The 57,054-nt window shown below is 54.8% G+C and carries 44 protein-coding genes and 1 tRNA gene; 36 read left to right on the forward strand and 9 right to left on the reverse strand.

Annotated elements, in window-relative coordinates; translation table 11 throughout:
* Positions 1 to 220: 220 nt before the first annotated feature.
* Positions 221 to 1,177 carry a sulfotransferase family 2 domain-containing protein gene (locus tag JI62_RS17070; RefSeq protein ID WP_088701281.1) on the forward strand — a complete coding sequence of 319 codons (957 nt, stop codon included), beginning with the start codon at positions 221 to 223 and terminating at the stop codon, positions 1,175 to 1,177.
* A 98-nt stretch (positions 1,178 to 1,275) separates the two neighbouring features.
* On the opposite strand, the gene JI62_RS17075 is transcribed toward JI62_RS17070, so the two are convergent.
* The gene (locus JI62_RS17075) at positions 1,276 to 3,003 is read right to left on the reverse strand and encodes an SLC13 family permease (protein ID WP_088701282.1); all 1,728 of its coding nucleotides are present in this window, start codon (positions 3,001 to 3,003) and stop codon (positions 1,276 to 1,278) included.
* A 184-nt stretch (positions 3,004 to 3,187) separates the two neighbouring features.
* Between JI62_RS17075 and JI62_RS17080 the strand changes: the two genes are divergently transcribed.
* The 16 genes from JI62_RS17080 to JI62_RS17155 all read left to right on the forward strand — a co-directional run bounded on the left by JI62_RS17080 (position 3,188) and on the right by JI62_RS17155 (position 27,333).
* Complete coding sequence (locus JI62_RS17080) at positions 3,188 to 3,928, forward strand: helix-turn-helix domain-containing protein (protein WP_088701283.1); 741 nt, start codon at positions 3,188 to 3,190, stop codon at positions 3,926 to 3,928.
* Between the two features lie 41 nt (positions 3,929 to 3,969).
* Positions 3,970 to 4,872, forward strand: a complete 903-nt coding sequence (gene cysD / locus JI62_RS17085; RefSeq protein ID WP_088701366.1) for a sulfate adenylyltransferase subunit CysD — start codon at positions 3,970 to 3,972, stop codon at positions 4,870 to 4,872.
* Positions 4,872 to 6,776 carry a sulfate adenylyltransferase subunit CysN gene (cysN, locus tag JI62_RS17090; protein ID WP_088701284.1) on the forward strand — a complete coding sequence of 635 codons (1,905 nt, stop codon included), beginning with the start codon at positions 4,872 to 4,874 and terminating at the stop codon, positions 6,774 to 6,776. The genes cysD and cysN overlap by 1 nt, the downstream gene beginning before the upstream one ends.
* A gap of 107 nt (positions 6,777 to 6,883) precedes the next feature.
* On the forward strand, positions 6,884 to 7,657 hold the full coding sequence (gene cysQ / locus JI62_RS17095) for a 3'(2'),5'-bisphosphate nucleotidase CysQ (protein WP_088701285.1): 774 nt from the start codon (positions 6,884 to 6,886) through the stop codon (positions 7,655 to 7,657).
* 1,050 nt (positions 7,658 to 8,707) lie between these two features.
* Entirely contained in the window at positions 8,708 to 10,045 is a 1,338-nt protein-coding gene (gene glmM, locus JI62_RS17100) for a phosphoglucosamine mutase (RefSeq protein ID WP_088701286.1), read from the forward strand.
* A 95-nt stretch (positions 10,046 to 10,140) separates the two neighbouring features.
* On the forward strand, positions 10,141 to 11,754 hold the full coding sequence (locus JI62_RS17105; protein WP_240513280.1) for a glycosyltransferase family 2 protein: 1,614 nt from the start codon (positions 10,141 to 10,143) through the stop codon (positions 11,752 to 11,754).
* A 43-nt stretch (positions 11,755 to 11,797) separates the two neighbouring features.
* Positions 11,798 to 13,849 (forward strand): hypothetical protein, encoded by a 2,052-nt coding sequence (locus JI62_RS17110; protein WP_088701288.1) that lies wholly within the window; start codon positions 11,798 to 11,800, stop codon positions 13,847 to 13,849.
* Between the two features lie 80 nt (positions 13,850 to 13,929).
* A complete protein-coding gene (locus JI62_RS17115; RefSeq protein ID WP_088701289.1) occupies positions 13,930 to 17,013 on the forward strand; it encodes a glycosyltransferase in 3,084 nt (1,027 codons plus the stop codon).
* Between the two features lie 232 nt (positions 17,014 to 17,245).
* Entirely contained in the window at positions 17,246 to 18,583 is a 1,338-nt protein-coding gene (locus JI62_RS17120; protein ID WP_240513281.1) for an alginate O-acetyltransferase AlgX-related protein, read from the forward strand.
* Positions 18,584 to 18,667: 84 nt separating this feature from the next.
* Positions 18,668 to 20,941 (forward strand): glycosyltransferase family 2 protein, encoded by a 2,274-nt coding sequence (locus JI62_RS17125; protein WP_088701291.1) that lies wholly within the window; start codon positions 18,668 to 18,670, stop codon positions 20,939 to 20,941.
* A gap of 107 nt (positions 20,942 to 21,048) precedes the next feature.
* Entirely contained in the window at positions 21,049 to 22,215 is a 1,167-nt protein-coding gene (locus tag JI62_RS17130; RefSeq protein ID WP_088701292.1) for an aminoglycoside phosphotransferase family protein, read from the forward strand.
* Positions 22,216 to 22,498: 283 nt separating this feature from the next.
* Positions 22,499 to 22,738 (forward strand): hypothetical protein, encoded by a 240-nt coding sequence (locus JI62_RS17135; protein WP_088701293.1) that lies wholly within the window; start codon positions 22,499 to 22,501, stop codon positions 22,736 to 22,738.
* Positions 22,738 to 23,127: a type II toxin-antitoxin system VapC family toxin gene (locus JI62_RS17140; protein WP_088701294.1), complete on the forward strand. Its 390-nt coding sequence runs from the start codon at positions 22,738 to 22,740 to the stop codon at positions 23,125 to 23,127. Before JI62_RS17135 ends, JI62_RS17140 begins: the two co-directional genes overlap by 1 nt.
* A 254-nt stretch (positions 23,128 to 23,381) precedes the next feature.
* The gene (locus tag JI62_RS17145) at positions 23,382 to 24,443 is read left to right on the forward strand and encodes a glycosyltransferase (protein WP_088701295.1); all 1,062 of its coding nucleotides are present in this window, start codon (positions 23,382 to 23,384) and stop codon (positions 24,441 to 24,443) included.
* Between the two features lie 21 nt (positions 24,444 to 24,464).
* Positions 24,465 to 26,057, forward strand: a complete 1,593-nt coding sequence (gene pgm / locus JI62_RS17150; RefSeq protein ID WP_088701296.1) for a phosphoglucomutase (alpha-D-glucose-1,6-bisphosphate-dependent) — start codon at positions 24,465 to 24,467, stop codon at positions 26,055 to 26,057.
* Positions 26,058 to 26,166: 109 nt separating this feature from the next.
* Positions 26,167 to 27,333, forward strand: coding sequence for a nucleotide sugar dehydrogenase (locus tag JI62_RS17155; protein WP_088701297.1), 1,167 nt, complete (start codon positions 26,167 to 26,169; stop codon positions 27,331 to 27,333).
* Between the two features lie 489 nt (positions 27,334 to 27,822).
* Here the strand turns inward: JI62_RS17155 and JI62_RS17160 are convergent, their stop codons facing one another.
* The 8 genes from JI62_RS17160 to JI62_RS17195 all read right to left on the reverse strand — a co-directional run bounded on the left by JI62_RS17160 (position 27,823) and on the right by JI62_RS17195 (position 43,419).
* Positions 27,823 to 28,332 (reverse strand): REP-associated tyrosine transposase, encoded by a 510-nt coding sequence (locus JI62_RS17160; protein WP_088701298.1) that lies wholly within the window; start codon positions 28,330 to 28,332, stop codon positions 27,823 to 27,825.
* 68 nt (positions 28,333 to 28,400) lie between these two features.
* Positions 28,401 to 28,922 (reverse strand): transcription/translation regulatory transformer protein RfaH, encoded by a 522-nt coding sequence (gene rfaH / locus JI62_RS17165; RefSeq protein ID WP_088701299.1) that lies wholly within the window; start codon positions 28,920 to 28,922, stop codon positions 28,401 to 28,403.
* Positions 28,923 to 28,957: 35 nt separating this feature from the next.
* Positions 28,958 to 30,283, reverse strand: coding sequence for an aminotransferase class I/II-fold pyridoxal phosphate-dependent enzyme (locus JI62_RS17170; protein WP_088701300.1), 1,326 nt, complete (start codon positions 30,281 to 30,283; stop codon positions 28,958 to 28,960).
* The gene (locus JI62_RS17175; protein WP_088701301.1) at positions 30,280 to 37,713 is read right to left on the reverse strand and encodes a type I polyketide synthase; all 7,434 of its coding nucleotides are present in this window, start codon (positions 37,711 to 37,713) and stop codon (positions 30,280 to 30,282) included. The genes JI62_RS17170 and JI62_RS17175 overlap by 4 nt, the downstream gene beginning before the upstream one ends.
* Positions 37,710 to 39,335: an LTA synthase family protein gene (locus JI62_RS17180; RefSeq protein WP_088701302.1), complete on the reverse strand. Its 1,626-nt coding sequence runs from the start codon at positions 39,333 to 39,335 to the stop codon at positions 37,710 to 37,712. The genes JI62_RS17175 and JI62_RS17180 overlap by 4 nt, the downstream gene beginning before the upstream one ends.
* Positions 39,328 to 40,149, reverse strand: a complete 822-nt coding sequence (locus tag JI62_RS17185; protein WP_088701367.1) for an SDR family NAD(P)-dependent oxidoreductase — start codon at positions 40,147 to 40,149, stop codon at positions 39,328 to 39,330. The genes JI62_RS17180 and JI62_RS17185 overlap by 8 nt, the downstream gene beginning before the upstream one ends.
* Positions 40,150 to 40,169: 20 nt before the next feature.
* A complete protein-coding gene (locus tag JI62_RS17190) occupies positions 40,170 to 41,411 on the reverse strand; it encodes a capsule biosynthesis protein (protein ID WP_088701303.1) in 1,242 nt (413 codons plus the stop codon).
* A 1-nt stretch (position 41,412) separates the two neighbouring features.
* Complete coding sequence (locus JI62_RS17195) at positions 41,413 to 43,419, reverse strand: capsular polysaccharide biosynthesis protein (RefSeq protein ID WP_088701304.1); 2,007 nt, start codon at positions 43,417 to 43,419, stop codon at positions 41,413 to 41,415.
* Between the two features lie 267 nt (positions 43,420 to 43,686).
* Here JI62_RS17195 and JI62_RS17200 point away from each other — a divergent pair, with 267 nt between their 5' ends.
* From JI62_RS17200 to JI62_RS23245, 19 genes are all read left to right on the forward strand, one after another.
* Entirely contained in the window at positions 43,687 to 45,708 is a 2,022-nt protein-coding gene (locus JI62_RS17200; protein WP_240513282.1) for a sensor domain-containing diguanylate cyclase, read from the forward strand.
* Between the two features lie 116 nt (positions 45,709 to 45,824).
* Positions 45,825 to 46,772 (forward strand): AEC family transporter, encoded by a 948-nt coding sequence (locus tag JI62_RS17205; RefSeq protein WP_088701305.1) that lies wholly within the window; start codon positions 45,825 to 45,827, stop codon positions 46,770 to 46,772.
* Between the two features lie 78 nt (positions 46,773 to 46,850).
* Positions 46,851 to 46,927, forward strand: a tRNA-Arg gene (locus tag JI62_RS17210).
* A 174-nt stretch (positions 46,928 to 47,101) separates the two neighbouring features.
* On the forward strand, positions 47,102 to 48,337 hold the full coding sequence (locus tag JI62_RS17215) for a tyrosine-type recombinase/integrase (protein ID WP_088701306.1): 1,236 nt from the start codon (positions 47,102 to 47,104) through the stop codon (positions 48,335 to 48,337).
* Positions 48,338 to 48,681: 344 nt separating this feature from the next.
* Positions 48,682 to 49,683, forward strand: a complete 1,002-nt coding sequence (locus tag JI62_RS17220; protein ID WP_088701307.1) for a hypothetical protein — start codon at positions 48,682 to 48,684, stop codon at positions 49,681 to 49,683.
* 103 nt (positions 49,684 to 49,786) lie between these two features.
* Complete coding sequence (locus tag JI62_RS17225; RefSeq protein WP_088701308.1) at positions 49,787 to 50,056, forward strand: hypothetical protein; 270 nt, start codon at positions 49,787 to 49,789, stop codon at positions 50,054 to 50,056.
* Complete coding sequence (locus JI62_RS17230) at positions 50,057 to 50,716, forward strand: KilA-N domain-containing protein (RefSeq protein ID WP_088701309.1); 660 nt, start codon at positions 50,057 to 50,059, stop codon at positions 50,714 to 50,716.
* Positions 50,713 to 50,973: a helix-turn-helix domain-containing protein gene (locus tag JI62_RS17235; protein WP_088701310.1), complete on the forward strand. Its 261-nt coding sequence runs from the start codon at positions 50,713 to 50,715 to the stop codon at positions 50,971 to 50,973. The genes JI62_RS17230 and JI62_RS17235 overlap by 4 nt, the downstream gene beginning before the upstream one ends.
* Before the next feature lie 281 nt (positions 50,974 to 51,254).
* On the forward strand, positions 51,255 to 51,440 hold the full coding sequence (locus JI62_RS17240) for a hypothetical protein (protein ID WP_088701369.1): 186 nt from the start codon (positions 51,255 to 51,257) through the stop codon (positions 51,438 to 51,440).
* Positions 51,437 to 51,670 (forward strand): hypothetical protein, encoded by a 234-nt coding sequence (locus JI62_RS17245; RefSeq protein WP_088701311.1) that lies wholly within the window; start codon positions 51,437 to 51,439, stop codon positions 51,668 to 51,670. Before JI62_RS17240 ends, JI62_RS17245 begins: the two co-directional genes overlap by 4 nt.
* Positions 51,667 to 51,843, forward strand: coding sequence for a hypothetical protein (locus tag JI62_RS22660; RefSeq protein ID WP_170938575.1), 177 nt, complete (start codon positions 51,667 to 51,669; stop codon positions 51,841 to 51,843). The genes JI62_RS17245 and JI62_RS22660 overlap by 4 nt, the downstream gene beginning before the upstream one ends.
* Positions 51,840 to 52,070, forward strand: a complete 231-nt coding sequence (locus JI62_RS17250) for a hypothetical protein (RefSeq protein WP_088701312.1) — start codon at positions 51,840 to 51,842, stop codon at positions 52,068 to 52,070. Before JI62_RS22660 ends, JI62_RS17250 begins: the two co-directional genes overlap by 4 nt.
* Positions 52,055 to 52,993 (forward strand): toprim domain-containing protein, encoded by a 939-nt coding sequence (locus JI62_RS17255; RefSeq protein ID WP_088701313.1) that lies wholly within the window; start codon positions 52,055 to 52,057, stop codon positions 52,991 to 52,993. Before JI62_RS17250 ends, JI62_RS17255 begins: the two co-directional genes overlap by 16 nt.
* Positions 52,990 to 55,008 (forward strand): DUF927 domain-containing protein, encoded by a 2,019-nt coding sequence (locus JI62_RS17260; RefSeq protein WP_170938576.1) that lies wholly within the window; start codon positions 52,990 to 52,992, stop codon positions 55,006 to 55,008. Before JI62_RS17255 ends, JI62_RS17260 begins: the two co-directional genes overlap by 4 nt.
* Positions 55,005 to 55,727 (forward strand): hypothetical protein, encoded by a 723-nt coding sequence (locus tag JI62_RS17265; protein ID WP_088701315.1) that lies wholly within the window; start codon positions 55,005 to 55,007, stop codon positions 55,725 to 55,727. The genes JI62_RS17260 and JI62_RS17265 overlap by 4 nt, the downstream gene beginning before the upstream one ends.
* The gene (locus JI62_RS17270; RefSeq protein WP_088701316.1) at positions 55,717 to 55,989 is read left to right on the forward strand and encodes a hypothetical protein; all 273 of its coding nucleotides are present in this window, start codon (positions 55,717 to 55,719) and stop codon (positions 55,987 to 55,989) included. The genes JI62_RS17265 and JI62_RS17270 overlap by 11 nt, the downstream gene beginning before the upstream one ends.
* A 9-nt stretch (positions 55,990 to 55,998) precedes the next feature.
* Positions 55,999 to 56,469, forward strand: a complete 471-nt coding sequence (locus JI62_RS17275) for a hypothetical protein (RefSeq protein WP_088701317.1) — start codon at positions 55,999 to 56,001, stop codon at positions 56,467 to 56,469.
* Between the two features lie 10 nt (positions 56,470 to 56,479).
* Positions 56,480 to 56,656, forward strand: a complete 177-nt coding sequence (locus JI62_RS22665) for a hypothetical protein (RefSeq protein WP_170938577.1) — start codon at positions 56,480 to 56,482, stop codon at positions 56,654 to 56,656.
* A gap of 78 nt (positions 56,657 to 56,734) precedes the next feature.
* Positions 56,735 to 57,001: an HGGxSTG domain-containing protein gene (locus tag JI62_RS23245; protein ID WP_088701318.1), complete on the forward strand. Its 267-nt coding sequence runs from the start codon at positions 56,735 to 56,737 to the stop codon at positions 56,999 to 57,001.
* Positions 57,002 to 57,054: the final 53 nt, after the last annotated feature.

The raw sequence follows: 57,054 nt of genomic DNA on the forward strand, positions 1-57,054 counted from the left end.
ACCACTAGCTTTTGTTTGAGCAGCAACCTGTAGCGCGCAAGCCCGCGGTGCCTCATTCGTTCGTCCCTCACGAGATTCGTAACTAAGCGCTACGATGGATACAGATGATTTTGCCCAGTAACAGTTAACACCCCAGTAATACTCATTCGGGAATGGACTCTCGCCAACTTCACGTGGAAGTGATTGTGTAAGTGGGCGTTGTATAAAGGAGATGTAATAGATGTCACTTTTTTTTGTGCACATACCTAAAACTGCCGGTACAAGCTTTAGGCAGGGGGCTGAAAAGTATTTTACGCCAGAGCGCATTGTTTATGATTATGGAGTGAACTCCAATGCGACCTCTCCTTTTGTGAAGAAGTCTTTGCATGGTGATCAACCTGATTTCTGGCAGTTCAAGCAGGCACTTGATAATCCAGCCATGATCGTGGGACATGTGACTATCGCGCGCTTTGTTTCCCTGTGGGGCGCGGGAAATACCGTTACCTTTCTACGTGAACCGCTGCAACGTATTGCCTCTGAATATGCCCATTTTGTCAGGAATATGGATTACCAAGGAAGCTTCAAGGAATTCTATTCAGGCCGTGGGATGCGTAATCGTCAACGTCGGGCTCTTTATGGGGTGAATCTTGAGTCTATCGGGTTTATCGGCTTAACAGAACGTTATTCTGAAAGTCTGGAAATGTTAAATGACCGCTTTGCAACGCGCATTCCCGAGCGCGAAGACAATCAAGGTAAGTCTCGTCTGGAGGATGAGTATGAGTTTGATGAAGAGGATCTCGTTGAACTCAGGAAATTGAATAGACGAGATATTGAGCTTTACCAGTACGCCTTAGCGTTGTTTGACTCACGCTATGCAATGTTCAAGTCTAACCAACCCTGGGCGCATGCTTGCCTTGTGGAGGCCACCACGGAGGGGGGCAGCGGTTGGGCCTGGTGGGCAGATGAGCGTGATGCACCGTTGGAGGTCGAGCTGTGGGTCAATGGTGAGCTTACCAGCACCGCACGCGCGGTGAAGTTTCGCCAGGAGTTGTGTAGCGTGCTGCCGCCGCGTGGTGGGTATGTGGGCTTCCATCTGCCTTTGAAATTGTCTCCTCTTGATAAAGTGCAGTGTCGTGTTGCTGCTACGGGCCAATGGTTTCCGCCAAGCCCGCGCCTCATTGAGGAAACGAAGACGTAATATCTTCAGGGGCAACGTCAGTTGGATTCTGGCAGTTAACGTTCGCTGAACTCGCTTTCTCGTTACCACGCGCTACGTTCCACACTCTATCTCCTCACCTAAAATGGGAACACCAGCGGCGTAATCAGTAGTACCGCCGCTGAATAGGTAAGGCTGACTGGCAAACCGATCTTCAGGAAGTCCGTGATGCGGTAGCGGCCGGGGGAGTAGACCATTAAGTGGGTTTGATAGCCAAACGGGATTAGAAAGCAGGCGCTGGCGCCGTACGCTACGGCCATTACAAACGGCAGCGGGTCGGCCCCAAAGGCGTGGGCGGTTCTCCAGGCAATAGGAAAGGCTAATGCAGCCGCCGCGTTGTTAGTTACCGTTTCTGTCAGTAGTAGCGTCAACAGGTAGCAGCCAATAAACGCGGCATAGACACCGTAACCACTGAATAGACCTTGCATACCAGTCGCTAGTAATCCCGCCGCGCCTGAGTTTTCCAATGCTTGAGCGATGGCTAACGCCGAACCAATAATTAGCCATAGCTCAAACGGGAAACGGCGACGTAGTTCTGCCAGGCTAATGACTTTCATTAGCAGTAGCCCCCCCAGCAGTACCAGTAGCCCATGAAAAAGTGGCAGCACATTAGCCGTGGCAAGGGCGATAACTGCTGCGAACCCCCCCAGGCTGAGCAAGCTCTCTCTGTTTCTCAGTTGCGGCCGAGTGAAGCTGCCGCTTAGTAAGTGGAAGTTACGGTCTAGATTGCGGTGCTGGCGGAAATCGGCGCTCACCGCTAGCAGTAAGCAGTCACCCACGCGCAGAGGAATTTTTCCCAGCTGTCCCTCTAAGCGTTTTTCTCCACGCCTTATACCCACCACGCCCGCACTGAACATGCTGCGGAAATCTACATCCTGCAGAGTTTTTCCTGACAACTCAGATTCGTGGGAAATGACTACTTCGACTAGGTTGGTCGCCAGCAGGTTATCGGCTTGATGGCCAAATAAGTGCAGCCCTGGAAAGCGCTGTAGGGCTTGCACTTTGCCCACTTCACCGGTGAATACCAGCGTGTCATAGGCTTGAAGTTGCTCATCCGGTGCCACGGGGCTGATCAGCCGCCCGTGTCGTTCTATTTCCAGTAAATAAAGCCCCTCTAAGCTGCGCAGGCCGTTTTTTTCGATGGTTTTCCCAATCATGGTTGAATCTGGTTCTAGATCTGCCGCTAGAAAGTAGGAGAGCTTCTCGTTGGTGTCTTCCAATTGGTGATGGGGTAGGGCATTAGCGCGCCACATTAAAACACAGAGGGTAATCAGCGCCACGGGGATACCCACCAAGCTAAATTGGAACATGCCCAGCTCGCTGCCACTGGCACTCAAATTAAACGAGTTCACTACTAGGTTGGTGGATGTGCCCACTAACGTAGTAATGCCGCCCAAGACCGAAGCGTACGAGAGCGGGATTAATAGCCGTGAAGGCGCGATACGCTGTTGGCGCGAAATGGCTCCCAGGAAGGCGGCTACCACTGCCGTATTATTCAAAAAAGCGGAAAGTATCGCCGTAATGCCCATTAAACGTGCTGTAGCAAGCCGCGGGTGACCTTTTAACAAGTGGCGTGATAGCCAGTCTAGAAGGGGTGAGCGTTCAAGCGCCAATGATACCAGCAACAAGAGCAGCAGTGTGGCAAGCGCAGGGTTGGTGTACTGGGTGAGCAGGGTGGCGGTGTCTACAAAACCGAGTAGCAAAAAAATAGCGGCTAATGTGACAAAAGCAATGGCGGGCTTTACGCGCCCGCTGATCAACAGCGCTAATAAAATCGTAATGGAGAACAGAACGGCCCAGGGGATCATGGTGGGTCCTTAAAAACGGTAACTTCATGGTTCGCTTGCTGGATTTTACGCAGGCTTTTATGATGGAGTCTAATAATTGCAATTCTTAGTTGTGATGATTTTTTAAATATTTATTAAATACATATGGTTATAAGAAATATTGAGCATTAAACATTTATCGCCTGAAAAGCTCAATGAGCGCCGCATGCAAGCTGTAAAGCTACGCTTGGATGGGGTAACGGTTGCGTTGGTAAGTCAGCAAACCGGGCTTTCTGCCCCAACCGTTTCAGCGGCCTGGAAGGCGTTTCGTGAAGGTGGCTGGGCGGCAGTGCCGGTGCGACCTCGTGGCCGTTTAAAAGGGCAAGCTAATGTGCTCGATGCCGCTATTCAACAACGGTTGTGGGAGGCGCTGTATGCCCCGCCACCCGCTGAACAACCAGGCTGGAACAGCGCTGACCTTGTGGCGTTTTTACGCGATGAGCACGGCGTTGAATTGACCCAGCGTGGCATTGAGCACTGGTGGGAAAACCAAGGTTTGAAGCATGAGCCGTGGCCGTTAAGCGCATTGGCTAAGCAGCGCTCGCAGCGTGGCCGATGGTATCGGCAGGCCGTTGCGCCGCGGTTTGACAGGTTAGAAGAGGCCAACCAGCGTTGGCAGGGCGGTGTGCGCCGGGTGGCGCATCCACAGCGTCCGGTTTATCAGCTCTATTTGCATGGCCCGCGCGGTAGGCTGTGGATGCGCTGTTTTAAGCGCCCGCCCTTGGCAGATGATTATTTGGCCGCGATGCAGGCACTCATTGGCAATAGTAAAGAAAGTAACAGGCCAGTCGCCTTGGTATTTCATGGCGCTTGGTTGTCAGCCAGCCCGCAAGTGACGGTTTGGTTGGCGCAACAAACGATGTTTTGGTTAGTGCCGGTACCTGCCGATATGGGCTTGGCTTCCTAGCACTTAAGAGCAAACTTTTTCACCTTACGTTGGGATAGATGATGACATCACTCACCCATTTACAGCGACTGGAAGCGGAAAGCATTCAGATCATGCGCGAAGTGGTTGCCGAGACTGAAAACCCGGTAATGCTTTATTCGGTCGGTAAAGACTCGGCGGTCATGCTACACCTGGCCCGCAAAGCCTTTGCACCTTCGCCACCGCCGTTCCCGCTGCTGCACGTTGATACCCGCTGGAAGTTCCGGGCCATGTATGAATTCCGCGACAATATGGCGGAAGAGATTGGTATGGATTTGCTGGTACATATCAACCCGGAAGGTGTCGAGAAGGACATCAATCCGTTTACCCACGGCTCGGCGATTCATACCGACATAATGAAGACCGAAGGCTTGAAGCAGGCGCTGGATAAGTACGGCTTTGATGCGGCCTTTGGCGGCGCCCGGCGGGATGAGGAGAAATCCCGTGCCAAGGAGCGTATTTTTTCGTTCCGTACCGCACAGCACCGCTGGGATCCTAAAAACCAGCGCCCGGAGTTATGGAAGCTCTATAACACGCGTAAGAATGGTAAAGAGTCGATCCGCGTATTTCCGATCTCCAACTGGACCGAACTGGATATATGGCAGTACATCTATCTGCAGAATATTCCCATCGTTCCGCTCTACTATGCGGCTGAACGGCCGGTGGTGGAGCGCGATGGTACGCTGATTATGGTCGATGATGAGCGCATGCCGTTAGAGCCCGGTGAAGTGCCCATGATGCGTAAAGTACGTTTCCGTACCCTGGGCTGCTATCCGCTCACCGGTGCGGTTGAGTCAGAAGCGGATACCTTGCCTGCCATTATCCAAGAAATGCTGTTGACCAAAACATCGGAACGTCAGGGCCGGGTGATTGATAGCGATAGCGCGGCATCCATGGAGAAGAAGAAGCAAGAGGGGTATTTTTAATGTCTCACTCATCTGACCTGATTGCTGACGATATCGAAGGCTACCTGAAAGCCCACGAGCATAAGGGCTTGCTGCGCTTCATTACTTGCGGCAGCGTAGACGACGGCAAAAGTACCCTAATTGGACGCCTGTTGTTTGAGTCCAAATTGCTGTTTGAAGATCAACTGGCAGCGATAGAAGCGGACTCGAAAAAATACGGCACCCAGGGCGGAGAGATGGATTTTGCGCTGCTGGTGGATGGCCTGGCCGCCGAGCGCGAGCAGGGCATTACCATTGATGTGGCGTATCGTTTTTTCTCTACCGAGAAGCGCAAGTTCATCGTAGCGGATACCCCAGGGCACGAGCAGTACACCCGCAACATGGTGACCGGGGCTTCCACGGCTGATGCGGCTATTTTGATGGTCGACGCACGCCACGGCATTTTGACGCAAACCCGCCGCCATAGCTTTTTGATGTCGTTAATGGGTATGCGCCACGTGGTGGTGGCGATCAACAAGATGGATTTGGTCGACTACTCCAAAGCGCGTTTTGATCAAATCGTTGAAGAGTACCGTGCTTTCGCCAAACAGCTGGGGCTGGAGAACATCACCTTCATTCCCATGTCGGCGCTGAAGGGCGACAATGTCATTGAGCATAGCGCCAAAATGCCGTGGTACCACGGTACGACGCTGCTGGGTTACCTGGAAACCGTCGAGCTGGATGCTGAGCATCTTCAACGCTCTCCCTTTCGCATGCCTGTGCAGTGGGTGAATCGCCCCAACCTGGATTTCCGCGGTTTTACCGGCATGGTGGCCAGCGGTGTGGTGCGCCCCGGCGACCAAATCCGTGTTCAGCCTTCTGGCAAAACAAGCACTGTCTCGCGTATCTATACCTTGGATGGTGACTTGGAAGAGGCCGTTGCCGGGCAGTCTATTACGCTGTTGCTGGAAGATGAAATTGATATTTCCCGTGGCGATGTCATTTCCGGCGTAGATGAGCCAGCTCACACCGCTGACCAGTTTGAAACTACTCTGGTGTGGATGCATGAAGCGCCGTTGTTGCCGGGCCGCCCTTACTTGATGAAGCTGGGCACCCAAACAGTGTCGGCGACCGTGACGGATATCAAGTATCAGGTCAATGTAAATACCCTTGAGCACACGGCGAGCAAGCAGCTTGATCTGAACGGTATTGGTATTTGTACCCTAAGCCTTAACCGTGCCGTTGCCTTCGATGCCTATAAGGACAACCACGATACTGGCGGCTTTATCCTCATCGACCGTATGACTAACAATACGGTTGGCGCAGGCATGCTCCACTTCGCCTTACGGCGTAGCCAGAATATTCATATGCAGCATGTGGATATTGATAAGCAGGCGCGTGCGTTGGCCAAAGGTCAGAAGCCCGCCGTGCTGTGGTTCACCGGGCTTTCCGGGGCGGGTAAATCGACCATTGCTAACCTGGTCGAGAAAAAACTCTTTGCCCACGGCCAACATACCTATCTGCTGGATGGCGATAACGTGCGCCATGGCTTGAACCGTGATTTAGGCTTTACCGATGCCGACCGAGTGGAAAACGTGCGCCGGGTAGCGGAAACCGCCAAGCTGATGGTGGATGCCGGGCTGATCGTGATGTCGGCGTTTATCTCGCCTTTCCGCAGCGAGCGCCAGCTGGCGCGGGATCTATTGGAAGCGGGCGAGTTTATCGAGATTTTTGTCGATGCACCGCTGGATGTCGTTGAGGCGCGAGACCCGAAAGGCCTCTACAAAAAGGCCCGCCGCGGAGAGCTGAAAAACTTCACTGGCATTGATTCCGTTTATGAAGCCCCTGAAGCGCCGGATGTTCATCTGAAAACATCCGAAATGGACGCGGAAGAAGCAGCGGACGCCGTGATCGTAGCTCTGCGTGAACGTGGAATGATTAGCTGATTTGAATGTGCAAGCTGTCAGGTGGTGGCGAGGATGGCCGCTACTTGGCAGCTTTTTTTTATGAAAAGGCTAAGTCTTCAGCTGGGCCTTATTAGAGGGATTAGATTATGGCGCTTATTGATCAAGCACTGCTGGATGCGGTTGAACGCATAGCTCGTGAAGCTGGCGACGCCATTATGAGCGTTTACGCGCGCGAATTCAGTGTGGAAGAGAAGGAAGATAAAAGCCCGTTGACCGAGGCTGATAAAGCAGCGCACAACGTTATTGTGCGCGGTTTGCAGGCGTTGCCGGTGCAGATTCCGATCCTCTCAGAAGAGGACATTGAGGGCTTTTCAGGTGCTGATGCCGAGGGCCGCTACTGGCTAGTCGATCCGCTGGATGGCACCAAAGAGTTTATCAAGCGTAACGGTGAGTTCACCGTCAATATTGCCTTGATTGAAAACGGTAAGCCGGTGCTTGGTGTGGTGACCGCGCCTGCGCTGAAGGTGGGCTATGTGGCCGCGCAAGGACTGGGCGCGTTTAAGGTTGAAGCCGATGGCCATCGTAAGGCCATTTCCGTGGCAGGCAAGCCTAAAGAGGGCGTAACGTGGCGCGTAGTGGGTAGCCGTTCCCACCCTAGCCCTGATTTGGCCGCTTGGCTTGAACAGTTGGGTGAGCACACCATGCTGCCCATGGGCAGTTCATTAAAGCTGTGCATCATTGCCGAAGGTTTTGCCGATGCCTATCCCCGCTTGGGGCCCACCTGTCTATGGGATACCGGCGCCGCCCACGCGGTAGTGCTCGAAGCTGGCGGTCGGGTAGAAACCCTGGAAGGCACACCCCTTAGCTACGCCAACCCCAGCGAAAAGCTCAACCCCTATTTTGTGGTGTGGGGGCATTAAGCCCAGGCGCCACTGGTCTTTGTTTTGGCACCAAGGTTGGTTGGGTGCCATGGGGCGTCGTTCCGCCGCCTCCCGCGGGTGCCTACGAACGCTCGCTGAACTCGCGTTCTTCGTTACCCGCGCTACGGGTGCACTCACTCGATTTCGGTGGTGTGATTACGTGCACACTCCCTTGGAAGCCTCACCTTCATGTGCCTGCGAGATTTAGTAGCGCGTGGTAAGCCTACGGCGCACCCGCGAAAGCAGCGCGGAGCGGTGCCGGGGTTTGGCTCGTGCAGGCAAGGTTAGTTGGTTGCCACGGGGCGTCGTTCCGCCGCCTCCCGCGGGTGCCTACGAACGCTCGCTGAACTCGCGTTCTTCGTTACCACGCGCTATGGGTGCACTCACTCGATTTCGGTGGTGTGATTACGTGCACATTCCCTTGGAAGCCTCACCTTCATGTGCCTGCGAGATTGAGTAGCGCGTGGTAAGCCTACGGCGCACCCGCGAAAGCAGCGCGGAGCGGTGCCGGGGTTGGTTCGTGTGGGCAGTGTTGTTTGGTTGCCACTGGGCGTCGTTCCGCCGCCATCCGCGGGTGCCTACGAACGCTCGTTGAACTCGCGTTCTTCGTTACCACGCGCTACGGGTGCACTCACTTGATTTCGGTGGGGTGATTACGTGCACACTCCCTTGGAATCCCCACCTTCAAGTGCATGTGTGATTGAGTAGCGCGTGGTAAGCCTCGGGCGCACCCGCGAAAGCAGCGCGGAGCGGTGCCGGTGTTGGTTCGTGTGGGCAGTGTTGTTTGGTTGCCACTGGGCGTCGTTCCGCCGCCTCCCGCGGGTGCCTCATTCGCTCGTGCCTCGCGAGATTCGTTACCACGCGCTACGGTATGTGCACTCATTTGAATGGGTGGTTTTCTTAGCGCGGCGTAAACCCCCTTCCTCTCATATACTCGTTACCTCGCTCTGCTGGGCTTATACTCCTGACGATTCACGATTCACGATTCACGATTCACGATTCACGATTCACGATTCACGATTCACGATTCACTTTTAAGGTTACTAAACAATGCGTAAATATTTCGGTACTGACGGTGTTCGCGGTCGCGTGGGGGAGTTTCCCATGACGCCTGATTTTGCTATGAAGTTGGGTTGGGCCGCAGGGCAGGTGTTGGGTGCTGAAGGTGTTAGGGAAGTGTTAATTGGTAAAGATACCCGTGCTAGTGGGTATATGTTGGAATCAGCTTTAGAGGCGGGGTTCTCCGCGGCGGGTGTTAATGTTGCCCTGGTGGGGCCGTTACCGACCCCTGGCGTTGCTTATTTAACGTCTACCTTCCGTGCGGATGCGGGGGTAGTGATTAGCGCGTCGCATAACCCTTTTGATGATAATGGTATTAAGATTTTCGGGCAGGGCGGTCACAAGCTTAATGATGTGCAAGAGCAGGAAATAGAGCGCTGGTTACAGACCGCCATTGATGGCGGCATGACCTGCGTTAGCTCCGAAAAACTAGGTAAAGCGCGCCGTATTGATGATGCCGCTGGCCGTTATACCGAATACTGCAAGGCTAACCTGCCAGGGCACTTGAGTTTGAACGGCCTGAAAATTGTTGTAGATAGCGCCAATGGTGCGGGTTACCGAGTGGGCCCGGCGGTTTTCCGTGAGTTAGGCGCTGAGTTAATTAGTATTCACGACAAGCCCAATGGACTCAACATTAACGAAAACTGCGGCGCTACCTCTATGCAGAACCTGTGCGATGCAGTGCTCGCCCACCAGGCGGATCTGGGGATAGCTTTGGATGGCGATGCTGACCGGCTGATGATGGTGGATCATACGGGATCCGTGGTAGACGGCGATGAGCTTCTATACCTGCTTGCGAAAGACGCGAAGCGTGCGGGATACAACGGCGGAGTGGTGGGCACCCAAATGAGTAACTTGGGGCTTGAGCAGGCGCTTCATGGATTGAATATTCCTTTTAAGCGCGCCAAAGTAGGCGACCGCTATGTGCTGGAACAGTTAAACGCAACGGGCTGGCGGTTAGGTGGGGAAGGCTCTGGCCACCTGTTAAGCCTGGATCATGCATCCACTGGAGATGCTATCATCGCCTCTTTGCGCGTGCTGACTAGCTTGTTAGAGCAACAGGCAACGCTGTATGACGCCAAACAGGGTATGCACAAGCTCCCGCAAACCTTAATTAATGTGCGTTATACCGCTCAAGCAGGGCATGATCCACTTGATACCCCAGCGGTACTGCAAGCCGTAGCATTGGTAGAACAACAGCTTGGCCAGACGGGCCGCGTGCTGCTGCGTAAATCTGGCACGGAACCATTGATTCGCGTGATGGTCGAGGCTGTGGACGCTGATCGGGCGCAAGGCAGTGCACAGCAAATTGCTGATGCGTTTTCTTAGGTGAACACGGTAGGTTCTCCCGTTAGACGAGGTAATGACTTTTGACATCATCTTCAACGCTTAGCTTGCCCCCTGAGCATAAGACAGAGAGGCATTTGTCAGATATCGCGGACGTCGAGCAAAGCCCTTGGTTTGATGCTGACTGGTATATGATGCAATACCCTGATGTAGCTGTTTCCGGTATGTCGCCAGCGCAGCATTATCTGTTGCTGGGGGAAGCCTGGGGTCGAAAAGCTGGCCCGCGTTTTGATGCCGAATATTACCTTCATAACCATCAGGATGTTGCTAAGGCGGGCGTTAGTCCATTACTGCACTTCACGCGTAATGGCGAAAAAGAGGGGCGCATGCCAGTTGATCTTCTTGCGCACCAGGTTGAGGAGCTGCTTTGGCAACAAGCTGACTCCTCGTCGCCATTTACAACATTGAACGGCCTGCTTAATCACCAAGATCCCTGGGAAGCCAGCTATGCGGCATGGGCGTTGGGGCGTTGGTATGCTTGGCAAGGTGAGTGGCAGCGCTGTGCTGAGGTGTTGTCAGGCCGTCATCAATTACAGGATGTTAAGCCTGCTACCGCGGCCCCCTGGTTATTAGAGGTGGAGGCCCTTGTCAACGATGGTCAGCTCGTAGGGGCTTGGAAGCGTATCAAGCAGTTAATGGCTGCATTTCCCGACTACCCTGATACCTCCCTAGCACTCGCTAATTTGTTGGCAGTGCAGGCCGCTGCTCTAGCCGGGGAGTCCACCACGCCTCCATCGTCTTCACAGGCACAGGCATTAACTGAGCAATTTCGTTTACGGCATATTAATGCGCTGTTTAACCGTACCAATCACTACCCGCTCGCCCTTAAAGACGCCAACCAGCCCTTAACACTCGATAACTTAACCTTCGAAAGTACAGCAGAGGCTCGTTCTTCTACGCGTGAGAACGGTGAGCTGGTCAGTGTCATTATGCCGTTATTTAACGCAGAGGCTCACTTGGTAACGGCACTGCGCAGCCTGGCAGAACAGTCTTATGCCAATATAGAGGTTATTGTGGTAGACGATGCGTCTACCGATGACTCGTTAGCCGTGGCCCAGGCATTTAGTCAGCAGGATTCTCGTTTTCGGGTGCTAACTCAGCCTACCAATCAGGGGGCGTACGCTGCACGGAACCGTGGTCTAGCGGCAGCGAAGGGAGCTTTTATCACCGTTCACGATAGTGATGATTGGTCGCACCCTCAAAAGCTTGAGGTGCAGGTGGGAGGCTTGGAAAGCAAGCCTGAGTGGAAGGCGTGCTTTAGTGATTGGGTTCGCTGTTCTACTGAAATGCTCTTTACTCGTTGGCGTGTTGAAGCAATGGATGGGTGGATTTATCGCAATACGTCATCGTTTATGTTTCGACGGGAGGTTTTCGAAACATTAGGGTTTTGGGATGTTGTGAGAGTGGATGCTGATACTGAGTACTTTCAGCGCTTTACGACTGTTTTTGGCGCTAAGTCCTTTGGTGGCGTTAAGAGAGGCGTTCCGCTGGCCTTTGGCCGTAGCTTGCCCAGCTCGCTTAGCCAGGCAGGCCCCACGCACTTAGTTACCCAGTTTAACGGGGTACGCAGTGATTACCGCTATGCGGCGGCTCAGTGGCACGAGAGTGCCGAACAGCCAAGTGATTTGTACTTGCCAGCCAATCCCGATGTTCGCCCCTTCCCAGCACCAGCTGCCAACTTGCCCGGTTGAGCTGGTATCCTATTGCCAATTTATTACGTGTTAGGAATTCATTGTGAGCCAGCAACAGCATTCGTTAGCGCCCAACGCTACACAAGACCTTGCTATCAAGCCTTCTATCAATACGTTGGCCCAGGGATCCATGTTTTGGCAGCCTGATTACCGTGAGGCATCTCCCTGGCTGGAGCATTTACCATTTCTGTTTTGGTTGGTAGAAGCTTTGCGGCCACAGCAGTCAGTGGGGCTGGGGGTCGATAGCGTAGCGCACTTTGCGGTTTGCCAAGCGGCCTCAAGGCTTCGCCTGGGTACGCGTTGCTTTATGGTGGGAGCGCATGAAAGCGCTGAAAACAAGCAGGATGCCGAGGCTATTCGGGCCTATGCCGCGGATCACTTCGCCACCATTAGCCAGTGGCTAGAGGCGACTCCCACACGGGCGATTGAGCAGTTTGATGAGGGCTCAGTTGACCTGTTATTGCTGCATGTAGAAGCCGACGATAACAGCGTGGATTATCTGCTGGATCGCTGGTTATCCAAGCTTTCATCAGAGGGTGTCGTGGTGGTGCCTGGGGTTTCTCGCCGTGAGCCAGGCTGCCTTGTATTCCGCGCTTTTGAAACTCTCAAAGCTCGCTACCCGCACTTTGTGTTTCACCATGCCGGTGGACTGGGGCTTATTGCGGTAGGTAATAATCTGCCCCCGTTGCTTAAAAACCTTTTAGGCGCGTTGGAATCGGCGGCCTCTACACAGGTGGTGCAAGATGTATTTGCCCGCTTGGGGCGCAGTTGCCAGGATAAAGTAACTGTGCGGCACCAGCAGGCACTTTCACAAGCCCTGGAAACCCGAGTAAACGAACAGGCGAGTAACCTGGCAGTTGCCGAACAACAGATAAATGAGCAGGCAGAGCAATTACAGCAGGTGGTTGAAGAGCGCGATAAGCTGAAAGCGCGCCTTGAACAGCAGGAGTCGCGGTTTGCCCAGGAACGTGGCTGTTTGGCCGAGCGGGTGAGTTCGCTGGAAGAATTTAACGACGAGTTGAAAAAAGAGCTGATGCGCCAGCGTGAACAGGGGGAGCGGCAAGCGGCCGAAGCCCGTGAGCAAAGTGAGCGCTATGCTGCTGAGTCACGTGAGTATGCTCAAGCTTTGAAAGCCAGCGAGCAGTCGCTAAACCAAGCCCAGCATGAGGTGAGTGAACATAAGCAGATGCTGGAAACCCGCTTTAGCGAATTGGCAAAACTAACCAGCCTGCTTGAAGCTAATGAAAAGAGCTTGCGTAGTGCCCATGAAGAGAACACTGGATTAACTAACAAGCTGCAAAAAACCGAGACCTCGCTGCAGGCGCGCTTTAATGAATTGGGCCAGTTGACCCGCAAGCTGCAAGAAGCGGAGCAGCGCATTGGCGGTGTTGAAAAGAGCCGTTCAGATCTTGAACAGCAGTTGGCAGAGCAAAAGAAAGCGCAAACTACGCTTTCTGACCAACTAAAAGCTGCAACTGAGCGTGAAAAAGAAGCGCTCAGCGCTGTTGACGAGCGTTTCCGCGAGTTAGCTGTGCTAACCGAACTGCTAGAGAAAAACGAAGCGCAACGCGGGCAGTTGAAACGCGAGCTTGATGATACAAAATCTGCGAACCAGAAGCTCGAAGTGGATGCTAAAGCCAACCGTGAAACGCAGGCTCAGCAGCGTCGCGAAATAGAGCGTCAATCTTATGAGTTAGCCAATCTAGTTGATCAGCTAGAAGCCCTAAGGGCAGCACCGCCCATTGCTGATACGTCTACTGAAGCGGAGATAACAGCCCCAAAAAGTGTTGCTAAAGCCCCACCGCTGACAAAGCGAGCGATCAAGCGGCAGGTCGCGTTAATCGAAGCGAGTCAGTGGTTCGACGCTAAGTGGTATTTAGCGCAATACCCGGATATTGCTCGTGATAGCAAAATGTCGGCAAATCCGGCCCGCCACTATTTGTTAATGGGCGGTTTCGAAGGGCGTAACCCAAGCCCTGGGTTTGACTCTGCGTACTACCTTCAGCACAACCCCGACGTGGTCGAAAGCGGGATAAACCCGCTTGTACACTATCTTAAGTTTGGTGAGAAAGAGCAGCGTAGTACTCAAGCATAGTACTAATGCGTAGTGCTAAAACGAAGCACTAAAACGTAGTGCTAAAGCATAGTACTAAGGCATAGTACAAAGGAACTGTAATGAGCGATGCTAACCGTAAGTTGTTATTGGATGCAGAGTTATTTAATGCGTCGTGGTATGTAAACCGTTACCCGGATGCGCAGCATAGCCAGCTTTCTCCGCTGGAGCATTTTCTGAATTATGGCTGGGCACTTGGCCGCTGCCCAGGGCCTGGTTTTGATCCTGAGGAGTATTCCCGTCGCTACCCTGATGTCGCTACGTCAGGGCTAAACCCGTTGTTACACTATCTTCACCATGGCCGCAGCGAAGGTCGGCGGGCAGTAGTGGGGCAGGGGGATTCCCCCGCAGTGCCACAGCTGGCTGTCGTTTTACATGCTTATCATCTTGAATTGGTGGCACTGTTAGGTGACAGGCTTGCCTTGCTGAAAGAGCCTTTTGATCTGTTTATTACCACGTCCCATGCGCCGAATACGCGGGAAATTGTGGCGCTCCAGAAACGCTATCCTGGTGCAAAGGTGGTGCACTGCGCTAATCGGGGGCGTGATATCGCGCCATTTTTCTCCCTAATACCTCGTCTACAGCGTTACACGCTGTGTTTAAAGTTGCACACTAAACAGGGTGTAACGCCAGTGGCGAAACAGTGGCGAGATACGCTTTTGAGTAGCGTATTACCGAGTGGCGGCGGCGTGCAGGCGTTGCTGCATAAGCTACGCAGCGACCCCCGCTTGCAGTTAGCTGGCCCACAGCGGTTGTTTATGAGCCAGTTGGCCATGCGGTTTGGCAATGGCCCATGGCTGGAAAAGCTTGCGCCGCGGGTCAATGTATCGCTGGAAAGCGATTGGGGCTTTTTTGCTGGCAGTATGTTTTGGTGCCGCCCCCAGGCGCTATCCGCTTTGGCCGCCGAAGTAGCACCGTTGATGTTTGAGCCAGAGACCGGCGAGCAGGACGGTGAACTATCTCATGCGCTGGAACGTTTGGTGGGTGGTGTGGTGCGCCCCCAGTCAGAGCGGGTGTTGTTGTTACCCCATGGGTCTAATGGCGAGCTTTCGCCTTATCTCATGGAGACCGAGCTGGAAAGCACCATGCCATCAGAGCTGCTGATCGATAGCAGTGACCTTCAAGCGTTGCAGGCGTCTGGTAGTAGTCGTGTGAAAGCGGCCAGAAAACAAGGGGTGAATGGAGATATTAACCTCAACGGCGATCTCGCGATTTGTGGCTGGCTGGCGGACAGTGGTTCCAGCGCGCCACGTTCGGCGTTGATCCGTATTGATGGTCACCATGATATTGAAGTGATCGCTAACCAGTTTCGCAATGACCTGCGTGATAACGGCATTCATGAAGGGCGCCATGCCTTTGAGACATATCCGCCGGTTGAGTTGGTAGACGGCCAAAACCACCACCTTGAGTTAATCGACACCCTGAGTGGCCATGTGGTGGCCAGTGGCGATGCTGTCTGGGAGTTTCAGCGTTCTTTTAGCGATTTTGCGGGTTATCTTGCCCATGGTCTGGTTGATCCTTATCTGTCGCGCCCGTTTCGCGAGGCTGATAAGCGATGCCTGGCCGCCATGGAGAATGTGGCGGATGGGCTGACTCGTGATGCGCAAGCACTCGCAAAGGCTCCGCTAGTTACTGTCATTATGCCCTGCTTTAACCGTTTGGATACCATTGAGGCAGCGGTCGAGTCGGTGAGTAGCCAGGTGTATGCCAACTGGGAATTGCTGTTGGTAGATGACGGCAGTACCGATGGTACCCGTGAGTGGTGTGAGCGGCAGGCCGCCAAAAACGAACGTATTCAACTGATTGCTCTGAAAAAAAATCGAGGTGTCTCCCATGCGCGCAATCAAGGGTTGGAGGTAGCGCAGGGGGCTTATATCGCTTACCTGGACTCTGATAACGTTTGGGATCCACGCTATTTGGCTGCCATGGTGGGGGCTTTTAGCCGCGAACCCACGGCTAAGGCGTTTTATTCAGGCTTATATCGCTACACCGGCAATGCCACAGAGCCTTCCGGCGTGCTGTTTGGCCCTTTGAATCGCGCATTGTTGTTCAATAGGAACTATGTAGACCTCAATGCGTTTTGTCACACTCGCGAGGCCTATCAACAGTGTGGGGGCTTTGACGAGACGCTGCCGAGGTTTGTGGACTGGGATTTGATCCGCCGCTATAGCCAGCGGGTACGGCTTTGTTCAGTGCCGGTCGTATTAACCCACTATTATTATGGCCGTGCCGCTAACACTTTGACGGCTAACACGGAGTACGTGGGCTATTTAGACCAGGTGCGTGAGGCAACTGGGCATCAGTGGTCTGCCGCTAAATCAACAGCCTCTACTGCACTGCAGCGAGGGGTGTCGGTGGTTATCCCCAGCTATGAGTCGTTGGAGGATCTGCGTGATTGCCTAACTAGCCTGGAAGCGCTGGCACTGGGCGATAAGCTGGAGGTGATCGTTGTCGATAATGACTCTTCGTCTCCGGTGAAGAAGTTCCTTGAAGAGGCTCAGGCTGCAGGGCGCCTGAAAGCAATTTTTAATTCCTGCAACTATGGCTTTACTCACGCAGTTAATCTGGGGTTGGCAGCGGCTAAAACAGACCACGATTTGATGCTGCTTAATAACGATGCGCAGGTTGAGCCAGGTGCGTTGGAGGCTATGCAATTGGCAGCTACTCAATTGCCAGAGTGTGGCCTAGTCGTTCCCCAGCAAATTTTGCCTGGTGGTACGCCCACTTTAACCACCCACGTGCCTTACGCTGATGCCGATCAACCCTGTGATGTCAATCTTTCGGCTCATCACGGTAATATCGTGACTCCGCCGTTATTGCATGACGGACGGGTGCTGGAGATTAGCTTCGCGCCGTTCTTCTGTGTCTATATTCCCCGCGAAACGTATCGTCTCGCTGGGCCTCTTGATGCGCAGTTTGGCCGCCATTACCGCTCCGACCGTATTTACTGCGACGTGGTAAGACACCTTTTAGGGCTGCGTATTTATCATGTCAGCGATGCTTGTGTTGTGCACAAGCTGCAGAAGTCTACGCGGGTGCTTTCTGGTCGATCCAATAGTCAATTCGATCTAATGTTCAAGAAAAATCAGTGGGATGAGCCAACGCGACGGTCCCTTGGCTTTCGTAAAGCAGTATGGGATATCTGACCAGAAGAGCTTCGCTTTTGATGCCGCTGCACTTTCCCGTAACGGGGGTGTCTGAGTGTCCACGTGGCCCATCTTTATGGGCCTGATCAAGCGTTCTTACAGTCAGCTATGGACGGTTTCACTGAGAATGATTGAAAACCTAACTTTTAAAAACCGAGCCCTTAAAAACCAGTGGGAGATGCCTGTCATACGTTTCGCTCGCTTTGTTAAACGGTTTGTTGGGCGGGATACCATGAACCGCTATACCCCTGGGCTTCGCTGGCACCTTGATTTCCCTGATGCTCAACGCCTCCCATGGTTACTCCCGGGAGGTTGGGTCGTGCAGGGATGGGTGGTGCTGCCTGAAGCATTAGCCGAGTGGGTGGGTAAGGCTGAAATTATTGCCCAGTGGAACAAAACCTTCGAGCTTTGCCATCCCCTGACGGTTCGACGCCCTGATGTCATTGAAGCGCTTTTTGGTGCCGCTGATGAGTCACATCCTCAAGTGCAGTGTGGCTTTCGTTTTACTGTGCCTCACCGTTTGGAGCAGTTCTCACTGTTTCTGCGCTTAGGTGATATGCAGTTTCCCCTTTCTCAGGTAGACATACCGTCTGGCGTTCATTTAGATGAAGCACCCCCTCCTTCCCTTAAAGTGCTTGAGGGTAAGCAAGGGTGGTTGTTTTTAGATAATGACACCAATGGGAGTGTGGATCAGTATCGGGGGCGGCTTCGTCTCACGGCAGGTGGGGTAGAGCAGTGGCAGCAGTACTTACAAGGCGTTGACCAACTGGCTGAAACTGCCGAGGCCGCTCATGCCGTCTTGGTGGCACCTTCTAAAGAGAGTGTCATGGGGCCTAGCTATCATCCGTTTGCTGAGGGTGGTAATGGCCCCATACAGCAATTAATGGCGCTACCTGAAGCACGTAATATTGTTTACCCTCAAGCACTTTTGACTCAGTTGGGCGATGAGGCCTTTATTCGCACGGATAGCCACTGGTCCCAGCAAGGTGCGATGGTGGCTGCAAAAGCGCTGGCAACGGCGCTTGGCCTTGATTCCCAAGCGGTCAACGCGGTTTTTGCCGAAGATGAGTACGTGCAACGTAAAATTGTCGGCGACTTGGGCAATAAATTTACGCCAGAGCGCCATTGCAACGTAGAGATGCTGCGCTCATTCAGCTATATGAAGTATCGCTATTACGATAATGGCTTACCCAACTTTGGGCGTTTGTCGGTGTTAGTGAATGACCAAGCACTGATGCCCGGCGTGTGTTTACTCTTTGGCTCCTCCTCCAGCTATTCGATGCTTAACTACTTATGCCGTCTATTTCAACAAGTGGTGTTTGTGCACAGCGCCGGAAGCCTCGATCCTGAGCTGGCGAAAGCGGTTAAACCGGCTTATTTGGTGGTGCAAACCAATGCACGGTTTATGGTGCAAGTACCCGAGGTTGATCAATCACTTTTGAAGTTAATTGATGAGAAACGTGCCCGGCTATCCGAGGATGAGTGGATTGTGGTGGCTAAGCGAAAGGTCTCAGTCGCACACGATGATGCATTGATTAATAAACTTAATTTAACACCCTGGCTAGTCTAGCAGGGTTTTCTAGCAGGCTGGTGTGGCGCAGCTTAAGGGCTGGTAACATGCTCGCTCCCTATCCGCCGGATAAGACGCTTTTGAATGAATGCTAATCACACGTCACGCAATAAGCCTTGGTACCCTCACCACCGCAGCCCTCAGGAGTTTGTTCCTTTACAGCAACTAAAGGCGACTTCACGCCCTGGTGAATGGCAATCCCTGGGCGCGGAGCCGCTTTTTTCGTTAGAAGGACAGTTACCGTTGCCCGGCTGGAACATGGTCGAAATTGCCTGTGAGCGGGACGTGACTAGCGTTGTATCTAGCCTCACGTTTGAGTCTGCACGACGCTCGTTAACGGTAGAGCTGCCTCTGCGTGTGGGTAAGATCACGAAGCGGCTTGTATACGTGCCATGGGGCGTGAAACGTGTGACGTTTGCGCCCATGAACGCTACGGGTACGTTTTCCTTGGCGCATTTTCGCTTTGTATGGCTAACGCCCATGTTTGCCTATAACCGTTTGCTGCAGCGGTTATCCAACATGCATGAACACTATCGCGATCTTTCGTTGAAAGAAATTGAGCTCAGTTTGAAGCAGCAGGCGCGAAAACAGAGCCGCAAATGGCAAACCATTGCCCTGGAGGATTACGAAAGTACATTCATCAGTTTTTCCACTCGTCGCCACTACCAACAGTGGGTTCGTCAGGTTGAGCGAAGGCGTGCGCCTAGCGATCATGAGGTGGCCATGCGCCACAACGTGCACTCATTTGATTGTAGTATTTTGCTGGTATGCCCTATTGGCGAGGCGACGCCTGACGCATTAGAAGCTTTAAAAAATAGCTTAAAAAGCAGTTTGGCCAGTGTAGCGGAGCAGTCCTTGTCGCCGCGTCAGGCCGTACTTTTGTTACCGTCACCGGCATTTAATAGCTGGCAGGCATGGTTAGCTGAATGGCAGCGAGAGGTACCCGTTCTTCGTGTTGTAGAAAGCCATGCGACAAGTGTGGCGGCTTTACGGGTAGAGGCCCTTTCCTATTGCGAACACTCCTGGATATGGTTTTTACGCCCAGGCGATCGTTTAGCGGCGAATGCACTGTTTCATATGGCCAGTATTGCCGCTGATAATCCACAAGCGCAGATGCTAATAGCCGATGAGGATAGCCTTGACGAAGAAGGGGTCAGGCACTCGCCCCAGTTTAAGCCTGAGTGGAACGCTGATTTGCTGCTTTCGATGCCGTATATGGGCCGAGCCGTATGTTACCAGCACAGCTTTTTTCCACGCCTTTCAGCCGATATGTGTGGTGACAACGCTAATAACCCGGATTGGCTGGATTACGTGCAAACGTTGGATGTGACGCGCCGCGATGACTTTTCTTCACAAAAGCTTGCCCATGTGCCCCATATTGCCTACCACGGTGTACCGGAGGCTGCCACAACGCCTTCCAGCTATGTAGAGGCTGTTAAGCAACACTTAAGTGCCTGCGGGCAAGTTGCAGAAGTAACGCCAGGGTTATTGCCCGGCACGCAGCGCATTCACTGGCCAATGCCTTCGCCAGAACCCTTGGTGAGCTTGCTGGTGCCTACCCGTGATGGTGTCGATATTTTGCGCCCTTGCGTTGATGCTATTTTAGATCGTACCGACTATACCCACTTTGAACTGCTTATTCTGGATAACCAAAGCAGTTGCAAAGAGACCTTGGCGTATTTGGACGAAGTGGCGGCCCGTGACTCTCGAGTAAAGGTATTGTCTTGGAATGCTCCCTTCAATTATTCCTCTATCAATAATTTTGGCGCCGATAATGCCCGGGGAAGTGTCATTGGTTTAATCAATAACGATGTAGAACCGATTGACGGTCAGTGGTTAAGCGAGATGGTAGAGCAAGTATCACGTCCTGATATTGGCTGTGTGGGAGCTAAACTCTACTACCCCAATGACACCATTCAGCATGGTGGCGTGATTCTTGGGCTAGGTGGATTAGCAGGGCATGCCCATCGCTTCTTTCAGCGTGATGAAGATGGTTATATGGGGCGCTTGAAAGTGGCTCAGAATCTTTCGGCGGTGACGGCAGCTTGCTTATTGCTGCGTAAAGAGGTCTTTGATGCCGTTAATGGTTTGAATGAGGGAGACCTGGCTGTTGCTTATAACGATGTGGATTTATGCATAAAGGTTCGTGAGGCGGGTTACCGTAATCTGTGGACGCCATTTGCTGAGCTTTACCATCATGAATCCATTTCCCGCGGTGCCGATGACACCCCTGAAAAGCGTGCACGTTGGCTAAGCGAATATGCCTATATGCGTAAAACCTGGGGTGAATTGCTAGACAGTGACCCGGCCTATAATCCCAATCTAACCTTGGTTCATGAGGATTTTTCGTTGCGATAAATGCTTGAATATCTAAATAAAAATCTGAAAGAGCCGGTGTCGTGGCACTTGTCAGAGACGTTGCTACATCAATCAACAATCTTCGCCGGATATTCAAGTAATAGGTTATGTTTAAAGTAATTAAAAAACCGGGCGTACTAGGTTTTATAGATCGGGTTAGTGGGGATGCGATTAGTGGTTGGAGCCTATCGCCATACGTGACGGTGGTAGTTAATGGCCGAACCCGTTGCCGTCTGTCTTGTAACCGACCTCGTGCGGATGTGAAAAAGGCAGGGCTTTCTTTGAGTGGCAACGTGGGGTTTCAAGGGCCGCTTGCGCTGAAGCATGGGGATGTCGTCCGCGTGGTAACGCCGAAAGGCGTGCCATTACGGCATAGCCCTTGGCTTTATAGGCATCCGCAGAAAAGCGATTGGTTACCTATTGCCATCTCCCATCAGCACGCGGAGTATAAAGCCGTGGCTTCGCTTCCTGATCAATTGTTGGTAGATAGGTTTAAACCCCTGTTTGGGCAGTCTGCTGAACGTGGAATGGCTGGCGCTGTACTTAATGTTGCTAACCAAGCCCCCGTCATGGCGCGTTTTGATGTGGAGCCCAAGGCTCATGCAAACGTAATGCAGCTTTATGACAAGGTGATCACGCCTAGTCGCATAGCCGCGCCGCCTTTATTGGCAGCGTTTCCGCAAAAAAAGCATATGCTACAGATGTTTGCTTTTCAGCCAGGCATCACACTGGAAGAAGTGGGCAACGGGTGGGAAGCGTGGGTGCCTATGGTAATGGCTCAACTTCACACTCTTCAACAAGCTGGCGAAGCTGGGCGCAGCGCTTTAAAACGCCGCACCAGCCGCTTTAAAAGCTTATTGCATAGGCTGCTTCCATCGGTATTTGCCCAGGCTTTGCGTGAAGGTGTTAACAAGGTTGAACTGACATTTTTTGTCTTTTTAATGCGTGTTACTGCGCGCTTGCCACGCGTCTTATCGCATGGTGACCTGCATCGTAATAACGTGCTCATTGATACTCAGCAGCAGCAGGTAGCGCTTATTGACTGGGATCGATGGGGATATCTACCGTTAGGGTTCGATGCGGCGCTTCTGTTGCGGGGGCTACCCTGGCCTGCCGTAGAAAACTTGGCTGGAAAAAGAGCTGACCAGCAGTTGGGTGCTTTGGTGTTCACCTATTTGTTCCAATGCTTGGACGTCGCTCATTTCATGCGGTCTGAAGAGGCTGCCGAGTTGCGGGCTCGTATTTACAAGTTATATAAACAGTTCAAAATGTAACCTGGTACAGGCAACTAACCCTGTTACGGCGTGCAGCGGTGCCCGGGGTATGACGTGCCACGGGGCGTCGTTCCGACGCCTCCCGCGGGTGCCTCGAAACGCTCGCTGAACTCGCATTCTCGTTACCACGCGCCACGGATTCATGCACAAAGCTGAAGGGTGGGTTTTCGTAGCGCGGCGTAAGCGTTAGCGCACCCGCGAAAGCAGCGCGAAGCGGTGCCAGTGTGTTTGGTAAACGTGCTATGCTGAATTGATAAAAGCTGTTATGAGCTGGAGGTGTGAGATGTACGCAGTGGAGTTCGAAACAGATATTGAGAATGAGTTTATTCGTCTCCCTCAGTTTGAGAAGCTGAAAAATCGCCATGTTAAAGTGATTGTTTTAACAGAAGATTCTCCCAGTGAAATACCAATGTCGGAAGCTCAGGTAGTCACGCCCCGTCGCCGACCTGCTAAGGTACCGCCTATCCGTTTTAATGAGGATTCATTCGATACCGTACCGGATTCCAGTTGGGATTTTTCTTGATGCAGGTTCTGGATACTCATGTTTGGTTGTGGTGGATGTCAGGCGATAAGCGGTTGAAGCCTAAATTGCGCGAAGCTATTGAAAATGATGCTTGCGTGGGAGTAAGCGCAATTAGTCTGTTTGAAGTGGCATGGTTGGTAGAGCACCAGCGTATTGATCTGGGATGTGCTCTAGAGTGGTGGTTCGAACAGGCGCTGGATGCTTCCAACATAACACTATTACCGATTACCCCTACGATTGCAGAGCGGGCCGCTAAGCTGCCAGAGCATCATAGTGATCCTCAAGACCGTATTATTATTGCAACGGCTTTGGCGCACCAGGCAAAAATCTTGTCAGCGGATTCGAAATTCAAGTTGTATAAGGAATTAAACTCGCTTCTGGTGCGTTGAGTGCATTATTGTTTGTGTTTTTGTAGCTCAGTTTCAGCGCGAAGCGTTGCCACGAGTCGGTGGGCGTCGTTCCGCCTCCCGCAGGTGCCTCAAAACGCTCGCTGAGCTCGCTTTCTCGTTACCACGCGCTACGGTATGTGCACGCACTTGAATAGGTGGTTTTCGTAGCGCGGCGTAAGCGTCAGCGCACCCGCGACGGCGGCGGCTAAAGCTTTTGAAGCAAGGAGCAGAACCATCGTTAAAAGGGATGTATTGTGAGCAGTCAGGTTGGGTGGGTTGTTCTAAGCGATGGGGCGCGACCGACCGAGGATATTTATTTCTTGGCATCCGCTGCTCCTGGTCTGCGCCGTCGTGGCGTGGCGGTCGAACGTTTCGCCGCTTCCCGGTCTTTCGGGTCCAGTTGGCTACATGGCCGTTCTCTTCTGCGTCGTTACGCGGGGGCTAATCTGCTGCTTTGCCGTTCGTTACCGGTAGGCTGGCTACGTTGGCTAGAACGTCATCGCCATGCCTTTGGTTATATTGCCTATTTGATCGATGATGATATTTTCGCTGCATACAATGACTTAACATTACCGGCCGCCTATCGTAAGCGCATGGGGAGAATTGCTAAACATCAGCCTCGCTTAGTATCACTGGTTGATGAAGTGGTGGCCTCTAGTGAGCCATTGGCTCGCTGTTTTTTTAGTGAACACGACAATGTTCAAGTGCTTACGCCACCTTTGATTGCTCCACTGCCTTCACTTCAGCATTTTTCGCTACTACCATCTTCCAGCGCTAACTGGAAAATCGGCTTTTACGGTACCCGGGCGCATTTAGCTGACCTCATGCATATCGCCCCGGCCATAGAAGAAATTCAGTCTCAGCGTGTAGATACCCAGGTGGAGGTTATGTTGGGGCCTCATACCCCAGAAAGTTTAATCACCCTGCCGCGATTAAACGCGCCTAGCCCCTTAACATGGGAGACGTTTAAGGTTTATCAACGAGAGCACCAGTGCCATATAGGCCTAGCCCCGTTGCTAGATACCCCGTTCAATCATGGCAAATCCTTTATAAAGTTTTTTGATATTACCGCCATGGGCGGGGTGGGAATCTACTCCAATCGCTATCCGTATACTGAGATTGTCCACCACGGAAAAAACGGGTTGCTAGTCAATGATGCCCCCGTTGAATGGCGAAGCGCGTTAGAACACTTACTAGAAAACCCCAAAGCGGCTGCCAACATGGCTCAGCAAGCCGCTATTGATGCAAAAAAATTCGGTAACGTAGAGGCCGCTGTGCAATTCTGGTTAAAGCGTAGTGGTGCCGTGACGCAATAATATGAACAGGGAGAGTGAACCATGGAATCTACTGTTAAAGCTTTTTATGAAGAGCGACCCAGCGCTAGCGTTGTAGGCGAGCGCGTGTCATTTGGCACCTCCGGCCATCGTGGCCGTTCTATCGAGCGTACGTTTAACGCCGCGCATATATATGCCATCACTCAGGCGGTGGTCGACTACCGACGTGAGGCGGGCTATCTGGGGCCGCTGTTTTTAGGTTTTGATACCCATGCGCTTTCGCGCCCTGCCTGGGAGTGCGCGCTGCAGGTGTTGGCTGCCAATAAGGTACCGGTATTTGTCGAGAAAGATCACGGCTACACCGCGACGCCGCTGATCAGCCAGGCGATTCTGCACCACAATCATCCCCATGATCAGGCGACACCCGATGTGGCGCTCGCGGATGGCTTAATCATCACGCCTTCGCACAACCCGCCAGAAGATGGCGGCATTAAGTACAACCCGCACCACGGCGGCCCTGCGGATACTGACGCCACCGGCTGGATTGAACTGCGTGCAAACGCCTACCTGCTACGTCAATTGGAAGATGTGCCAACCGTGCCGGTTGATGAGGCGATTACCCATGCCCAGGAGTATGATTTCACAGCGCACTACGTTGCCAAGCTAGGCAGCGTGGTGGATATTGCCGCCATTCAAGGCGCAGACTTGACCTTAGGCGCCGATCCTATGGGCGGCACTGCACTGCCGGTATGGCAGGCGATAGCGGCGCACTACAATCTAAATCTTGATGTCGTGAATACCACGATTGATCCTGCGTTTGCGTTTATGCCGCCGGATCATGACGGTAAAATCCGCATGGATTGTTCAAGCCCGGCGGCAATGGCTAACTTGCTCAAGATTAAAGACCGCTTCGATATAGCCTTTGGCAACGACCCCGATGCTGACCGTCACGGAATAGTTGATGCTAGTGGTCTGATGAATCCGAACCACTTTTTGGCCGTGTGTATCGATTATCTGATTACACATCGCCCTGAATGGGCTGCGTCGCTAAAAATAGGCAAGACGCTGGTGTCATCCTCAATGATCGATCGGGTGGTGGCTTCTCATCAGCGCGAGCTGTATGAAGTGCCGGTGGGTTTTAAATGGTTTGTAGAAGGCCTGCACGAGGGCTGGCTCGCTTTTGGCGGCGAAGAGAGCGCGGGGGCGAGTTTGCTAACCCGCGACGGCAAGGCATGGTCTACCGATAAGGATGGCATAGTGCTGTGTTTGTTGGCAGCGGAAATTATGGCGGTCACCGGCAAAACACCCAGCGAGTATTACCGCACGTTGACTGAACGCTTTGGTGAGCCTTTCTATAAGCGAGTTGATACGGCTTGTTCAGCCGAAGAGAAGGCGGCGTTTAAAAAGCTGAGCGCTGAAAGCGTGACGGAGAAAACCCTGGCAGGTGATGCTATCACCGCTGTATTGGTAGACGCGCCGGGCAATGGTGCTGCTATTGGCGGCGTCAAAGTCACCACCGAGAACGGTTGGTTTGCCGCTCGGCCAAGTGGCACTGAATCGCTTTACAAGGTGTATGCCGAAAGCTTTAAAGGCGAGCAACACTTGGATGAATTGATTGAGAACGCCAAGGCCTTATTGGCGGGTGTGTTGAAATAGAATATTGAGGCCGTTTCATCCTTTGGCGGGCACCTTTTAATGGTGCCCGTTATGCTTTTGGTAAGTGTTTCAATTTGTCGTTTCTATTCAGTTTTAGGGATTTATTAGGATGAAAATTGCCGTTGCAGGAACCGGTTATGTGGGGCTTTCCAATGCGCTATTGTTAGCGCAGTACCACGAAGTGGTCGCGGTGGATATCGTCCCCGAGAAAGTAGCGCTGCTGAATAAGGGCCTCTCTCCGATTGAAGATACTGAAATAGCAGCGTTTTTAAATCGTACTGACTTGAATTTTACAGCGACGCTGGAAGCCGAGCAGGCCTATGCTGATGCTCAGTTCGTGATTATTGCCACGCCCACTGATTACGATCCTCAAACCAACTATTTCAATACTAAAAGCGTTGAAGCTGTCATTGAGCAGGTCATGCGCATTAACCCTGAGGCGGTGATGGTCATTAAATCCACCGTGCCAGTGGGTTACACGAAAGATGCCGCTAAACGCTTTAACACACAAAACCTTATTTTCTCGCCTGAGTTTTTACGGGAAGGAAAGGCGCTTTACGATAATCTTTACCCTTCGCGTATTATTGTTGGGGAGCGTTCTGAGCGAGGCGAGCTTTTTGCTGAACTCCTCAAGCAGGGGGCGATTGCCGAAGAAATAGAGGTACTGCTGACGAATAGCACTGAGGCCGAGGCGATCAAACTGTTTGCGAATACGTATCTGGCAATGCGGGTCGCTTACTTTAATGAGTTAGATACCTACGCGGAAACGCATGGCCTTGATGCTAAGCAGATTATTCAAGGCGTTGGCCTAGACCCGCGTATTGGGAAACACTACAACAACCCTAGCTTTGGGTACGGTGGCTATTGTCTGCCTAAGGATACTAAGCAGTTGCTCGCCAACTATGCTGATGTGCCGAGTAATATGATTCAGGCAATTGTAGATGCCAACCGCACGCGTAAAGATTTTATCGCTGACGCTGTCCTGCGCCGCAATCCAACCGTGGTTGGGGTGTATCGTCTTATCATGAAAACAGGCTCGGACAACTTCCGCGCCAGCGCCATGCAAGGCGTTATGAAGCGCATTAAGGCCAAAGGCGTGGAAGTGGTCGTTTACGAGCCAGTGTTGGAGGAAGATAAATTCTTTGGCTCAACCGTTATGCGCGATTTAACCGCGTTTAAAGACAAATGTGATGTCATCCTAGCTAACCGAATGGTCACTGAGCTTAGCGATGTGGAATCCAAGGTATATACCCGCGATTTGTTCGGCAGTGATTGAAAAGGTGGCTTTACGCTCGCTGAATTCGCGTTCTTCGTTACCACGCGCTACGAGTATGTGCCCTCACTCGATTTCGGTAGCGTGATGACGTACACACTCCTTTGGAATCCCCATCTTCAAGTGCAGGCGAGATTGAGTAGCGCGTGGTAAGCCTCGGGCGCACCCGCGGAAGCAGCGAGAAGCGGTGCCGGGGTTTAGCTCGTGCAGGCTGGGTTGGTTCGGTGCCATTGGGCGTCGTTCCGACGCCATCCGCGGGTGCCTCGTTATGTTCGTTCCACTCACATACTCGTTACCACGCGCTACGGTTTGTGGCGCCACGGATCTTTGTGTGAGCACATACCTTGTAGCGCGTGGTAAGCCTACGGCGCACCCGCGAAAGCAGCGCGGAGCGGTGCCGGGGTTGGCTCGTGCAGGCAGCGTTGGTTGGGTGCCATTGGGCGTCGTTCCGCCGCCATCCGCGGGTGCAGCCACTTGAATACGTTTCCAATTTTATTCCCAATCCATATCGGCAACATCGGGGGCTTGTTGGGTGCCCCAGTCGGGGGCGTACCAGCCTTTTTGAACGCATTGTTGAAAGCTTGACCACTCCCAGTCGCGTGGGGCTTTCGTCCAGCCGTGTTTGACGGGGTTGTAGTGGATGTAATCCATATGGCGCTGCCAGTCGTTTTCGTCGCGAATAACGTGCTCCCAGAAGCCGCGTTGCCAGGCGTTATGGGTGCCGGGTGGAAAGAAGAATTCCTGTGAGGCGTATTTTTTGATATCCCGCCAGCGTGAGGAGTAGTCGGCGTCGCCTTCAGGCAATCTCCACAGGCAGTGGAGGTGGTCAGGGAGCAGTACGAATGCATCCATTGCGAAAGGCTGCTCTTCTCGAACTCTACGAAACGCACGTCCTAGGGCATCAATATTCAGGCGATCCGCCAGCAGTGGTTGTCGTGCGTAGGTGACGACGGTAAAAAAGTAGCAGCCGCCAGGAACATGCGCGCGTCGATAGGTTGCCACCCTTGCCTCCATGCAGAATGATTGGGTTTGGAAGGCCTAGTGTAGCGCATCGTTATGGGCTGTGTGGGCTATGTCTTGCTTAAAGTATCGAGCGGTATTTCCAGATGCTGGGGCCGGTTGAGTACATTGAGCAGCACGATGGCGCGCTCTTCGCCTTTACAGCGGGTGAAGATGGCTTCCAGGTTTTTGAAGGGGCCATCGGTGATGGTGACTTTCTCGCCGGCGTTGAAGTAGGTGTGAATGCCTTCCTTGCTGTGCGGCTGGGCGCGCAGAGTTTCGACGAGTTGCGAAGGCACTGAGACGGGTCTGTCGCCAAAGGTGAGCAGGCGCAGTACGCCGCGGGTGGAGCGAATGGGCCGCCAGTTGCTGACGAGCTGATCCAGGCAAATAAACAGGTAGTAGGGGAAGAGCGGTTCGGTCACCGTAATGAGCTTGCCTTGACGCTTGCGTTGGCTATTCAGAACGGGGTGAAACACCTCATAGCCTTGGTTGGCGAGGTGCTCGGCAGCGCGAAATGATTCGCCCCCTTTACACTGAATAACGTACCAGGAGGGCGTTGCTGCGCCCTCCTGGTCATTGCAAACATCCATGCCATCATCCTTGCGTCTGGAAAAGCGTTACAAAATTATGGCAGTAGCGCGGTGAGCGCATCAAGGGTTTCATCAATGTGCGCCTGGGTGTGATCACAGGAGAGAAAGAAGCGTAACCGTGCGCTTTTTTCGGGTACCGCCGGATGCAGGATCGGCTGTACGTTGATGTGCTGTTCCAACAGGGCGTTGGAGAGCCTGGCAGCCGACGCGGAGCTGCCAATAATCACCGGTACGACCGCGGCGCCGATGCTTTTGCCGGTATCTAACCCGCGGGCAGTGGCCTGTTCAAGGAAGTAGCGGGAGATGGCGTGCAGGCGCTGTACCCGTTCGGGCTCTTGCTGCATCAATTGCAGCGCGGCCAGCGAAGGGGCGGCGACCTGGGCGGGCATGCCCACGCTGTAGAGAAAGCCGGGAGCCAGGTAGCGCAGCGTTTCCACCAGTGGCTTGCTGCCCGCGATATAACCGCCACAGCCTGCCATGGCTTTGCTCATGGTGCCCATCCAGATATCCACATCACGCGGGTCGATATCGAAATACTCGCGCAGTCCCAGGCCAGTGTCGCCCATGACACCAAAGGAGTGGGCTTCATCGACCATCAGCCAGGACTGGTAGCGCTGCTTGAGCTCAATAAAACGGGGCAGCTCAGGGATGTCACCGTCCATGCTGTAGAGCCCTTCGATCACCACCAGCACGCGTTCAAACTGATGCCGATGCCGGGCCAACAGAGCTTCCAGCGCGGCAGGGTCGTTATGACTAAACGACATGCGCTTGGCGCCGGAGAGCTGCGCACCGACCAGCGAGCTGTTATGAATATACTCGTCGTGGAGCACTAAATCCTTGGGCCCCAGCAGGTGCCCTAGCGTGGAGACATTAGTGGCGTGACCGCTCACAAACACCACGGCGTCTTCAACGTCGTAGGCCGTAGCCAGGGCTTGTTCCAACTCCTGATGAATGGGCCGCTCGCCGGAGACCACGCGACTGGCAGAGACCGAGGTGCCGTAACGCGCCACGGCATCGCAGGCGGCCTGATTGATACGCGGGTCACCTGAGAAGCCGAGGTAGTTATAGCTGGCAAAGTTAATGCAGGTCTGACCATTGATCACGCTGGTCGCCCCGGCGGTGCCTTCGTGCACCTTGAAGAAGGGATCGACCAAGCCTAACTGGTCAGCGGCCTGGCGCATCATGGCAATTTGCTGGTAGCCGGGTTGGGCATCAAAGCGCGTGAAGCGCTCGGGCACTGTCCGCTGATCAGTTCCTTGCCCTTTGGACGACGGTGCGGCGGCGCTGGCAGCACGCGGCGCGGTGCGCTTGCGTGCTTGTTCCAGCAGTTGCTGTTTCAGTTCAGAGCGCTTGGCGGTCATGGTGTCTCAGTCGCGGGTGATGAAGAGGCAGACGCAGGCTCAGTGGTGAAGCCTTCCGCACCGTGTTGTGCGGCCAGCGAGGCTATCGCATCTTGCGGAGCGTCTTCAACATCGTCGTGCTGATGCATTTTCTGAATCAGTACGCCCGCCAGCTTGTCGAGTGTGGATGCTTCACTGAGCACCATTACTGACACTTGAACGCCCAAGCGGTTCTCGATAGCGGTCATAAGCTCAACGCCCATCAGGGAGTCAAAGCCCATGTCGTAGACCGAACGGTGAATATCGAGCTTCTCTTCATCAATCAGCAGGATGCTGGCCAGTTCGGCGCGCAACAGGTCGGTGACGGTGCTGTGCAGCTCCTCTGGCGAAAGGTCGGCCAGTAGGGCGCTGATGTCGTCATCGGCATCCCGGCTGCCGTCGTCGTCGCTGGCTCGGGCAATTTCGTTAAAGCGCGGTGCTTCAGCCGTCGGTAAGAAGCGGGCAAGCGCGCCCCACTCCAGTTCCAGCACGCCCAGGCTTGGCCCTGGGGTCAGCAGCATCTGTTCGAGTACTTTCAGCGCGTCCTCCGAGCGCAGCGCTGAGCCGCCCAGGCGCTCTTGCAGTGCATCTCGTGTACGAGTATTGCGGGCCAGGAAGCCGACATCTTCAATAGCACCCCAGCGCACGCAGGTGGCCGGTAAGCCCGCAGCGCGGCGGCTGGCCGCAAATGCTTCCAGCCAGTGGTTGGCGGCGACGTAGTTAGCCTGGCCAGGGTTGCCGAACAGCGTGGTGGCCGACGAGTAGAGCACGAAGAAGTCCAGCTCGGCCTCGCGGGTGAGGGCATCGAGGTGGCGGGCACCGTCGATTTTGGGCGCTAGCACTTTCTGAATGCGTTCGGCATCCAGGTTACGGATCAAGCCGTCGTCGATCACCGTGGCGGCATGCACGATGCCGCGTAGCGGTGCCAGTTCACCCTTGGCGCGCTCCAGCACATCGGCCAGCGCAGTGCGGTCGGTGATATCGCAGGCGGCGGCAAGTACTGTAACCCCTTGCTGTTCAAACGCCGTTATCGCTGCCTGGGCCTCTTCACTGGCGGGGCCACTGCGGCTGAGCAGAATCAGCTGCCGTGCGCCTTTATCGACCAGCCATTGAGCGGTTCTTAACCCAAAGCCCCCCAGGCCACCGGTGACCAAATAGCTGGCATCCGCAGGCAGTTGCATGGCTTCCGTGCCCAATACGTCGTTTTGGGGCGGCGCGATAGGCTGTTCGTAAGTCACCACGACCTTGCCGATCTGGCGCGCCTGCTGCATATAACGGAAGGCATCGATGACCTGGGTGTGGCTGAACGAGGTAAACGGCAGCGGGCTGAGGGTGCCGTCGTTAAACAGCGCCATCATCTCGCCAAACAGGCGTTGGGTAAGGGCGGGCTGCACCTTCATTAGCTGGTCGGAGTCGATACCGAAGTAGCTTAGGTTGTTGCGGAACGGGCGCAGGCCAATATGGGTGTTTTCGTAGAAATCGCGTTTACCCAGCTCCAGGAAGCGGCCGAACGGGCGCAGGGCGCGCAAGTTCTGATTGATCGCTTCCCCGGCCAGTGAGTTAAGCACCACATCGACGCCTTCGCCCTGGGTGTCTTCGAGGATCTCTTCGGCGAAGGTGAGCGAGCGCGAGTCGTAAAGCCGATCGATGCCCATCAGGCGCAGGAAGTCACGCTTCTCTTCGGAGCCTACCGTGGCGTAGATTTCCGCACCCAGCCACTGGGCAATTTGCAGTGCGGCGATACCTACACCGCCAGCGGCACCGTGAATCAGCACTTTCTCGCCGGGCTCGACCCGCGCCAGGTGCTTGAGCGCGTAGTAGACCGTGAAGAAGGTGGTCGGAATCGTGGCCGCCGCGGCAAAGCTAATGCCCTCTGGCAGCGGTGCCACCGCGTGCTGGCTGGCGATGACCTTATCGCTGAAGCTGGCAGATCCGAAGCCGACCACGGCTTGCCCAGGCGTCACGTGGGTGACGTTGCTACCCACGCTTTCGACCACGCCTGAAAATTCAAGACCCAGGGTCGGCCCGGCAAAGCCGTTCTCAATCGCTTCATCGGAGAGCAGGCCGAGGGTGTACATCACATCGCGGAAGTTAAGCCCGGTGGCTTTAACACGAATGGCCACCTCATCGGCATCGGCTTCCGGTAGCGGACGCGGGCGCCAGGTCAATTGACGCAACTGCCCAGGCATGGCAAAGCCGAGCGTCATCGCTTGGTGCGATGGCCCGCTTTGATCCGCTGCTGCCGGGCGGGGCGCCGCTAGCGTGCGCAGTCGGGTCGCGAAGCGGCGGCCGTGGTTATCGATTAGTGCTTCGTTTTCGCTATCCGGTTGGGCCAGCAGTTGCGCCCAGGTTTGTAGCGAGGCTTCGCTCATCGTCGCCGGTACATCCAGCAGATAGACGCTATGGCCGACGGCTTCGTTGGCCAGTGAGCGGCCAAAGCCCCACAGGGCGGCATCGCCAGGGGCTTCTCTATCGCTAAGGGCTTCGCTATCGCTAAGGCCAGAGTCAGTCGTCGCCTGCCAGAGCGCGCTCAGGCCGTTGGTCACTAGCCATAGAGAGGCGGCGAGGGAGTGCTGCTCCAGGGCCAGCGTCCACTGTAGCGAGTGCTCACAGCGGGCGGTTTGCGCCTCGGTACTGCTGGCGCCGAGGCCACGCAGGTCTATGACATTAAGCGGTAGCTCACCATGCTCACCCACTTCCGGTTGGGCGAGCGCTGGCTGGGTTAACGCGTGTTCAAGCAGCTCGGCGGGGGCGCTTTGGCTGATGCTGAGCAGGGCCGGGGCGTCTAACGATTGCAGCGCTTCGACCAGGCTGGCGGCAAGCGCTTCGCTGTGGTCATCCGCGACCACTAAATGGCGCCGCTGAGCGGTGTTTGATGCGCTGGTGGCGGTATCAAACGGGTAGTGGGCGTGGAGCAGGTAGGCACCGCTTTCGCTCTCTTCCAGCGCCATCGGTTCGGAGACCATAAAGCCCTGGTCGTTTAGCCAGCCGATAAGGGCCTCTTGCTCCAGCGCGGTTTGATCAATGCCGGGCGTGGCCAGCAGATCATCCAGCCAGCGGCTGGGGGCGATGCCGATCAGCATTACCTGGGCACCTGGGGCTAGCTGCGCTGGCAGCGCTTCAATCAACTGACGCGTTGCGGCCGGGTGGGTGATATCCACGCTGACGAACGCCAATTGGGCCTTTTCAACGCCGGTGGGGGCGGTCATTGCCGCTACATCGTTTTGGTCAAGATGCTGCATATCCATCAGCGGGAAGCGCTCTTGCAACTGCTCCGCCTGATGGCGCGTGCTATCGAGAGTGGTGATCACGCGGTAGTGGGTCAGGTCGTGGTACAGCGCCTGGGCGCTGCGTTCCAGCAGGCGTTCGCCTAACGCAGGCGCGCTGGGGCCTGCTTCCAGCAGTTGCAAGCGCTGTCCGCTGGGGAGTTCGGCGATCAGGGTATCGATTAGCTCGGCTAACTTGCCGGCCAGTGCCTGCCAGCCGCTTTCACCTACCAGCACACGGTTTAAGCGCGCCAAGTGGTCGTGGCTAATACCCAGGGTTTCCAGGTCACTCGTGCCGCTGCGCAGCGCCTGTTGGTGAAGCCCTAACCGGCCTACCAAGTGAATGGGCGCAAAGTAGTCGGGGTAATCCTGCACCAGCAGTTGCCAGATAACGTCTGGCGAGTGCTGGGTTTCTTCGCTATCGACAGTGAGGCTCTGCTGGGCGAAGGCTTCGCTGAGGCTGTCGAGCAGCGGCGCCACTTCATTGCCATAACGCTGCCCGGTGCTGGCGGCGTAAACGCTGGCGATATCGGCCAGCCGAGCGAGTGCATCGCCGGGCAGTGCCAGCGGTTCTGCCTGCAATGGCGCTGGCGTGAGTTCCACGTCCAAATAGCTGAAGTGCTGGTGATGGGCGCGGTTGAGACGAATCGCTTTGAAGCGGGTTTTGCTCAAGACGGCGACCGCATTTCCGGCGGCGTCATACAGCTCGAAATCGGCGGTAAAGGAGTGCGGTGCGCGCTTGCCCATCACGGCGCGGGCGAGAACTGGCACACCTGCCTGAGTGTTGACTTGAATGCGCCCCACGCGCACCGGCACAAAGGCAAGCTGGGAAGCGAACTCGCTGTGCTGGGCCAGCAGCGGGATAAACATCTGGAAAGCGCTATCCAGAATGCCGGGGTGCACGTGCAGCGTGCTGAGCTGTGCCTGGACTTCATCCGAGAGGGCGATTTCGCCAATCACCGCATCGCCTTCAATCCAGCCCTGGGAAATCGCCTGGAAAGCGGGGCCATAGTGCAGGCCAATGTGCTCGGCCATTTCCAGGTGGTCTGCCAGCGTGTAGTCCGGCGCACGGGTGGGCAGCGCAGGGGCTTTGCGATTGAGTAAAAAGCCACGGCTTTCGCGCATGGTGCGCGCCACGGCATTCAACTGCCACTCAACCCCCGTGGCTGGCTCGCGGGAGTGGATCTCCAAGCGGCCATCTTCCGGCAAATAGGTCAACCGCATGGTGCGGCCATGGGAGCCATCCAGCAGCAGCGGGGCGCGGATTTCCAGCTCTTCGATATCCAGCAGTGGGGAGTCTTTTAGCTGCAGCGCCGCCGCTAACGTTAGCTCTACAAAACCCGCACCGGGGAATACCGCGCCTTCACCCACCACGTGGTCAGCCAGCCAGGGCTGGCGCTGGGTGTCGAGTTGGCTCTCCCAGGTGTGTTCGTGCTGGGCTAACGGGTAGCCCAGCAGCGGGTGCTGGTAGTAGCGAGAAAGCAGGCCTTGGCTGTCATTGGTGCCGTGTACCCAGTGGTGGCTACGCTGCCAGGCATAGCGGGGTAACGGTACACGCTGCCCTTCCACTGGGAAGTAGCGGCTACCCAGGGCAAGGCCGCTCAACAGCACTTGACTTAAACAGCGCTGCAAACCTTCAAGCCCCGGCTTATGGCGCTCGATGGTGCCAAATACCAGCCCAGGGCGCTCCAGCTGGCGGAGCGACTCATTGAGGTAACGGCGCAGAATGGGATGGGCACCAATCTCTACAAATACGTTATGGCCTTGCGCGATCAACGCGCTAGCAGCGGCTTCAAACAGCACCGGCTCACGAATGTTTTTCCACCAGTAGGTGGCATCCAGCGCTAACCCGTCACTTAGCGCGCCGGTCACGGTGGAGTAGTAGGGGATCTGCGTGGGCCGTGGGGTAATGTCCGCCAGCGCTTCAATAACCCCGGCTTCAATGCTGTCCATCGCCGGGCTGTGGAAGGCGTAGTCCAGGGGCAGTCGCTTGGCAAAGATATCCTGCTCGCTCAGGGCGGCTTCCAGAGCGCCGAGCTGCTGGCTGTCGCCTGCTAGCGTAATACCTTTCGGGCTGTTAATGCCGGCCAGACAAACCTGATTGAACTCGGGCTTTTCAAGCCACACGGCGATGTCGTCGGCGCTCATGGCCACGGCGGTCATTTCGCCTTGACCACGGGTTTTGCCTTGGTAGTCGCTGCGGTAGTAAATCACTTTCACCGCATCTTCCAGGCTTAATGCCCCACTGGCCCAGGCAGCGGCTACTTCACCGACGCTGTGGCCGAATACTGCCGTGGGTGTGATGCCTTGTTCGTAAAGCCACTCGGTTAGTGCCACTTGCAGGGCAAACAGCGCCGGCTGGGCGATCTCGGTTAAGCCGAAGCGATTCTCCTCACGTTGGCCATTGCGACCTTCGAGCTCGGCACGCAGTGAGAAATCACCGTACTGTTGAAAGAGGGCGTCAACGCGGTCAATGGCTTCAGCGAAAATCGGCGATTCGGCGAGCAGGTCGTGCCCCATGGTTTCCCACTGGCAGCCGTTGCCGTCGTAAACGAACACCGGGCCTACCGCCTTGGGTAGGCGCTCCAGGTGGGTGACGCTATTGGCTTCTCCAGCGGCAAACTCGCTGAGTCGCGCAGCGGCTTCTTCCGCCGTTTGGGCGAACAGCAGCGCGCCGTGGCTGTGCTGGTCGCGGTGGTTGAACAGGGTATAGGCGATATCGTAGAAGCTGGCGCTGTCGTTTTCGCGTAAATCGTTTTCACGCAGAAAGTTAGCCAGGGCTTCAGCGCTTTGGCTAAGCGCGGCTTCACTGCGGGCGCTAAGGCGAATGGGTAGCGGTGTATCCGGCGTTTGCGGTTCGGGTTTTGTCCGCTCGGGCGGGCTTTCCAAAATAACGTGGGCGTTGGCGCCGCCAAAACCGAAGGAGTTAATGCCAATCACCAGGCGGCCCTGCTTTTTCAGCGGCTGGGCCTTGGTGACCACCGAGATATTCCACTCATCAAACTTGATACGCGGATTGAGTTTACGTATGCCAATGGTGGCGGGCACTTCGCGGTGCTGAATGCTGTAGAGCGCCTTGGCCAGCCCGGCGACCCCAGAGGCGGTTTCCAGGTGGCCCAGGTTGCTCTTTACCGAGCCAATCAGCAGCGGCGTTTTACGCTGCTGGCCGAGTGCTTCACCAATTGCGCGGGTTTCGATCGGGTCGCCAACGGCGGTACCGGTGCCGTGGGCTTCCAGGTAGTCGATCTCATCCGGCGATATGCCCGCCTGCTGGTAGGCGCGCTTCATCAGGTCAATTTGGGCGCTGGGGTTAGGCACGGTCAGGCCGGATTTATAGCCATCGGTGTTGACCGCAGAGCCTGCCACGACGGCAATAATGTTGTCGCCGTCGGCGACGGCTTGGTCATAATCCTTGAGTAGGAAAATGCCGGCCCCTTCCGAGCGCACATAGCCGTTGCCCGCTTCATCAAACACCTGACAGCGGCCAGTGGGCGAGAGCATGCTGGCTTTAGAGAAGATGATAAAGCCATAGGGGTGCAGGTGCAGGCTAATACCGCCCGCCAGCGCCATTGTGGTTTCGCCACTGCGAATCGACTGGCAGGCCTGATGAAAGGCCACCATTGAGGACGAGCAGGCGGTATCCAGGGACATGCTGGGGCCGTGCAGGTCGAACACGTACGACAACCGATTCGAGGCGATGCTGGAGGTGTTGCCGGTGGCGGTGGAGGCATCGATCGCCGCCATATCGTCTGCTATACGATAAGAGTAGTCGAGGCTGGCAACGCCTAAAAATACCCCACACTGGCTGCCACGCAGCGAGCTGGGCGGAATGCTGGCGTTTTCCATGGCTTCCCAGGCGAGCTCCAGGAGCATGCGCTGCTGGGGATCCATATTGGCCGCTTCGCGGGGCGAAATACCAAAAAACTCAGCGTCAAAACCACTGATATCGCCCAGGCTACCGGCGGCAAAGGTCACGCTGGTGCCGGGGTGGCGCTTATCCGGGTGTAAAAAGGCGTCGTGGCTCCAGCGATCGGCGGCCACTTCGGTAACTAAATCTTTTTCGGCTTGCAGATCCTGCCAGAACGTTTCAGGGGTGGTGCCGGGGAAACGATGGGCGGCGCCGATAATGGCAACGCGTTTAGTCATTCTTGCTCCTGAGGTTCTGGTTCTGCCTTGATCACATCGTTACTTATATCGTGTCCAAACACCTGTTTAAATAACTGGACACCAAGTTCGTTTGCGGCTAATTCGAGTGGCTCATTAGTCGTTTCCCAATGCGCCGTTGCTAACCGCTCGCCTGCTGCTTTCCAATCCGCTGATGACCATATCATGTAGGGGGTGCGGCTATCTGGGGGCGTAAAGTGCGCATACGCCTCCGGCAGAATCGGCACATGATCCCCATACCAGCCTAGCAGCCCTGGCCGTTTTGCAGTATTTAGCGAATTTTTAACGCTGGCTAGCATCTTGTCGGATTCACTTAAATGGTGCAAATAGACCGCCAAATCACGCAAATGGTTGGGCAGCGGCCATGGCGCGTTGGGCAGCGTAGTGGCTAGCGTCGCCCTATTGGGGGCTTCTAAATGAAGCGGGCCGTGATTCTCCATGGTGATAACAAACACAAATAGCGGTCTATTATCGTCATCTTCAAGCAGCCGTCCAATCTTTCGTGCAACCGCCTGGTCACTAACGTACTGGCCGCTTTTGTCGCTGCTCTTGAAAGCATTGATATCTATAAAGTGATCGAAGCCTAATTGGGGCATTACCTTGTGACGAAAATAGAAGCTCGCCAGGTAGGGGTGCACGCACACCGTGCGGTAGCCCGCCGCTTTTAACGCACTCGCTAAACTGGGCATTGGGTGGCGAGCAAGCGTGCGGTAAGGGTTGAACTGGCGCGCGCCCCACTGACTGGGGGCCGTGCCGGTTAACAGGGCACACTCGGTACGCACTGTATTGGCGCCCCAGGCGGGTACGCTTAACGCGCCGTGCAGGCTGGCACTTGCGCGGGTGGCATCAAAGTGGGGGAGCAGGTCGCTGTTGACTTCTGCACACCAGGGGCGCGGGTCGAAAAACGATTCGCTCTGCACCAGCACTACATTGGGCAGTGGCTGCTCGATCTGATGCGCGCTTGCCACCGCCGTTAAAGCGTGAAAGGGGGATTGCTCCGGCGCAGGAACAGGAGAGCGCATCAGCGCGACACCGTAAGCCCACAGGCTGGCGAATAGCCCCAAGCGGTGTAGGTCGTCTGCGGGGCGTAAGGTAATGGCGGGGAGCTGACTCACGCTCAATACCAGTAGAAAAGCGCCTGCTGCTATTAACCCCAGCGCATTGGTTAAAAAACGACTGGCACTCTCGCTGGTTACCAGCGAGCCTTCCCAGTAAAAAAAGCCGCCAATCGCTACCGCAGCGGCGCTGCTGGCGGCAATCGCCAAGCCAACCCCGAAGAAAGGCACGTAGAGGCGCGGGTGGAGTATGGCGTCCCAGAAGTATTCAAAGTCGTGGCAGATAAACGGCTCGTTGAGCGTATGGGATTTAGCGTTGCTCGACTGCACGACGACCAGTTGCAGCGAGAGAAACACCATTACCGCAAACCACGGGCGCTGGAGTAGCAGCACCAGCAGTCCGAAAAGCAGTAACCATGTGCCAAGGTGGACACTATTGGCGGCTGCTCCGCGCTGCCAAAAAGGGCGCGGCCGAGGTCTGAGCAGGGCTTCAAACGCGCCGCTTATCAACAGCCCCAAGAGCAGCGGCCCTATCAGCGCGCTAATCATGGGGCGTGTCTCCCTCGTGATTAAAGCCCAGGCGTTTGATCAGCCACTGAGACACTCCCGCGGGCAGTACCGCTAGCCACCAAGTACCAAAATTAAGCGGGAAGGGAAAGCTGATGCGTGCGCGGTTTGCAGTGATGCCGCGCTTAATGACTTTGGCGGCGCGCTCGGGGGGCCACTCCCAGGGTTTGGGGCCTGGCATGGCTTCACACATGGGTGAGGTGACATAGCCGGGCATGACCACCGTTACGCCGATACCGTGAGGCGCGAGCAGTCCGCGTAGCCCTTCGCCATAGGCCTTGATACCCGCTTTGCTGGCGCTATAGCTGGGTGTAGTGGGTAAGCCGTGCCATGCGGCAAGCGAGCTGATCAGCACCAGTTGGCCGCTGCCGCGGGCCTGCATGGTGGGTACCAGATGCTGCATCATGGCAATAGGGGTTTTTAGGTTAATATCCAGCAGCGCCTGTACGTCCTCCCAAGGCTCTAAGAGAGCGGGCCCTTGGGGGTGGGTATTCTTGCCCGCGTTGGCAATCACGATATCCGGCACTTGTTGGGCGCAGAGTTCGGACAGCCAGCCTTGCAGCGCGTGGCCATCGGTTAGCTCGATGGTGGATAGGGTGACTTGGGCGCCTTGCTTGCGGCAGGTGCTGGCAATTGCCTCTAGCTTCTCCTGCTGGCGTCCATGCAGTACCAAATGGGTACTGGGGCCGGCATAGGCGCTTGCCAGGGCGCCCCCAATCGCGCCAGTAGCACCGGTGATCAGCACGCAGCGGTTATGAGGAGGCTGTTTCGTCGTCGCTTTCCCCGTAACGGTCACAGGTTCTGTCACAGAATCAGTCACAGCAACTTCTCCAGCGGCGACGGGCAGGCTTCGAGTATACGGGCGGCGTTATCCACGGCTAAATCGATGCCGGGCTGGCAGTAGTAGCCCCCGTTAACCTGAACGGCATGCATGACGGTCTTTTGAAAATAGCCAAAGAGCTCGCCGTTGGGCGGCTGCGGCTGCTGCCAAAAATCTGCCAGGTCGCCTTGATAGGTCAGTCCATCTAAATTGTAGATCGGATCGCTAAGCGCATAGGTGGGGCAGTTTTTCTCCAGCGACACGATGCCCACGGTGCTGTTAACGGTCACATTGCCCCTGGCGTGTTTGAGCAGGGCGTTGAGATCCCCCGACTCCAGATAGACGATGCGCCCTTGCAGGCCATGGCGTTCGGCAAGCTTCTTGATGATCTTGGGGTAATTGACCAGGCCCATATCCAAAGGGTGGTTCTTGATGCAGAGCTGTGTCTCGCTGGGTGCGTGTTGGGCGAACGATGCCATTATGTCGTCCATCACTTCCTGCATATTGGCGTAGGGGGAGTGATCGCGAATTTGCGCATCGCTATTTAACTGCAGGGGCAGCATAAAGTAGGGACGACCGCTTTCGATCAGCGCTTTGATGCGCGCCGCATCGCGCTTTTTCCAAACGGCTTTTAGCTGGGCAAACCGCTTGAGGTAGCCCGCGTACTCAACCGGGGCCGTGATCGGCGCGTGATTGCGGTAGTGCGGCGCGACCAGCGGATTGGCCAGCCCGGCCAAGTGGTAGCCAACATCGTGCATGGCGCGAATTTTAAAAGATGAGCGAAAGCGCACCGGTGCGGGTGGCTCGGGCAGTGCTTTGCCGGTCTCATAAAACCAATTGGGGTCACGAGGCAGCAGCGAATGGCCGTTAACCCCTTCGCGCTCCAGCGTGATCCAGAACGGGCGAAAGTAGCCCTCTTCAAACACGTGGGTTCGTACGCCTGCGGCGGCGGCATTATCGACCGCGGGGCGGTGAATAGGACGACGATCACCGAACACTACCTGGTCGGTGATGGCGTACTGCTCCCAGAGTGATTTGATATAGCCGGGTAATTCAGCGGTAGGGCCGCGATACAGGTGGCTTTCGCCGTGGGTGCGCTGCCAGTAGGCAATATCGCCCGCATTAAAGTTGACCTTAACGACTCGGTGCCCATCGTTAACCAAACGCTTGGCCAAGCGCTGGTAAAAGGGTGAGCAAACGCCCTGCAAAAATAAGAATGCACGCTTCTGATGCTTCAACTCAATGCCTTCCGATCAACAAGTTACGATAACAGCGGTAGAGATGCTGTTTCCATGTAAGGATGTTTTTTTGGTTTCTTGCCTGTTCCAACAGGCTGACGACGGTTTCAGCATTGCATAGCTGGCGGGTCGTTGGATCCACATAGCCGGGGTAGAGAATCAGTGTCCCGGCAACCAGCGCATCCAGCGTGAGTGAGCGCGTACGGCGTGGGCAGCTAAGCGCATCCTGCGTTAGGCCCCAGCCAGCATAAAACGGTAGCCCGTAGGTGCTGACTTCTCGCTGGCGCAAAAGTGCTTCAAATCCGGTCAAGGAGCTCATCGTATGCACTGCATCGACGCGCTCTAACAGGGTGGCGATGTCGATGTCGCTGGCATCTAGATCATACAGGCGTTTGGCTTTGGTATCGAGTGCCCCGACACGCGCACCGCTCAATACGTCTGGATGCGCTTTGTAAACGATGTAGGCATCCGGATGGGCGCTACGAACAGCGTTCAACAGCCCGCTATTGGTATTAATGTGCGGCGAGCCGGTGGCAATTGAGGCATCGCTCTCGACTTGGCCGGGCACTAATATGGTGTAACGATCCTGGGGCAGCTCGACCTCTGACTGGCCGCGCACGTTGTATTTGGATAGCTTGAGCGCCACCAGCCTTTCACGTAAATACCGGGCGCGTAGCAGCAGGTCGTCACTAAAGTGGCTGCTATTGAGCAGCTCTTCCAAGTCGCTGGGCTGGCTGGGGTCGTAATAGATGCCTTGGGAATCAATCACCAGTGACAATGGCTGGGTGAGATCGACCCCCAGACCCACCGAGCGAATAAAGCCATCTTCCATGCGCCATAGGTTGGCCATGTGATGCGCGTGCTGGCGTTTAAAGTCAGCATCAATGCGGCTTGACCACACCAACTGCCGTTCGTCGGGCTGCTTATTGGCTGCCACTTCGGTTTGAAAATTCACCTGAGCAGCGGGGCCTAAAAAATCGCCAATAAAGCGCCGTTTCCATGAGGAGAAACCACACGCCCGCCAGCGGCCCCGGTAGCGCTCCTGCTGGCGCTTTTGGTCGGCGATTAAGGCTATCGTCTCTTCCAGCGTGGCGGATTGCAGGGTGTAAGGGTTGGCGTAGCGGCAGTAGCGCAAATAGGCGGCAGCAAACACTTCAACTAATGTGCGTTTAACGCGTCGGCGATGGCAGGGCAGTTGGTCATGGGTAAGCCCCCAGCCCGCGTAAAACGGAATGCCGAAGCAGTGTACCTGCTTACCGGCCAGCAGGGCCTCAAAGCCAAGCTGGCTGGTCACCACATAGACATGGTCGACCTGATCAAATAGCGCCCAGGGATTAAGGTCTTCGCCGATTACCTGGCAGCGCGGATGAGCCGCGGCGTTAAGCAGGTGGCCCTGTTTTTTCCCGGCGATGACATCCGGATGGATCTTGACCAGAATATCGCTGTCCGGGTGCTCTGCTAACGCTGTTTCGAGCATTTGGTCGAAGCTACTAGCGCTGGCGCCGCCGTAGTGAATAGAGGCATCCCCGGCGGTTTGGTCAACCACCAGCACACGCCCTCGGCTGTTACTATTAATAGGTCGGTCGGGGGCGTGGTTATATTTGGAGAGCCGGTAGTGGGCAATCTGCGCCATACAGCGCTCCGCCTGGGCTAACTCCTCAGCGTCGAACGTGGCCGTGTTAAGCCAGTTTTCCAAATCAGAAGGACGCGATGCGTCGTAATAAATACCGGTCTCATCGACCACCAGACTGTGCGGCTGAAAGCCGTTTACGCCTAATCCCAACGAACGTATAAAGCCATCTTCCAAAGCGATGTAAGCTAGCTGACGACGCTGGGCATACCGTCTGGCGCGGACGCTTGTAGGTTTTAACCCCCAGCCAATCACCGCATCGGGTTTTTTCTTAAGTGAACTTATACGGGCGAATTGGTCAAATTCGGGCAGCAGCGCAGGCAGGGCAGCCAGCTTGCCAATGCCTGAAGATGTGTAGCCTGCTGTTCGTTTCGCCATAGATAAGGCCGCGGTGAGGAAACAGGATAAGGTGTAGGCGGGCGAACATACGTGAATTGGAGGGGGTTATCAATTCAGGTTTTGTGAGTGCTCACTATTTTTTCTACCCGCAGCAATCATTTGCATGATAAAAAAAAATTGCCTTAAGTTTGGTTTATTCAACGCGCATAATTGCTACTTTTTTGGTAAGTTTGTCAGCTCCCTGTATCGTTGATACTGCTCTGCCGAACCTGGAGTTAAGTAAAGGATGCATAAAAAGGATAATCGGTGCGCTTTGCCCATCTGCTAAAAAATCTATTTTCTTTCAGTTCGTTAAAGGGCCGGCTTCTGCTGGGGCTCTCCTTTACCTTGCTGTTGCTGATCGCGTTGGTGTTAGGCATGGCGTGGCAAGTCGGTAAGACCATGGTGCAGGAGACGAATATGTCACACCTGCGTTATGAAGCCACCTTGCTCGCTGATGAGGTTACTCAGCAAATCGATATGCGCATTGAGGCGTTAGAGCGTTTAAGCGAAATGATAGGCCCCACTGATGATGCGAGCTGGATCAGCCACCAGCTGCGACAGAACGATAGCCTCATGGCATGGTTCGAGGGGATTGTGGTGGCGAACCGCGATGGAAAGATTATTGCCGACTGGCCCGCTATCGTCGGCCGGGTAGGGCTTGAAACTGCTGAGTTTGAGTATTTTCGTATGTTGCGCGGTATTCGCCGCCCGTATGTCAGCGAACCTTTCGTAGGCCGGGCGAGCGGCATGCCGATGGTGTTGGTGGGGGTGCCGCGTTTCACCGAACAGGGCGATTTCGATGGCTTTATTGGGGGCGTTCTTAGCTTGGATTCTGGTGGGATATTTAGCCGTTTAGCCAAGGTGCGTTTGGGCGAAAAAGGCTATGCAGGCATTGCGACGTCCTCTGGGAAAGTTTTATACCACCCGAATAGTTCATTGATTAATGCTGATGTGCCCAGTAAGGAATTTAACCCCTGGTTGGACTTGGCGCTGGATGGCTGGGAGGGGGATGCCGTAGGGCAACTTGTGCAAGGGGAGATGGCGCTTCAATCCTATTCGCAGGTCTGGTCTGCCGGTTGGGTCGTTGGTCTTTACTTGCCCGTCTCTCAAGCGCAACTTCCGTTAGCCGATTTCATTAGGCAGCTATGGTGGACATGGGTGGTGCTGGTGTTACTTATTTTCCCGCTGCTTTGGTGGATGCTGGGGCGTGTGCTGTCACCCTTGAGGCATTTGGAAAAGCAGATTGGTGAGGTGGGGTTAGGGCATCGGGAGAGCGTCAGTCTGGCGACCAAGATGCAAGAGTTGCAGCAAGTGGCGAGCACCTTTAATCGCGTGGAAGATGAGCGGCAGTTGCTGCTAGGCAACCTTCAAGAGCGCGAGGCGTTTCTTGACTCAGTGCTCAATGCGGCGCCTCAGGGCATGTTTGTCGCTAATATGAAGGGCAACATTACCTATATGAACCCCGCCCTACTGGAGATGCTGGGAATATCCACTGACGTACCCATGCAAACATGGCTTACGCAGGTTCATACTGACGATCTCGAGGGTGCGAAGGATATGTGGCTGCATAGCCTGCAAACCGGCAGCGATTTTGTCCGTCAGTTGCGCTTTTTACGCAGTGATAATGAGCTTTTGTGGCTGGATATTCATGCCCGTGTGGTGATGCTCTCCCAGGATGGCCATACCCTCGGTTTAGTGGGGGTTGTTAAAGATATTACCGAGCGCCGTCAGCAGGAAGCCATTCAGCGCTGGGAGGCGGAGCACGACCCATTAACCGGTCTGTTGAATCGCCGAGGCTTTGAGCGCCGCCTGGAAGAGGCGTTTGCCGACTTCCAAAAAACCAGCACGCCTTCCGCTCTTCTGCTGTTTGATTTGGATCACTTCAAACCCATCAATGACGAAGGTGGCCACGCCCTAGGCGACGAAATGTTGCGCCGCATTGCCCAGGTGGTTGCCTGGGAAGTACGCCGTAGTGACCACGTGGCGCGCCAGGGGGGCGACGAGTTTGGCGTGCTGCTGCCCAGCTGTACGTTGGCTCAGGCAAGGAGAATCGCTGAGTCACTGCGACAGTCGGTCAGTGAAATCTCCGTCACCCATGCAGGCAAAGAGTATATGGTCACTTTAAGTATTGGTGTGACTACCTTTGATGATATTGATACCAGCGTGGAGGATGTTTTGGCGCGTGCCGATGCCGGCAGTTACAAAGCCAAGGAGCACGGGCGTGATGGGGTGGTGGTTAATATGCCCAATGATGATGTCATGGAACTTTTTGATCAGCACAAATAGCCTCTGGTAAGCGAGAGTTCTGTTCCTAACATTGGGCACCACATGCCAGTCGACAAACAATGACCGGCAGTACAGTATAAGCAGGTGCTAAATTTAAGGCTGACCGAGATACCGCTTTGAACCTACTTGAACTGTTTGCCCGCACGCTTGATGTTACCTTGCCTGTCTTCGCGATGGTATTTGTTGGCCTGGGGCTTAAGCGCTTGAAATGGATCGATAGCGCTTTTGTCTCGACCGCCTCAGCGCTGGTATTTAGAGCAACGCTCCCCACCTTGATTTTCCTCAGTTTGATAAAAGCCGACTTAAGTGTTGCTCTAGACGTTTCACTGATGGTGTTTTTTGCCGCGGCAACGCTCGGCCAGTTTTTGCTCAGTTGGGCATGGGCGCACTACCGAGTGGCCCGCCAGGATCGCGGTATATACGTTCAAGGCGCGTTTCGCGGCAATTGTGGGGTCGTGGGCCTAGCACTAGCGGCGGGGATGTACGGTAACTATGGCCTTTCAGCGGGTAGTCTTCTGCTGGGCGTGGTGATTGTGATGTACAACGCGTTTTCGGTTGTCGTGCTGGCATTTTACCAACCCGGCCAATCCACCGATTGGCGCAGCCTGCTCAAACATGTGGCCACCAACCCGCTGATCATCTCGGTGTTTGCGGCACTACCTTTTACCGCACTTTCGATCCCTTTGCCCTCATGGGTGATCACCTCCGGCGATTACTTTGCCTCGTTGACCCTGCCGCTGGCGCTGATTTGTATTGGCGCGACGCTCTCCGTTTCGAGCATGCGCGACAGCAGCCAAGTAGCTCTTGGCGCTAGCCTGATGAAGATGGTCACGCTCCCGATACTCTCCACGTTGGCGGCCTGGATGGTGGGCTTTTCAGGCGAGCAGTTGGGCCTGTTGTTCCTATTCTTCGCCAGCCCCACCGCCGCCGCCAGCTTTGTGATGGTGAAAGCGATAGGCGGCAATGTGTCATTAGCCGCCAATATCATCGCCATCACCACGCTGATGGCGAGCATTACCGTGACACTAGGCATCTTCGCGCTGCGTTTACTCGGCTGGATATAGCGCTGAATAGCGCAACGCGGTTGGCCCTACCTAAGTCGACGCGTTATACTACGCGCCCGCTAGTTTTAGACCACGTTTGTCCCTGTAGCTCAGTAGGATAGAGCAGCCGCCTCCTAAGCGGCAGGTCGCAGGTTCGACTCCTGCCAGGGACGCCATATCACTCCCTCTAGTCTCCCCTGGTTACACCATAAACCTGATAACCACGCGGATTTTACCCTGATAGCCTGCCCATAGTCTCCCCACGTTAACCCCTCTAAAACCATGCTTTTCTGTATGCGAGAGTGTATGCTGATAGGTAATAACTTTCTTCGCATACATAGAGGCGGGGTATGAAGCGTTCTGAAGTGCGTAGCAAGCCACTCGCTGAAAGAGTTGTGGCTGCCCTTGAGCCGGAAGATAAGGCTTACCGTATTAGCGATGGTGCTGGACTGTACCTATACGTTAGAACTGATGCTACCAAGAGCTGGGAGCTTCGGTACCGCAAGCCAGATGGCAAGTACAGTTGGTTGGGGCTGGGTAGCTATCCCGAAGTTAAGCCCAAAGAAGCCCGGCAGCGTGCCACTGAGGCTAAGGAGTTAATAGCCAAGGGAACGACGCCGCGCCAGCATAAGAAAGCTCAGGAGCAGCAAGCTCAAACTGCTAGTCGTGAAACGGTGGCCGCCTTGATGGATGAGTGGCACGTCATGAAGGCCAAAAGCGTTGACGCAAACTCCTTGCGCAAGGTGTGGCTCTCTATTCAACGCCACCTGATGCCCGCCATGGGGCATGAACCCATTTCTCGCATACAGCCCGCATACATTCTTGAGTTCTTTCGCCAGTTGGAAGCGCTGGGTATTCACGCCACTAGCGCCAAAATCAGGCGTGCTCTTGCCGAGGCGTTTGATATGGCGGCTTTTGCCGGGCGTGTCGCTTCTAACCCTGTACGAGGAGTGGAGAGGTTCATTGAGTCAGGCAAGGGGAGTAACTACGCTCACGTCTCACAGCAGGAAGTGCCCGGCCTTGTACGCGCCATTGACCAGTACCCACGTAGCCCACAAGTCAGGGCTGCCATGCTACTGCTGGCGCTAAATGGCTGCAGGCCTGGAGAGTTGAGACAAGCGGCATGGTCTGAGTTTGATCTTGATAACGGCCTGTGGGATTTGCCCGCAGAGCGTACCAAGAAGCGCCGAGCTATCTTAATGCCCCTTTCCACGCAAAGCGTGGCACTGCTCAGAGAGCAGCACCAGCGGAGTGGTTCGTTCAATCTGGTTTTCCCCAATCGTAACGATCCCCGTAAGCCAATGAGCAATATGGCGGTTAATAAGGCCATCGAGCATATTGGATACGCAGGCCGTCAGACCGGGCATGGCTTCCGCCATATCCTATCCACCGGATTAAATGAACGTGGCTATAACGCTGATCACATTGAGGCACAGCTAGCTCACGTGACGGGCAATATCCGCAGTACCTACAACAAGGCTCTCTACTTGGAGCCGCGGCGCACCATGATGCAGGCATGGGCAGATGAGGTATACGGAATGATAGGCGACGCCAGCAAGGTAGTGGCCTTTAGAGCGCGTGGCTGATGCCAAATGGTTGAACGTGGGTAGGCTATGGGGTGGCAGCGAAGCGAGTAAAGTGCTAAATATATGTCATGGATATATAGCCAGTGTTGTTGTGGCTGGCGCTACATAACACGCCGCGCACGTTGTTTTAGAGCGGTGACAGTGGTGACGGCGGTGACACGGTTGATTATAAAGGTTTTTATCTGTCACCAGTGCCGGTTTTTGAGTGGTGACAGCGGTGACAACGGCATATAGGTACTGTGCCACTTGTTTGGCTGGCTAGGGCGACGGCCTGAAAGCGCGGAGAACTCCACCGTGTGAGCCAGCCACCTATTTTGGAGTTCGGGTGTTAGGAGTAACTCCTCATGAATGCAAGGCTATATAGCTTAAAAAGTTGGCTAACTGTAGAAGAAGCTGCTCTACATTTATCGTCAATCATTTCTGAAGAAGTAAGTCTCTCGGATATCTTACAGCTTGGGCTTGAGGGGCATCTCAAGCTTTCTGTAAACCTTGTTAACAAGGCCTATATTAGGAAGGGCGAAGTTAAAGATCTCATGGAAACTTCTGTGATTTTGTATATGCATGATGGGAGGTTTCCTTTATTAAGCTCAGACGAGAATGTTGTACCCGGCAGTATTGAGGAAGAGTGCAGAAATCTTTCTCGAAAACCATATGGGCAAATTATAGAGCAGTGCAGCGACGAACTGGCACATGCTGTTGCTGAAAGGCGAGTATTGGCTGCCCCACTAGGAGATCACGTAAAGGGGAATGACTACGTTCGGTTCAGTGGTGGCATTATTGATGCTACGGGTATTTGGGATTTGCCTATGCTGGCTGGTGAGAGGATCAGCATTGAAGAGCGCTACCAGATACTTACTGGAGGGCCTGAAGTCGAGTTGACGAATATAGATGGTACATGGCTTGAAGCAGACGGTTGCTTATATTGCATTTATAAGCGCTTTGATCAGGATTACATATCTGAATTCCTTAAAAGAGATGGAGTAAAGCCACACGAACATCGATACTCAAATCCTGAGCATTTTTATCCTGTCGGAAGGCTTCCGGATGATGTGTCTGTTGTTGTAAGGCGAGAAAATCTGGATGCTTTTATATCTGGTCTTGAAAACACTTCCAAAACATCTCAGCCTTCAGAAAGAGATGAGATTCGCGCTTTAGAGGCTCTTGGCTTGTTGGCGGAGACCTTCTCCCAATCAGCATCGAAGTACGACCTTTCTGGTAAGCCTAATAAGGCACAAATAGCTGAAGCTATGAGTAATCATGCTGGAGATATCTATGGCATGAGCAAAAGTAAGCTTCAGCGGTTGCTAACTGACTCCCTGAATGCATGGGACGAGCGCCGAGGTTGATTGTCTGCATTTTGCATTAATGCAAATGCACCAAATGAATTAAAAATTAGACCAGCATTTAAGTCGTCTACATGCCACATGGCGTAACTAGGAGACGGCTTAAATGCAAACTAACCGTGATAAAGCTGCTGGTAAAATCCCTCTCGATAACTTTGACCCCAAGTTTGTCCAGATCGACAAGCGCCAAGCATGTGCCATTCTGGGCATGCCTTCGACTTCATTTGATCGGGCTCGTAAAGAAGATGCTCGATTTCCCAAACCTATTCAGCAGGGCCCCAGCAAGAACGCGCCGCTAAGGTTTGTCTTGGCTGAAATCTACGAGTATTCCGCTCGCCTTATTGCTGATTACCGCAATGATGGGGAGGTGGCTTAAATGGCTACTTCCAATGTCATCCCCCTACAGTACGAAGGCCAAGCCTATAGCTTTAATGCGGCTGGCTGGATCAATGCTACTGAGGCTGCAAAACGCTTTGGTAAAGAGCCTGCGCAGTGGCTGCGGCTACCCGAGACTAAGGCTTACTTGCTTGGTCTTGAGCGTAGATATGGGGAAATCACATATGTAGAAACAAGTCGTGCGCGGATGGATCGCGGCGGTGGTACTTGGCTGCACCCGAGGCTAGCCGTACCGTTCGCCCGTTGGCTGTCAATTGACTTTGAAATTTGGTGTGACGAGCAAATTGATCGCTTAATCCATGGCAGCGCTGAAAATTGGCAGCTGCTACGCGACTCTGCAGCTATCGGATACCGCGGCATGTGCGATGCTCTTCAGCTCACCCGCGAAGCCCAAGGTAAGTCAGCCGCCCGCCATCACTTCATCAATGAAGCTCGGTTGATCAACATCGCTGTCTTTGGCCAGGCCAAGGGCGTAGATCGTGACAGCCTAAGCCCTGCTGAGCTTCGTCTGCTGGCGCTTATTGAGCAGCGAGACACCTTCCTGTTAGGCCGTGGTCTGGACTACCAACAGCGCAAGCAGGAGCTGACACGCTACGCACAGGAGCAGCTAATACCCAAGCTGCAAGGCGGTGCTGCGTGACTATCAATGCTACCGATTCCGCCAGTCAGCGCACGCGTATCTTAGCCCGCTTGAAGCTTGGCCCGGTAACCACTCTCGAGCTGATCCAAGACGAGAATATCCTGCGTCCCGGCGCCCGTATCTGTGAGCTTCGAGAAAGGGGCCACGATATACGAACCCATCTGCAAGATGTGATCGACCCATGGGGGCGCCAGCATAGCCGTGTAGCGCTTTATTATCTGCCGACTAGTGCCAATGGCACTAAGGGTGGTGTTTGATGTTGACCAATCCGATGGCTAACGACTATGCTGAACTTGCTGGCGCAAAATCGTCAGTCAGGTTTGGCGACCTGAATTATACGCGGCGCACAGGCGCCCTCCGATACCGAATAGGCGCTTTTTTTGCGTCCATACGGTATGTTATGGACGGGCTGTGTGGGGAGACCTTCGTGTCTGCCGGTTTCCGTGTATGCCGGTTCGCCAACCCTGCTCAGTCCGTCCTCCAATCTGTTTGGCGACAGTGGTTGACGGCTCCATCTTCAATACGCGGAGTCAGACCCATGGCTAAGTCACGCCTATTCCTTACCCTAATCCCTTCTAAACGTGCTGCTGCTCATAGAGCAATGGCTAAAGCTGCCTTGTTTGCTAATGCCAGCGCCAGCGTCCGTCTTAAGCGTTACAACCACCATATTGAGAAAGTTAGCCGCCTGGAAGCCGCCATCATCGGTCAGGGGGTGCGTTCATGAATACTGCAAAACGCCATATTGATGCCCTTGAAAGCCGAATCGGCCTAATGGCCTCTCTCGCCAACATTATCAACATCGACAGGATGCGCGATGGCAACGAAGGTGAAGCGCCCATCCTTAACGACTACTACTACGGCTCGCTAGTAGAGGCCATTGAGATAGTAGCGGAGAGCTGCTACCGAGAGCTTAGCCATCTTGATGATGCCTCCGAAGAGGAGGTGGCCCGATGATGCCCATAGCCATTAACTGCGACCTACGCACCCGAGTTATTCGCTTTCAGTTCACTAACCCGGATCGCTTCTTAACAGCCGAGCAGGCGCTTGCCAATGGTTTAGTTAATCACCTTGAGTTCAAGGAGATACAGCGCGAAGCCCAAGCGTTTAGCAAGGAGACTGGACTGTGACTCCTCAAGATCAAACCTATCTGCTGAAAGCTGCCCTTACTGTTGATGCCCGGCAAATGGAGCAGGCGTCAAAAATCCTCGCTGGCGTAGCGATGCTGCTTAACGACCATGATATTGATGGCCTGAAACGTGAGGCACTTATTGAAACGCTGTGGTTGCTGTCTAGCACCTTTGAGGAGCGCCGCGACTGGCTAGAGCAGGAGGGCTATATATGCAGCGAGCAATAAAAACGCCCAGCCGAAGCCAAGCGGAGTACAGCAGCATTATCGAGATGCCCAGCCATCTTAGCATAGAGGCCGCAGCCGAGCAGGTTGCCGGTGACCTCTATGGCGTATTCCGCTTCACCGGCAAGGGTAAGTGGCGCCGGTTTACGCCAGACGGTGCCAGTGGCCAGAGTGGCTATATAGGCTTACTGGGAGATACCACGGCAGTAGTGGGCGACTGGCGCGACGCCCAACGGCTAGTCGTGTTGGTAGATGATGCTGACGACGATATCACCCGCACAGAGAAGCGCCAACAAGCCCAGCTAGAGGCACAGCGTCAGCGTGACCAGTGGGAAGCCGAGCGCATTGCCAAGCAAGCAGAGACCGCCGTACAGGCCCGCCAGTGGTGGGCTTCTGCTAAACCAGCGGATATCGCTCACCCGTATCTGATTAAAAAACAGCTACGCCCCTATGGTCTGCGCCAGCGAGGAAATGCCTTGCTGGTACCGCTGTACGTCGATGGTGAGCTGATCAATCTGGAGCGTATCTTTCCCGATGGCGCTAAACGGCCGCTGCCCGGCGGCCGTGTTAAAGGTGCCGCTAGCTTGATTGGCCGTATTGCTGGCGCTCAAAGGGTAATGGTAACTGAGGGCTGGGCAACCGGTGCCGCGCTATATGCGTCTACTGGCTGCCCTGTGGTGGTAGCCCGCAATGCTGACAACCTTGAACCGGTTGCTCGACGCCTGCGCCAGCGATTGCCCGAAGAAGTGACGATCACTATGGCTGCGGATGATGACCGCTTTACTGATGGCAACCCTGGCATGTCCAAGGCGCGGATTGCAGCGTTGGCCATTGGGGGGAAATTGCTCACACCCACCTTTTGTGATCGCTGCGAGTCATGCACCGACTTTGCGGACGTGGCGTTGTGCCGCAAGGGGGGAGTATGAGTTGGACGGCAGACGATAATCTGAGCCTCTTTGATAAACCGACAGACGAGGATCAAACCCGCCTGACTGCAAATTCAGCGGGAACAGTGGGAACAGCGGGAACAGGAGGTGATAAAGAGCCGGAAAACAGTCGCTTAGGAAATGAAAGCGGCGTTCCCGCCAGTGGGAACAGTGCGGGAACAGCGGGAACAGGCGCGAATGATCAGAGTAAACGGGCGACGTTGGGTGAGGATGAGTTAGCTGCGCTTGCTGATGCTGCTCCTTTGGGTCAAGAAGTATCGCCCGGGGAAAGTGAGCCGCTAGACGGCAGTATTAAGCGTCCGGGCTTCACTAGCCATGCGAATTGGTTTCATATCGGGGACAAGCGGCGCCCTCCGGGATTGTGGTGGCACGGTATACGCAACGGCCAAAACGGCTCCACCAATGAGGATGTGTACATTGCTGACCCCATTGAAGTGATCGCCATTAGCTGTGACGAACATGGCGGTAACTTCGGGCGTCAGGTTCGCTTTATGAATAGCGAGGGCAAGTGGTGCCGCCGAGTATTGCCAATGCGCTTGCTCAATGAAGGTGGTTCAGAGTTACGCCGTGAATTACTGGATATGGGGCACACGCACGTCATCAAGCAGCGCCACCGCCTTGCTGACTACATTATGGAAAGTCGGCCAGAGGCCCGGCTGGTTGCGGCTACTACGACCGGCTGGCATGACAACTCACGAGCCTTTGTTCTCCCTGAGCGCACCATAGGCAACCAGGACTACTGCTTTAGCGCCGATTCTGCACGATCCAGCTACTTTGATGCTCGCGGCACTCTCGATGGGTGGCGCCAGCAGGTTGCCGGGCGCGCGGTTAACAACCCTATCCTGATGCTGGGTATCTGTATTGCTTTAGCAGGCCCTTTGATATGGCCAGCCAAACAGCAGCCATCCGGAGGGTTGGGCTTCAACTTGCGGGGTGGCTCCAGTAAGGGCAAAACAACTTGTTTGCAAATGGCTAGTAGCGTATGGGGCAGCCCTCAATTCATGCGCCAATGGTCTAGTACCGGCAATGGCATCGAAGCCTTAGCCGCATCCCAGAACGATACCTGCATGGTGCTGGATGAGATCAGTCAGGCGAGCCCGTATGAAGCGGGCAATATGGTCTATCTGGTAGCCAATGGCGTAGGCAAGCAGCGAGCGGCTAGAACCGGCGGTATACGTGAAGCTCAGCGCTGGCGCCTAATGCTGCTTTCTAGTGGTGAGCGCAGCCTAGCCTCACATATGAGTGAAGCCGGTAAGAAGGCTAAGGCCGGGCAAGATGCCCGCCTGTTGGATATACCTGCCACAGGCCGCCGTTATGGCGCGTTCGACGATATCCAGGGTATGACCCCCAGCGATTTTGCCAACGCTATCAAGACGGCAACAGCGGAGCATTACGGGCATGCCGGGAGCGCCTTTATCCAGCATTTGATAAAGCAATCCGACTTACCTGCTCTCTACCGCGACACCATGGAAGACCCTGTATTTACAGTTGCCCAGGATGGCGTTTCCAGTCGTGCGGCTGGCGCTTTCGGATTGTTGGCAATGGCTGGAGAGCTGGCTACCGATGCTGGGTTAACAGGATGGGCGCCCGGCTCGTCTATCGAGGCGATAGGTACTTGCTTTCAGCTATGGCAGTCCGAAAGGGGGAGTCTGCCGCCGGAAGACCAGGCCATCATGGAAGGAATAGCAAACTTCATTCAGCGCCACGGTGATAGCCGATTTAGCGAGATGGGCGTTCCATATGGGGAGAACAAGCCCGGAGTTAGAGACCGTGCTGGCTATTGGGCAGATATGGCAGAAGGGCGTGTCTTTTACTTCCATCGGGCGGCACTGGAAGAAGCGGCCACCGGGTATGACCCCAAAATGATTGCCAGCGTGCTGGACAAGGCTGGCTGGCTCCATGAAAAGGAGTCTGGAAGATTCGCGGTCAACAAACGCACACCTAACGGACTTCAACGCCTTTATGCCGTTTTACCAAAGGAGGGTGAGCAATGAGTTATCGCGATCTTCTACGGCAACGACGCTTAGCGGCAGGTGTTCCCACTGTTCCCTCTGAAATAGATGCTATGGGAACAGAAAAAAGCCTTGAAAAACAAGAGTGTTCCCAGCGTTCCCACTGTTCCCGCGTCGATTCTAGTGACGCAGGTAAACAGAAGGCTACGCAAGAGGCGCCGCTGCTGGCCACCACTCGCGACATTAACACCATCGTTGGCAGCTTGTACGCGGTTGATAGGCCGCTGGAGCACATTGAAACCGAGGTGCGCAGGGTGATGGCAACCCTCACACGGCAAGCGGCTGCTGAGCTGGCTGTAGTGCTGGATGACGCCTTTGAGGTGGCTCCCGATACCTACACAGCCCTTAAGCAATGCCGTTGCCTGCTGAGCGATTCCAGGGCGCTGTCAGCGGCTAAAGCGGTATGGCCCAGCCTACCTCATGCGCCAGCGTTAGAAGCCCCTATAGGCGCTCCTGTCGTTGAGCATGCGCCACGCTGGTTGAGGCTAGTCCGTGAGCATTGCCCGGTCATGCCCGAGGACGAACGGCTGCTGAGTCAGGTGATTGGCCGTATGTCAGCAAGGGAGGTGATGGATTATGCAAGGCGGTACATCACCACATGGCAACTCGCTGCCGATCAGGAGCCTGTCAGCCATAAGCGTGATAACGCGGGGCGGCGCGCTGCCAATCGAGAGCTAACAGGAGGTCGTCGTGTTGGATAACGCCATTCAGGAAGCCGCGCGTCTGGCATCCAGCCTGCGCTCAATCGATCAGAGCGCCAGCCATAGCGCGGAGGCGGTACGGGATACGCTGCAATCATCGCCTGATGATGACGCCTTGTTGGCCTGCGCCGCGACTCTGGAAGCGGTAAACGATGCACTCCCGGCCGGAACGTTGGCAGGGCTTATACGCATTCGCCTGACTCGCCTCCAGGGGATAGTAAACGCGCTGATTGATACTGACACCACACCGCCAGCGGCATAGGAGAGCACCATGATTAACCACGACACGATTAAACAAGCCGCTGAAAGTGGTGCCGGTCTGGATCACCTCTCGCCAGGGCAAGCGTGGTCGGCGTATAAAGCCAACGTTAAGCCCAAACACCTGCGCCAGCCAATGCGGCACTCTATGGTGCTGCTACTGGCGAGCGTGGAGCAGAAGGCGCGACATGCGTTCTTTGGTGGCATAGAGCAAGGTGATACGGATGAGATGATCTATCGCGCTTATGATGAACAGCACCCCATGTTTCTGCGTGGGCCTATCCTCGAAACGCTACATGAAGGCATGAACAAATTCTTTCCCGATCTCAAAGCATCGGCAGTGGATGATGACGGCAACGCGGTATATCGGCTGGATCATCTTGCTAAGGCATTAGGAGCTAGCGAGGAAGAGCTGCTGGCGCTGGCTAAAGAGAAGGGCATGGATAATCGGCTTCAAACCAAGCCGGTTCATACCCTGCACTGAGGAGGCAGCCATGAGCAAGAACCCCCGCCTATTCGTCGAGCCGGTGCGGCTAATCGTCAATGTAGAGCAAGAGACGGTAAAACGGATAGATGAATTGATGGAAGGGCGCCAGCATCACCGGCACCGCAACCGTGCTGAGTTTGTGCGTCAGGCTATCGAGCGAGAGCTGGCGCGGTGCCAACAATGATGATTTCTGCAGTCCCCAAAAAAGGGCTTTGATAATTTCGGGGCCTCAAAAGAGGCCTCTTTTTTTATAGGTGAAACGGTGGATGATCAGGCAGAGCTAAGAAAGCGCTACAAAGCTTGGAGTAAGGCACAAAGAGAAGGTAAGCGCCCGCCAGTCGATCCCGAGTTCCAAGACTTGCGGTGCGGTGCCAAGACGCGGGCAGGGGCGCCCTGTAAGCGTCGTGACCTATGGGATAGCGGGCGGTGCAAGTTACATGGTGGTATGTCCACTGGGCCGAAAACAGGGCCCAGAGCCAAAAAGCCAGTACCTGAACTGCCAGTGGAGCCTTACGACCTGGATTCATAGAATAAGCGCAGCACTTTGGACTACAAGGTAGAGGCAGGTGGGCCAGCGCCGGT

Source organism: Halomonas campaniensis (assembly GCF_002211105.1).
Lineage (GTDB): Bacteria > Pseudomonadota > Gammaproteobacteria > Pseudomonadales > Halomonadaceae > Vreelandella > Vreelandella campaniensis_A.

Bases quoted from the DNA above. Each gene is read 5' to 3' on its own strand.
- JI62_RS17115 (WP_088701289.1), top strand. From the start codon at position 13,930: ATGAGCGATGCTAACCGTAAGTTGTTATTGGATGCAGAGTTATTTAAT.
- cysN (WP_088701284.1), top strand. From the start codon at position 4,872: ATGTCTCACTCATCTGACCTGATTGCTGACGATATCGAAGGCTACCTG.
- JI62_RS17195 (WP_088701304.1), bottom strand. From the start codon at position 43,419: ATGGCGAAACGAACAGCAGGCTACACATCTTCAGGCATTGGCAAGCTG.
- JI62_RS17070 (WP_088701281.1), top strand. From the start codon at position 221: ATGTCACTTTTTTTTGTGCACATACCTAAAACTGCCGGTACAAGCTTT.
- pgm (WP_088701296.1), top strand. From the start codon at position 24,465: ATGGAATCTACTGTTAAAGCTTTTTATGAAGAGCGACCCAGCGCTAGC.
- JI62_RS17120 (WP_240513281.1), top strand. From the start codon at position 17,246: ATGAACCGCTATACCCCTGGGCTTCGCTGGCACCTTGATTTCCCTGAT.
- JI62_RS17140 (WP_088701294.1), top strand. From the start codon at position 22,738: ATGCAGGTTCTGGATACTCATGTTTGGTTGTGGTGGATGTCAGGCGAT.
- JI62_RS17230 (WP_088701309.1), top strand. From the start codon at position 50,057: ATGGCTACTTCCAATGTCATCCCCCTACAGTACGAAGGCCAAGCCTAT.
- JI62_RS17260 (WP_170938576.1), top strand. From the start codon at position 52,990: ATGAGTTGGACGGCAGACGATAATCTGAGCCTCTTTGATAAACCGACA.
- JI62_RS17275 (WP_088701317.1), top strand. From the start codon at position 55,999: ATGATTAACCACGACACGATTAAACAAGCCGCTGAAAGTGGTGCCGGT.
- JI62_RS17245 (WP_088701311.1), top strand. From the start codon at position 51,437: ATGAATACTGCAAAACGCCATATTGATGCCCTTGAAAGCCGAATCGGC.
- JI62_RS17220 (WP_088701307.1), top strand. From the start codon at position 48,682: ATGAATGCAAGGCTATATAGCTTAAAAAGTTGGCTAACTGTAGAAGAA.
- JI62_RS17155 (WP_088701297.1), top strand. From the start codon at position 26,167: ATGAAAATTGCCGTTGCAGGAACCGGTTATGTGGGGCTTTCCAATGCG.
- JI62_RS17265 (WP_088701315.1), top strand. From the start codon at position 55,005: ATGAGTTATCGCGATCTTCTACGGCAACGACGCTTAGCGGCAGGTGTT.
- JI62_RS17175 (WP_088701301.1), bottom strand. From the start codon at position 37,713: ATGACTAAACGCGTTGCCATTATCGGCGCCGCCCATCGTTTCCCCGGC.
- rfaH (WP_088701299.1), bottom strand. From the start codon at position 28,922: ATGGATGTTTGCAATGACCAGGAGGGCGCAGCAACGCCCTCCTGGTAC.
- JI62_RS17255 (WP_088701313.1), top strand. From the start codon at position 52,055: ATGCAGCGAGCAATAAAAACGCCCAGCCGAAGCCAAGCGGAGTACAGC.
- JI62_RS17125 (WP_088701291.1), top strand. From the start codon at position 18,668: ATGAATGCTAATCACACGTCACGCAATAAGCCTTGGTACCCTCACCAC.
- JI62_RS17170 (WP_088701300.1), bottom strand. From the start codon at position 30,283: ATGACCGCCAAGCGCTCTGAACTGAAACAGCAACTGCTGGAACAAGCA.
- glmM (WP_088701286.1), top strand. From the start codon at position 8,708: ATGCGTAAATATTTCGGTACTGACGGTGTTCGCGGTCGCGTGGGGGAG.
- JI62_RS22665 (WP_170938577.1), top strand. From the start codon at position 56,480: ATGAGCAAGAACCCCCGCCTATTCGTCGAGCCGGTGCGGCTAATCGTC.
- JI62_RS17180 (WP_088701302.1), bottom strand. From the start codon at position 39,335: ATGATTAGCGCGCTGATAGGGCCGCTGCTCTTGGGGCTGTTGATAAGC.
- JI62_RS22660 (WP_170938575.1), top strand. From the start codon at position 51,667: ATGATGCCCATAGCCATTAACTGCGACCTACGCACCCGAGTTATTCGC.
- JI62_RS17240 (WP_088701369.1), top strand. From the start codon at position 51,255: ATGGCTAAGTCACGCCTATTCCTTACCCTAATCCCTTCTAAACGTGCT.
- cysQ (WP_088701285.1), top strand. From the start codon at position 6,884: ATGGCGCTTATTGATCAAGCACTGCTGGATGCGGTTGAACGCATAGCT.
- JI62_RS17135 (WP_088701293.1), top strand. From the start codon at position 22,499: ATGTACGCAGTGGAGTTCGAAACAGATATTGAGAATGAGTTTATTCGT.
- JI62_RS17130 (WP_088701292.1), top strand. From the start codon at position 21,049: ATGTTTAAAGTAATTAAAAAACCGGGCGTACTAGGTTTTATAGATCGG.
- JI62_RS17215 (WP_088701306.1), top strand. From the start codon at position 47,102: ATGAAGCGTTCTGAAGTGCGTAGCAAGCCACTCGCTGAAAGAGTTGTG.
- JI62_RS17225 (WP_088701308.1), top strand. From the start codon at position 49,787: ATGCAAACTAACCGTGATAAAGCTGCTGGTAAAATCCCTCTCGATAAC.
- JI62_RS17075 (WP_088701282.1), bottom strand. From the start codon at position 3,003: ATGATCCCCTGGGCCGTTCTGTTCTCCATTACGATTTTATTAGCGCTG.
- cysD (WP_088701366.1), top strand. From the start codon at position 3,970: ATGACATCACTCACCCATTTACAGCGACTGGAAGCGGAAAGCATTCAG.
- JI62_RS17080 (WP_088701283.1), top strand. From the start codon at position 3,188: ATGCAAGCTGTAAAGCTACGCTTGGATGGGGTAACGGTTGCGTTGGTA.